Annotated in this window: 54 protein-coding genes and 1 pseudogene (1 of these 55 only partly in view); 19 read left to right on the top strand and 36 right to left on the bottom strand. The window is 46.7% G+C overall.

The window, feature by feature from the left end:
* The 3 genes from SPB21_RS21870 to SPB21_RS21860 form a co-directional block, all read right to left on the bottom strand.
* A protein-coding gene (locus SPB21_RS21870; protein WP_163699987.1) for a phycobilisome rod-core linker polypeptide crosses the window boundary here: on the bottom strand, positions 1-793 show its 5' portion. Its footprint begins 26 nt before the window's first position; 793 of the gene's 819 nt are visible here — the first part of the coding sequence; it begins with the start codon at positions 791-793; its stop codon lies beyond the left edge, outside the window.
* Positions 794-930: 137 nt separating this feature from the next.
* Positions 931-1,620, bottom strand: a complete 690-nt coding sequence (locus SPB21_RS21865) for a molybdenum cofactor guanylyltransferase (protein WP_499867721.1) — start codon at positions 1,618-1,620, stop codon at positions 931-933.
* Positions 1,617-2,315 carry a hypothetical protein gene (locus tag SPB21_RS21860; protein WP_499867720.1) on the bottom strand — a complete coding sequence of 233 codons (699 nt, stop codon included), beginning with the start codon at positions 2,313-2,315 and terminating at the stop codon, positions 1,617-1,619. Before SPB21_RS21860 ends, SPB21_RS21865 begins: the two co-directional genes overlap by 4 nt.
* A gap of 198 nt (positions 2,316-2,513) precedes the next feature.
* On the opposite strand from SPB21_RS21860, the gene SPB21_RS21855 reads away from it, so the two are divergent.
* Entirely contained in the window at positions 2,514-2,990 is a 477-nt protein-coding gene (locus tag SPB21_RS21855) for a hypothetical protein (RefSeq protein WP_163671020.1), read from the top strand.
* A gap of 93 nt (positions 2,991-3,083) precedes the next feature.
* Here the strand turns inward: SPB21_RS21855 and dxs are convergent, their stop codons facing one another.
* Positions 3,084-4,997, bottom strand: a complete 1,914-nt coding sequence (dxs, locus tag SPB21_RS21850) for a 1-deoxy-D-xylulose-5-phosphate synthase (RefSeq protein ID WP_163671021.1) — start codon at positions 4,995-4,997, stop codon at positions 3,084-3,086.
* A 328-nt stretch (positions 4,998-5,325) separates the two neighbouring features.
* Between dxs and SPB21_RS21845 the strand changes: the two genes are divergently transcribed.
* Entirely contained in the window at positions 5,326-5,838 is a 513-nt protein-coding gene (locus tag SPB21_RS21845) for a hypothetical protein (RefSeq protein ID WP_163671022.1), read from the top strand.
* A 27-nt stretch (positions 5,839-5,865) separates the two neighbouring features.
* On the opposite strand, the gene SPB21_RS21840 is transcribed toward SPB21_RS21845, so the two are convergent.
* From SPB21_RS21840 to SPB21_RS21825, 4 genes are all read right to left on the bottom strand, one after another.
* Complete coding sequence (locus tag SPB21_RS21840) at positions 5,866-7,590, bottom strand: NAD+ synthase (RefSeq protein WP_499867719.1); 1,725 nt, start codon at positions 7,588-7,590, stop codon at positions 5,866-5,868.
* Positions 7,591-7,738: 148 nt separating this feature from the next.
* Positions 7,739-8,461: an NUDIX hydrolase gene (locus SPB21_RS21835; protein ID WP_163671024.1), complete on the bottom strand. Its 723-nt coding sequence runs from the start codon at positions 8,459-8,461 to the stop codon at positions 7,739-7,741.
* A complete protein-coding gene (locus SPB21_RS21830; RefSeq protein ID WP_499867718.1) occupies positions 8,431-9,114 on the bottom strand; it encodes a nicotinate-nucleotide adenylyltransferase in 684 nt (227 codons plus the stop codon). Before SPB21_RS21830 ends, SPB21_RS21835 begins: the two co-directional genes overlap by 31 nt.
* 73 nt (positions 9,115-9,187) lie before the next feature.
* Positions 9,188-10,531 (bottom strand): nicotinate phosphoribosyltransferase, encoded by a 1,344-nt coding sequence (locus SPB21_RS21825; RefSeq protein WP_499867717.1) that lies wholly within the window; start codon positions 10,529-10,531, stop codon positions 9,188-9,190.
* A gap of 424 nt (positions 10,532-10,955) precedes the next feature.
* On the opposite strand from SPB21_RS21825, the gene SPB21_RS21820 reads away from it, so the two are divergent.
* Positions 10,956-11,840: a 4-hydroxybenzoate solanesyltransferase gene (locus SPB21_RS21820; RefSeq protein ID WP_163671026.1), complete on the top strand. Its 885-nt coding sequence runs from the start codon at positions 10,956-10,958 to the stop codon at positions 11,838-11,840.
* Between the two features lie 78 nt (positions 11,841-11,918).
* On the opposite strand, the gene SPB21_RS21815 is transcribed toward SPB21_RS21820, so the two are convergent.
* The 3 genes from SPB21_RS21815 to SPB21_RS21805 all read right to left on the bottom strand — a co-directional run bounded on the left by SPB21_RS21815 (position 11,919) and on the right by SPB21_RS21805 (position 17,065).
* Positions 11,919-12,254, bottom strand: coding sequence for a nucleotidyltransferase family protein (locus SPB21_RS21815; RefSeq protein WP_499867716.1), 336 nt, complete (start codon positions 12,252-12,254; stop codon positions 11,919-11,921).
* Between the two features lie 266 nt (positions 12,255-12,520).
* On the bottom strand, positions 12,521-14,782 hold the full coding sequence (locus SPB21_RS21810) for a CHASE2 domain-containing protein (RefSeq protein WP_499867715.1): 2,262 nt from the start codon (positions 14,780-14,782) through the stop codon (positions 12,521-12,523).
* A gap of 123 nt (positions 14,783-14,905) precedes the next feature.
* Positions 14,906-17,065, bottom strand: coding sequence for an AAA-like domain-containing protein (locus SPB21_RS21805; RefSeq protein WP_499867714.1), 2,160 nt, complete (start codon positions 17,063-17,065; stop codon positions 14,906-14,908).
* Between the two features lie 171 nt (positions 17,066-17,236).
* On the opposite strand from SPB21_RS21805, the gene SPB21_RS21800 reads away from it, so the two are divergent.
* On the top strand, positions 17,237-18,067 hold the full coding sequence (locus tag SPB21_RS21800) for a PHP domain-containing protein (protein WP_163699993.1): 831 nt from the start codon (positions 17,237-17,239) through the stop codon (positions 18,065-18,067).
* A gap of 70 nt (positions 18,068-18,137) precedes the next feature.
* Here SPB21_RS21800 and SPB21_RS21795 read toward each other — a convergent pair whose 3' ends face one another.
* The gene (locus tag SPB21_RS21795) at positions 18,138-19,163 is read right to left on the bottom strand and encodes a DUF6492 family protein (RefSeq protein ID WP_163699996.1); all 1,026 of its coding nucleotides are present in this window, start codon (positions 19,161-19,163) and stop codon (positions 18,138-18,140) included.
* Between the two features lie 92 nt (positions 19,164-19,255).
* A complete protein-coding gene (locus tag SPB21_RS21790) occupies positions 19,256-21,028 on the bottom strand; it encodes a sedoheptulose 7-phosphate cyclase (protein ID WP_499867713.1) in 1,773 nt (590 codons plus the stop codon).
* A gap of 508 nt (positions 21,029-21,536) precedes the next feature.
* Between SPB21_RS21790 and SPB21_RS21785 the strand changes: the two genes are divergently transcribed.
* Positions 21,537-22,562: a zinc-binding alcohol dehydrogenase family protein gene (locus SPB21_RS21785; protein WP_499867712.1), complete on the top strand. Its 1,026-nt coding sequence runs from the start codon at positions 21,537-21,539 to the stop codon at positions 22,560-22,562.
* 37 nt (positions 22,563-22,599) lie between these two features.
* Here the strand turns inward: SPB21_RS21785 and SPB21_RS21780 are convergent, their stop codons facing one another.
* From SPB21_RS21780 to SPB21_RS21770, 3 genes are all read right to left on the bottom strand, one after another.
* Positions 22,600-23,439, bottom strand: a complete 840-nt coding sequence (locus tag SPB21_RS21780) for a cyclic nucleotide-binding domain-containing protein (RefSeq protein WP_499867711.1) — start codon at positions 23,437-23,439, stop codon at positions 22,600-22,602.
* A 917-nt stretch (positions 23,440-24,356) separates the two neighbouring features.
* Positions 24,357-25,397: an IS5 family transposase gene (locus tag SPB21_RS21775; RefSeq protein WP_499867710.1), complete on the bottom strand. Its 1,041-nt coding sequence runs from the start codon at positions 25,395-25,397 to the stop codon at positions 24,357-24,359.
* A gap of 425 nt (positions 25,398-25,822) precedes the next feature.
* Positions 25,823-26,425, bottom strand: coding sequence for a 5-formyltetrahydrofolate cyclo-ligase (locus SPB21_RS21770; protein WP_163700002.1), 603 nt, complete (start codon positions 26,423-26,425; stop codon positions 25,823-25,825).
* 115 nt (positions 26,426-26,540) lie between these two features.
* On the opposite strand from SPB21_RS21770, the gene mutL reads away from it, so the two are divergent.
* Positions 26,541-28,193 carry a DNA mismatch repair endonuclease MutL gene (gene mutL / locus SPB21_RS21765; RefSeq protein ID WP_499868735.1) on the top strand — a complete coding sequence of 551 codons (1,653 nt, stop codon included), beginning with the start codon at positions 26,541-26,543 and terminating at the stop codon, positions 28,191-28,193.
* 307 nt (positions 28,194-28,500) lie between these two features.
* Here the strand turns inward: mutL and miaA are convergent, their stop codons facing one another.
* A complete protein-coding gene (gene miaA / locus SPB21_RS21760) occupies positions 28,501-29,481 on the bottom strand; it encodes a tRNA (adenosine(37)-N6)-dimethylallyltransferase MiaA (RefSeq protein WP_499867709.1) in 981 nt (326 codons plus the stop codon).
* A 171-nt stretch (positions 29,482-29,652) separates the two neighbouring features.
* On the opposite strand from miaA, the gene gyrB reads away from it, so the two are divergent.
* From gyrB to SPB21_RS21735, 5 genes are all read left to right on the top strand, one after another.
* Positions 29,653-31,590 (top strand): DNA topoisomerase (ATP-hydrolyzing) subunit B, encoded by a 1,938-nt coding sequence (gene gyrB, locus SPB21_RS21755; RefSeq protein WP_163671035.1) that lies wholly within the window; start codon positions 29,653-29,655, stop codon positions 31,588-31,590.
* 175 nt (positions 31,591-31,765) lie between these two features.
* Entirely contained in the window at positions 31,766-32,098 is a 333-nt protein-coding gene (locus SPB21_RS21750) for a pyrophosphohydrolase domain-containing protein (RefSeq protein WP_499867708.1), read from the top strand.
* Between the two features lie 15 nt (positions 32,099-32,113).
* Positions 32,114-32,383, top strand: coding sequence for a phospholipase D-like domain-containing protein (locus SPB21_RS21745; RefSeq protein WP_499867707.1), 270 nt, complete (start codon positions 32,114-32,116; stop codon positions 32,381-32,383).
* A 22-nt stretch (positions 32,384-32,405) separates the two neighbouring features.
* On the top strand, positions 32,406-32,999 hold the full coding sequence (locus tag SPB21_RS21740) for a hypothetical protein (protein WP_499867706.1): 594 nt from the start codon (positions 32,406-32,408) through the stop codon (positions 32,997-32,999).
* Between the two features lie 165 nt (positions 33,000-33,164).
* On the top strand, positions 33,165-33,779 hold the full coding sequence (locus tag SPB21_RS21735; protein ID WP_499867705.1) for an HNH endonuclease: 615 nt from the start codon (positions 33,165-33,167) through the stop codon (positions 33,777-33,779).
* Between the two features lie 15 nt (positions 33,780-33,794).
* On the opposite strand, the gene SPB21_RS21730 is transcribed toward SPB21_RS21735, so the two are convergent.
* On the bottom strand, positions 33,795-34,043 hold the full coding sequence (locus SPB21_RS21730; protein WP_348918744.1) for a helix-turn-helix domain-containing protein: 249 nt from the start codon (positions 34,041-34,043) through the stop codon (positions 33,795-33,797).
* A 234-nt stretch (positions 34,044-34,277) separates the two neighbouring features.
* Between SPB21_RS21730 and SPB21_RS21725 the strand changes: the two genes are divergently transcribed.
* The 4 genes and pseudogenes from SPB21_RS21725 to dndE all read left to right on the top strand — a co-directional run bounded on the left by SPB21_RS21725 (position 34,278) and on the right by dndE (position 36,865).
* Positions 34,278-35,831 carry an ATP-binding protein gene (locus tag SPB21_RS21725; protein WP_499867704.1) on the top strand — a complete coding sequence of 518 codons (1,554 nt, stop codon included), beginning with the start codon at positions 34,278-34,280 and terminating at the stop codon, positions 35,829-35,831.
* A gap of 188 nt (positions 35,832-36,019) precedes the next feature.
* On the top strand, positions 36,020-36,163 hold the full coding sequence (locus tag SPB21_RS21720) for a hypothetical protein (RefSeq protein ID WP_163671040.1): 144 nt from the start codon (positions 36,020-36,022) through the stop codon (positions 36,161-36,163).
* Positions 36,150-36,479: pseudogene (locus SPB21_RS21715) on the top strand (DNA sulfur modification protein DndD); the annotation flags it as partial. The gene SPB21_RS21720 and the pseudogene SPB21_RS21715, both read left to right, overlap by 14 nt.
* A gap of 2 nt (positions 36,480-36,481) precedes the next feature.
* The gene (gene dndE / locus SPB21_RS21710) at positions 36,482-36,865 is read left to right on the top strand and encodes a DNA sulfur modification protein DndE (protein ID WP_163702843.1); all 384 of its coding nucleotides are present in this window, start codon (positions 36,482-36,484) and stop codon (positions 36,863-36,865) included.
* A gap of 15 nt (positions 36,866-36,880) precedes the next feature.
* Here dndE and SPB21_RS21705 read toward each other — a convergent pair whose 3' ends face one another.
* From SPB21_RS21705 to SPB21_RS21655, 11 genes are all read right to left on the bottom strand, one after another.
* Complete coding sequence (locus SPB21_RS21705) at positions 36,881-37,240, bottom strand: nucleotidyltransferase domain-containing protein (RefSeq protein ID WP_163671042.1); 360 nt, start codon at positions 37,238-37,240, stop codon at positions 36,881-36,883.
* The gene (locus SPB21_RS21700; RefSeq protein ID WP_023071818.1) at positions 37,230-37,655 is read right to left on the bottom strand and encodes a nucleotidyltransferase substrate binding protein; all 426 of its coding nucleotides are present in this window, start codon (positions 37,653-37,655) and stop codon (positions 37,230-37,232) included. Before SPB21_RS21700 ends, SPB21_RS21705 begins: the two co-directional genes overlap by 11 nt.
* A 10-nt stretch (positions 37,656-37,665) precedes the next feature.
* On the bottom strand, positions 37,666-38,655 hold the full coding sequence (locus SPB21_RS21695) for a phosphoadenosine phosphosulfate reductase domain-containing protein (protein WP_499867703.1): 990 nt from the start codon (positions 38,653-38,655) through the stop codon (positions 37,666-37,668).
* A gap of 477 nt (positions 38,656-39,132) precedes the next feature.
* Positions 39,133-39,705, bottom strand: a complete 573-nt coding sequence (locus SPB21_RS21690; RefSeq protein ID WP_499867702.1) for a hypothetical protein — start codon at positions 39,703-39,705, stop codon at positions 39,133-39,135.
* Between the two features lie 168 nt (positions 39,706-39,873).
* The gene (locus SPB21_RS21685; protein ID WP_499867701.1) at positions 39,874-41,232 is read right to left on the bottom strand and encodes a cytochrome P450; all 1,359 of its coding nucleotides are present in this window, start codon (positions 41,230-41,232) and stop codon (positions 39,874-39,876) included.
* A gap of 96 nt (positions 41,233-41,328) precedes the next feature.
* Positions 41,329-43,221 (bottom strand): lipoxygenase family protein, encoded by a 1,893-nt coding sequence (locus tag SPB21_RS21680; RefSeq protein WP_499867700.1) that lies wholly within the window; start codon positions 43,219-43,221, stop codon positions 41,329-41,331.
* 426 nt (positions 43,222-43,647) lie between these two features.
* Positions 43,648-44,187, bottom strand: coding sequence for a mechanosensitive ion channel protein (locus SPB21_RS21675; RefSeq protein ID WP_499867699.1), 540 nt, complete (start codon positions 44,185-44,187; stop codon positions 43,648-43,650).
* A 129-nt stretch (positions 44,188-44,316) separates the two neighbouring features.
* Positions 44,317-45,075 carry a cysteine dioxygenase gene (locus SPB21_RS21670; protein ID WP_499867698.1) on the bottom strand — a complete coding sequence of 253 codons (759 nt, stop codon included), beginning with the start codon at positions 45,073-45,075 and terminating at the stop codon, positions 44,317-44,319.
* 178 nt (positions 45,076-45,253) lie between these two features.
* The gene (locus tag SPB21_RS21665; RefSeq protein WP_499867697.1) at positions 45,254-45,781 is read right to left on the bottom strand and encodes a GNAT family N-acetyltransferase; all 528 of its coding nucleotides are present in this window, start codon (positions 45,779-45,781) and stop codon (positions 45,254-45,256) included.
* The gene (locus SPB21_RS21660) at positions 45,781-46,818 is read right to left on the bottom strand and encodes an ATP-grasp domain-containing protein (protein WP_499867696.1); all 1,038 of its coding nucleotides are present in this window, start codon (positions 46,816-46,818) and stop codon (positions 45,781-45,783) included. Before SPB21_RS21660 ends, SPB21_RS21665 begins: the two co-directional genes overlap by 1 nt.
* Before the next feature lie 264 nt (positions 46,819-47,082).
* Entirely contained in the window at positions 47,083-47,985 is a 903-nt protein-coding gene (locus SPB21_RS21655; RefSeq protein WP_499867695.1) for a LysR family transcriptional regulator, read from the bottom strand.
* A gap of 118 nt (positions 47,986-48,103) precedes the next feature.
* On the opposite strand from SPB21_RS21655, the gene SPB21_RS21650 reads away from it, so the two are divergent.
* Positions 48,104-48,517 (top strand): YHS domain-containing (seleno)protein, encoded by a 414-nt coding sequence (locus SPB21_RS21650; protein ID WP_163671051.1) that lies wholly within the window; start codon positions 48,104-48,106, stop codon positions 48,515-48,517.
* A 9-nt stretch (positions 48,518-48,526) separates the two neighbouring features.
* Here the strand turns inward: SPB21_RS21650 and SPB21_RS21645 are convergent, their stop codons facing one another.
* A complete protein-coding gene (locus tag SPB21_RS21645; RefSeq protein WP_163671052.1) occupies positions 48,527-49,528 on the bottom strand; it encodes a DMT family transporter in 1,002 nt (333 codons plus the stop codon).
* A 245-nt stretch (positions 49,529-49,773) separates the two neighbouring features.
* On the opposite strand from SPB21_RS21645, the gene SPB21_RS21640 reads away from it, so the two are divergent.
* Together SPB21_RS21640 and msrB are read left to right on the top strand one after the other, a co-directional pair.
* Positions 49,774-50,670 carry a hypothetical protein gene (locus tag SPB21_RS21640; protein ID WP_499867694.1) on the top strand — a complete coding sequence of 299 codons (897 nt, stop codon included), beginning with the start codon at positions 49,774-49,776 and terminating at the stop codon, positions 50,668-50,670.
* Positions 50,671-51,003: 333 nt separating this feature from the next.
* The gene (gene msrB / locus SPB21_RS21635) at positions 51,004-51,576 is read left to right on the top strand and encodes a peptide-methionine (R)-S-oxide reductase MsrB (RefSeq protein WP_499867693.1); all 573 of its coding nucleotides are present in this window, start codon (positions 51,004-51,006) and stop codon (positions 51,574-51,576) included.
* 337 nt (positions 51,577-51,913) lie between these two features.
* Here msrB and SPB21_RS21630 read toward each other — a convergent pair whose 3' ends face one another.
* A complete protein-coding gene (locus SPB21_RS21630) occupies positions 51,914-52,624 on the bottom strand; it encodes a DUF4336 domain-containing protein (protein ID WP_499867692.1) in 711 nt (236 codons plus the stop codon).
* On the opposite strand from SPB21_RS21630, the gene SPB21_RS21625 reads away from it, so the two are divergent.
* Entirely contained in the window at positions 52,623-53,045 is a 423-nt protein-coding gene (locus SPB21_RS21625) for a CGNR zinc finger domain-containing protein (protein WP_499867691.1), read from the top strand. The two genes, SPB21_RS21630 and SPB21_RS21625, sit on opposite strands and share 2 nt — an antisense overlap.
* 245 nt (positions 53,046-53,290) lie before the next feature.
* Here the strand turns inward: SPB21_RS21625 and mazF are convergent, their stop codons facing one another.
* The 5 genes from mazF to SPB21_RS21600 all read right to left on the bottom strand — a co-directional run bounded on the left by mazF (position 53,291) and on the right by SPB21_RS21600 (position 57,256).
* Positions 53,291-53,638, bottom strand: coding sequence for an endoribonuclease MazF (gene mazF / locus SPB21_RS21620; RefSeq protein ID WP_499867690.1), 348 nt, complete (start codon positions 53,636-53,638; stop codon positions 53,291-53,293).
* Complete coding sequence (locus SPB21_RS21615; RefSeq protein ID WP_499867689.1) at positions 53,632-53,874, bottom strand: AbrB/MazE/SpoVT family DNA-binding domain-containing protein; 243 nt, start codon at positions 53,872-53,874, stop codon at positions 53,632-53,634. Before SPB21_RS21615 ends, mazF begins: the two co-directional genes overlap by 7 nt.
* 572 nt (positions 53,875-54,446) lie before the next feature.
* Positions 54,447-56,120, bottom strand: a complete 1,674-nt coding sequence (bicA, locus tag SPB21_RS21610; protein WP_499867688.1) for a bicarbonate transporter BicA — start codon at positions 56,118-56,120, stop codon at positions 54,447-54,449.
* Positions 56,121-56,155: 35 nt separating this feature from the next.
* Complete coding sequence (locus SPB21_RS21605; RefSeq protein WP_163702859.1) at positions 56,156-56,323, bottom strand: hypothetical protein; 168 nt, start codon at positions 56,321-56,323, stop codon at positions 56,156-56,158.
* A gap of 204 nt (positions 56,324-56,527) precedes the next feature.
* Positions 56,528-57,256: a class I SAM-dependent methyltransferase gene (locus SPB21_RS21600; protein WP_499867687.1), complete on the bottom strand. Its 729-nt coding sequence runs from the start codon at positions 57,254-57,256 to the stop codon at positions 56,528-56,530.
* Between the last annotated feature and the right edge of the window lie 46 nt (positions 57,257-57,302).

The following is a 57,302-nucleotide window of genomic DNA, read 5'->3' as shown; positions in this document are numbered from 1 at the left end:
CAGCGGCAGCTGCTACAGGATCATTAATGGGGAAATTAACTCGACGGTAGGGCACACCCGACGTAAAGTTAACGCTCACAGCCGATACTCGCTGGGAAGGCAGGGGCTGGCTGTTGCTTAACCCACGGGCCATATCCATAAACAACGCTGGGCTACCAGCCTTAGGCTGCTTCTCTTGCGGTGTAAAGCGACGGACAGAAGATTGGAAGACAGGCTTGGGGAAACCCAAGATAGACCGGTAGTACTCGTCGTAGCGAGGTGACTTGATGTTGAAAGGCAGCTCACCTTGATTACGAGTAGGTAGAACACGACGACGCTGATAGGGCAGAATGTCATCGCCAAAGTTGTCTAAATACTCATCACTATCGAGGAGAGCATCAACAAACCCTTCAATACCTTTGGTCGCTACTATAATCGACCAGGCTAAAGTTTCTTCCTTATTAAAGATGTCACGGCCTAGAACTCGCTGAACTGTCTGCTCTACAAAACGATAGTTGTTATTCATTTTGTAGAAGCTGTTGCGATAAGTGTTAGCCAACAGCAGACCACGTACAAATTCACGTACGGTGATTTGGTTACTACGCAACTGAGATTCTAGGAATTTTTCCCGGTCAGCTTTAAATGCATGGAAAAAGATCTGACGGTAGGCCGCTTCAATCAGATCGTCGATATCAGTCGAAGAAAGAATATTCTGAGTCGAATAGATCTTAGGCTGATCATCCCCAGGAATTTCATAGCCCTCAACCCGAGAATTTTGAGTAACCGGTGAATAGTTCAGCAGAGGAATCGCCACTTGAGAATCTCCAGAATATGAGGAAATTTAACAAACGTTAATCATAACTATAAGGGTTTATGGGATCGGCACCGGATATTGTCGGGCAAAATAATACACAGCTTAACATTGAAAAAAAGGACCGTTTGTCAAGCTACCTATGGGTTTCTGGCGTTTATAAAATCTAAAAACTGCTGCCATTGGCCCGGAGTATTGCAATTTCGTAACATATTAGAATCTGCAAGGGATAGCGGCACAATTGTTTCGGTTGCTAACCATCGTTGGAATGATCGGATATTATCTGCCAAAGCCTTGTTTAGACTAGGAATGCAGCGACGGTGATAAAACCCGCAGAGGGGTTCCCAGCGATCGCCTGCTTTGGGTAGGGTTGCGATCGCATTCTCATCTATCGTTTTCAGCTGCTCCTGCCATTGCTGGATTGTGGTTGTATCAAGAGCGGGCATATCGCAGGCCAGCAGGAGCAGCCAGTCAGGAATTTCCTGGTCCCGTCTCTGACTTTGGGCCAAAATCATGGACCAACCTTGAGCTAACGCAACCAGTGGGCCAGCCCCAGCAGCTTCTTCCTTTAGCAAAATGGCAGTTGACGTCAAGCGACTGGCGTATTTTGCTGGCCAAGGAGTTAATACATAGGTATGAGCTGCACACCTTTCGGCCACGGAGCAAGTCTGCTGCAGTAACGTTAATGCCTCCCCTGTTTGCCCTGCCATCGGTAATGTCAGTAGGGCCTTATCTTGCCCCATGCGGCTGCTTCGCCCCCCGGCTAATACTAAAGCAGCAGTCCTATGCCCATCATGAACTGATTGATTGACGTCACAGTCTCCGTTCATTGGCGACGCTGGCGATTAGCCCACAGCTGCCCTCTATAAAAATATGACAGCCCCATAAACCCAGACAGCACTGCATAAGCAACGCGGATGCCCCAGCCCGCATTATTAAAAAGCCAGTTATAAATATCGAAAGCCAACCTTAATAACCCCGTCTGCTGTCGCCCTAAATCAGTCAACTGAGTTTGCAGTGGGCTAGTATCATTGGGATTTTCCAGATTGTCTAATCGAGTCGGTGGGGTCGCTCGAGTGGCCGTATACCAGTAAAATCCCACATTGCCAGACTTTGCCGTCTCCCGTCGCAAAAAATCGTCAGTGAGCTGTTGAGCTTGAGTGATCGATAAACTTTCTTGGTTGGCGACCTGTCTGACCCAAGCGTTATAACGCACTCGGTGGCCAAGCATCAGAACCAACGGTAGAGTGATGCCAAGTAGCACCAAGCGCAGGTTGAGGTTGCTGCCTGTGGGTAAATAGTAAGTGAGTGCACCCAGGGTGACCCCTAACAGCGCTAACAGGATTGGGCTAGCAAGTTCAGCAATTTCAAGAGACGCGAGAACACCACCCACAATGGGCAAGGAATATACGTATGAGTCAACACTCCAAACAATGGCAAGTTTGGAAACGATAGCCAATACACAGGCAAGGATGCCGAGTAAAAAATAAATCCCAATGTGTCTTGGACGTGACTTCACTTGCATGAACAACCGAAACAGAGGATTAGTAACGCCTTGTGTCAGGCTAAAAATGCCTATGGAAAATCATTTTCTGCCTAGAAGGTGACAAACACGCCAACAACGATACCATTCGACTGGCTTTTCTCCCATGATGGAGTCATGAGCACAATAAAATAGTACAATTGAACTAATATCCATTAAATCAAGTGGAGTTTGGTTGTGATGTCTTCTGTCCAAACGGGTCAACTCATCTCACTGTTGGTCAATAACGTCTTGATGGTGATTATCGTGATGACGGTGACTCTAGCTGCTTGGCTGCGGTGGTGCTGGTTGCGCTCAGGCAGTACGGTGACCCGAGGAATAAGACGGCGGTGTCGGTGGGCTTACCTTAGTTTTGTGCTGACAGTCGCCACGCTGCTGGGCATGTTGACCAGTTTAGGTGTGCTGACCCTGCGTGCCATGATTGCTGTTAATGCTCTGGTAGTTGGGGCAATGGCTATTTTTTTGTTAAGTGTGATTACTCTGTTAATAGCCTTGGGGCTATGGTTTGTTGACCTATGTAGCGATCTGCCTGCTTTCCCGGTCGGTAGGCGGTCTAGGGAGGGTGATCTGCTTCATGCCCCGCCGATAGCTCTGCTACCTGCTTCGATGGCAACGGGTACTCGTCGTCGTCGCGTCCAGCGTAGACAGCGGCGGTGATCAGCAAACCAGAATCAGCAAGATTTTCAAAAAGAAACCCCTGCTAGGACAGTCTGGCAGGGGCGTAATGATATTAGATGTGAGTGTATATGGTTAACCCATGCTGGCCAGTTCACGCTGAGCTAAGGCGAACCGCTTGAGGATTTTGTCTGCCATCTGAGCAGGGGTCAATCCTAGGGCTGTTTTGGCTTGAGCTTGAGTAGCATGATCCACCAAGATGTCAGGGATGCCCAGACGCAAAATGGGTACGTTGACATCGTTATCTAGTAAGGCTTCTGCTACGGCTGAACCGAACCCACCCATGAGGCAGCCCTCTTCAAAGGTGACGACCCGTTGGATTTTCTGAGCCAACGGCGCAATCAATTCCTCATCTAGAGGTTTCACAAAGCGTGCGTTGATCACAGTCGCTTCAATGCCATGCTCACTTAAAATCTCTGCCGTTTGCATGGTTGAGTAAACCATGGAGCCGTAGCCGAGCAAGAGTAGGTCATCACCCTGGCGTAGAACTTCTCCTTTGCCAATGGGTAGAGCTTCCCAACCTTCTTCCATGAGCGGAGCGCCATAACCACTGCCTCGGGGGTAACGTACTGCAATGGGGCCATCAGTGTGCTCAATGCCCGTAACAATCATCTGCTGAAGCTCGGCCTCGTCTTTAGGGGCCATAACCACCATGTTGGGGATAGAGCGCAGATAGGAAATGTCGTACATGCCCTGGTGGGTAGGACCGTCAGCACCGACAATGCCCGCGCGATCTAGGCAGAAAAATACCGGCAGGTTTTGGATGCAAACATCATGGACAATCTGGTCGTAGGCGCGTTGCAGGAAGGTGGAGTAGATAGCGGCCACTGGGCGCATTCCTTCACAGGCTAGACCTGCTGCCAGGGTAACGGCATGCTGTTCGGCGATACCAACATCTATATATTGCTGAGGGAGTGTGGCTTGGAGCTTCTCGAGGCCAGTACCGGTGGCCATGGCTGCTGTAATGCCAACAACCTTCGGATTATCTTCTGCCAGTTTGACCAGAGTTTCTGCAAAAACCTTGGAATATTTTGGAGGCGTTGGCTTCGTAGATGGATACCCCTTGCCAGTCGTTAAGTTGAAGGGGGACTGAGCGTGATAGCCCACCTGATCTTTTTCAGCGATTTCATACCCTTTGCCTTTGATCGTAGACACATGTACTAATACAGGTCCCCCTTTGGCATGGGCTTCTTTAAACGTGTTGATCAGTTCACTTAAGTTGTGCCCATCAACCGGACCCATGTAGGTAAAGCCGAGTTCTTCAAAAACAGCCCCTACTTTAGACATTGCCAACCGTTTCATCCCTTCCTTGACTCGGTCTAATTCCGGTGAGAAAGAATCACCGACGAAGGGTATTTGTTTTAATTGCTCCTCAAGGTTATCGCTGAGAAACTGTATTGGTGGGCTCAGGCGAATTTTATTGAGGTAACGAGGAATTGCACCGACGTTGGGAGAGATGGACATTTCATTGTCGTTAAGCACCACCACCAGGTTGGTGTTGGGTAGGTGCCCGGCATGGTTGATGGCTTCTAGGGCCATACCTCCGGTGAGTGCCCCATCACCGATAATGGCAGCGACTTTATAGTCATCCCCTTGTAAATCGCGGGCAATCGCCATGCCTAATGCGGCAGAAATGCTGGTGGATGCATGGCCAGCCCCAAAATGATCAAACTTACTTTCGCAGCGCTTGAGGTAGCCAGCCACACCATCCTTCTGTCGTAGGGATGAAAAGTCGTTGTAACGGCCTGTAATTAATTTGTGAGGATAGGCCTGGTGCCCTACATCCCAGACGACTTTGTCACGATCTAAATCTAGGGTTTGATATAAACCCAACGTTAGCTCTACCACGCCCAGCCCCGGTCCCAGATGCCCTCCGCTGGCGGATACCGTTTTAAGATGCTTTTCTCGAATTTGCTGGGCAATGGCTTCTAACTGTTTCACAGACAAGCCATGCAACTGGTTTGGATGGGTGATTTCACTCAGATGCATGTTAAAGACCCTCTAGATCGTTTGCTGTAATTATGTGTGGCGTTTTTGTAGTGCCGCTCATTTATGAGTCTGAAAGAATAACCTGGATTATTTCCGAACTCAGAAACGGCTCATGTTTTGTCACTCATTCACTGTAGATTAGATCAGGGTTTCAAAGGACAATGATTACAAAATTACCGTTGTCTTATTTAACGATTAATATGCATAGGTAATCTGTTTGCCATTCACTGCATTGCTATGCATGGCATGGTGATTTTGGCAGCAATTTAGGCGCATCGAATGCTAATTAGCAATCTCTGTTCTATTAGACCTATTGATAATGATTAATATGACTGCTACTTCAGTTTTGCATCGTTGTTTAGTGCGTTCACTACTTATGCCAGTGACTCTTGGTTTGGCCACGGCTTCGCTGGTGGCTTTGCCTGGCTATGCAGAAGAAGATGATAGCTATGGTCAATGTGTGGCCGCTCTGAAAGACAGCGGGGTGAGTGCAGAGCAAGCAACGGCTAGCTGTGCTGGTGCTCGCTTCCCAGGTACTCTTGGCGAATGTGTTGTAGATGTTAGTCAGGACGCTGGCATTGGCGCGTTGGATGCTCTAGAGGGCTGTGAGCGTTCCCGTCGCCCTGATGACGTTGCTGATTGCACTGTTGATATTCACCGAGCGTTGCTGACACAGCCGTCAGTCAATGCCTTAGAACACTGTAGCCGCAGCTTACTGCCAGAACGATTTGGCCAATGTGTTGTCGATCTTAGTGATGAGGCTCAATTATCGGTAGATGCCGCCCTCGACCAATGTATTCGAGCTGGCTACCGTCCCTGGACAACGTCTCCCCGGCAGTAGCTGCTATCCAAAATAAAGCACACTTGATTAGGTGCTCCAGCGGCTGGCGATGGGCATGCGCCAGCCAAGGCCAAAGGCCCGATCGGTTACTTTTAGTACTGGTGGGGCCTGTCTTCGTTTAAACTCGGCACGGGTTAGTAGGCGCACAATTTTGCCGACAACAGTGGGATCGTGCCCTGCGGTGACAATATCGTCTGTGGACTGATGGAGTTGAATTAGGCGTTCGAGAATATCGTCAAGGATGTCGTAGGGGGGCAGGGAGTCTTGGTCAACTTGGTCAGGACGTAGTTCTGCACTCGGGGGTTTTGTCAGAATGTTGTTGGGAATGATTTCTGTTTTACGATCGCACTCGATTAGACCTAGGGCAGTGTCTGTTGTTTGAATACAGTGATTCAGCCAATGGCATAGGCTGTAAACTTGGGTTTTGGGCACATCGGCAATGACAGCTAAGCCGCCATTCATATCGCCGTACAGGGTACAGTAACCCACTGCCATTTCTGATTTGTTGCCGGTGGAGAGTAACAAATGACCAAATTTATTGGTGATGGCCATGAGCAAATTGCCCCGAATACGGGACTGAAGATTCTCTTCGGTAACGCCGGGTTCAGTGCCGGTAAAGAGATCAAGCAGCGTGTTGTCGTAGCCCGCCATGAGTTCGCCAATGGGCAGTTTTTGTGTGGTGATGCCTAGATTATGGGCGAGTTTTTCAGCATCGCTAATGGAGTGGTCAGAGCTATAGGGCGAGGGCATGAGTACGCCCAGAACGTTATCGGGACCCAGGGCAGCGGTTGCGATCGCAGCCACCAATGCGGAGTCAATGCCACCACTAAGACCCACGACAGCTTTACTAAATCCACACTTACGGCTGTAGTCCTTAACGCCTAGAACTAAGGCCGACCATATCTCTGCTTCTGGAGTATCTAGCAGCGGATGAATAGTTCCAGGGACCAGAGTTTGCTGTTCCAGGTCATAGTCCACTATCTGAACCGCTGGTTGGAAGCTGGTGCTACGGCTGACCACAGTTCCTTGACGATCCATGGCAACACTGCAGCCATCAAAAATCAAGTCGTCGTTGCTCCCCACCTGATTGACATAGATAATCGGGCAGCTATGCTGACGGGCCGCATGGGCAATCATTTTCTCTCGTAATGCTTGTTTACCCACCGTAAAGGGTGATGCCGAGAGATTAACCACCAGATCTACGCCTGCTGCCACCACCTCGGCTGTGGGGTTGACCTTATAGGTCCGCTGTCCCCAAAAGTCATCTTCATTCCAAAGATCTTCACAAATGGTGACGCCAATATGCAATGAGCTGCCACCGGCTTCAAGGGTAAAATGATTGGGGTCGGTACCCGATTCAAAGTAGCGATCTTCATCAAAAACGTCATAGGTTGGCAGCAGACGTTTATGAAACACAGTTTTAATGGTGCCGTTTTCTAACAACGCCATGCTGTTGTAAAGAGGTTTTTGCCCTTTGTTACCTGCGTCAGTATTGGGTTGGGCCAGGCCTATTAAAGTGGTTAAGCCTTGGGGTAAGTCTTTGGCCAGTTTTTCTAAAACAGTCTGCATCTGTTGGATAAAGCCAGGACGCAATAATAAGTCTCTTGGTGGATAGCCACACAAGGAGAGTTCTGGCGTGAGTAAAAGATGGGCCCCTTGTTCTGCCGCATTTTGCGCAGCGGCTAAAATCTGTTGGGCATTACCAGTAAGGTCGCCGACAGTGGGGTCGAGTTGAGCAATAGCGAATTTCATGGTGAGTTAAATGGTAATGGAAAGACGTTCCATGGAACGTCTGTACATGGGGGTGGTAATGGAGAGACGTTCCATGGAACATCTGTACAGGGGGAGTGATCCTGTAGGGTGGGCATGGCCCACCATGGCAGAATTAAAATGGAGCGTTTTAAACAAAGACCATTGGTTTATCCTTGAGTGGTTCAAATGCCTCTGCATCAAACCGATACAGGCTGGCAGGGCGTCCCGCTCCGCGAGAGGTTTTAATACCTGTATCTTCCAAGAAACCAAGCTTTAAGAGACGAGTACGAAAATTTGAATAATCAGAGAAATCTTCACCTAAGATCGTAATATACAGCTGATATAAATCGCTGAGGGTAAACATCTCGGGGAGTACATCAAAGGCAACGGGGCTGTATTTCACCTTGTTACGCAGGCGCATGGTGCCATAGGTGAGAATCTCTTGATGGTCAAAGGCAAGGTCCGGTAGATGGTCTAGGGGATACCAGGCAATCCCGCTGACACCATCGGCGATGAGCTCGGCTTCTGCATACCGTACAAGGGCAAAATAGCTGACTGAGAGATAGCGCACATTGTAGGCATCTTCGGCTTCACGTGGGTCTCGTTTAGGCCCCCCAAAGGAATAAAGCTGTTCTACATAGAGATTTTTGACCCGAATTTTTTCAGAGAGGACTCGGTAGGATGCTGTTTCTAACGATTCACCTTGCCTTACCAGGGTGCCCGGTAACGACCACTGTCCTAAGAAGGGGTCTTCGTGGCGCATCACCAACAGCACCAACAGCCGATTGAGCTCGGTATCGACCGAGAAAATAACGTTATCAATGCCCACTTTAAAGTCGGCTAAGGGATGGTTGGTGTGTTTTCCGGGCATGGATACAGGTTGTGTTGGTGGATGTAGGCTTGCACGACAGCAGGGATTTCATCGGGTTGTTCTAGGCAGCCCTGGCGGAGCGTGCTGGAGGATATGTGATGTTGACTTAGGGGCGTGGCGATCGCCACATTTGCCCCCAGCGATCGCAAATGGTCTAACTCAGTTTCATTGAGCCCATAGCCGGGGCGTGGAAAGACCAATATCTTGGCCCACCGCATCACATCCTCTGAGCGATACCAGCTGGGTAGCTGTTTAACTAAGTCGGCTCCAATCACAAAGGTAAATTCGACGTGGGGCCAGATGCGTCGAGCCCGCTCTAGGGTAACGGCGGTATAGGGGTGGCTTAGTTCCCGATGTAGCTTGATGGTGGCGGGGGTATTGAGATCTGCGATCGCAAGTTCCAGCATATCCATTCGCATTTCAATGGGAGATTGGTTTTCTTTCCATGGATTATCCGACGCCCACACTGCCACATGATCAAACTGATGCCCCAACGTTGCCACAATACTGCGATGGCCATTGTGGGGCGGGTCGGCACTGGTCCCAAAAAGTGCCACGCGGAGTTGGTTGGCAGGGGGAATAGTCACTGGCAGTCGCAGGGTAAAGAAGTCTCCTATGAGATTATTCGACATATCCTTAGGTAGATGCTGCATAGTGAATACGAATTTTGTAAGTTTTGCATTGGGTGCTAGATGCAAAATAGGCAAAACTCACCTCACAGGAGTTTCAATTAACAGTAGCGAGGTGACTACGGCGAGTGCAATTGGTTAGATCCCGCAGCGCAGTCGAAATTTCTGCCTGGGGTACGACAGGCTGATACACATCACGTACCGACAATGGCAGTTGTGCCACAGATTGGCTGGCTCGTTCTCGAATTGTCTCTAATGGATCGTCAGGGACTAGCCGGACTCCGTTTCGCATAATGGGGTTTAATAGCCCGCCGCTATCCGCAGACGTGGCTTCTGCTGCCAGCCCTAGCCGGTCGCCAGCCGCAGACCGAAATATCTGTTTGCGACCTGGATATGTGAGTTTGCCACTAGACTCCTTCATGACTGGAACACCATCAATGTCTACTATTTTGTATACCCCATTGACTGGAACCCCTGTGACTAGCTTAGTCCCTAGCCCATATCCATCAATGCAGGCCCCCGCTTGTTTTAAGCGGAGAATTTCTTGTTCGTCCAAATCGCCACTGGCGAAAATCGGCACATCGGGTAATTCGTGACGTACCTGCTGAGATAGCGTTACCAAGTCCCCAGAGTCAATCCGCACACCTGCTAGAGAGTGATCGGTCTGTTGCCCTAGTAATCTTGCTGCTGCCACAGTGTCGTAGGTGTCAATCAGCAGTGCTGCCCCAGGGAAATAGCGGTGAAATGCTTCAAATGCATCTGCCTCACTCCCCTCTAAGGCAGAAATCGCCATCACCAAGGCATGGGCCATGGTGCCCACGGGCTTACGACCCAGCTTGAGTGCTGCTAGCACATTGGATGTCGCATCCAATCCCCCGGCCAATGCAGCGCGTGCCGCCCATAGGGAAGCTTGGGGGCTAAACGCCCGTCTGGTGCCAAATTCTAAGAGTATGGCCTCCGAACCAGCGACATCTCGCAGTCGAGCTGCCCTGGTGGCAATTAGAGTTTGATAATTGATGGCATTTAATAAATAAGTCTCCACGATCTGGGCCTGCCATAGGGGGGCTTCGACTCGCAAAATGGGCTCATTGGCAAATATGGCTGTGCCTTCTGGCACGGCCCACACATCTCCTGAAAACTGGCTGCTTTCCAAAAGGTCCCAAAACTTGGGGGGTGCCCCTGGGAAAATATCGGTCTCTTTAAGAGCCGCTAGCTGGGCTGCCGTAAATCGAAAGTTTTCTAGATAATCGAGGGCTGCCGCTAGCCCTGCCGCAATCAGATAGCCAAAGCCCTTGGGTAAACGGCGCACAAACAGTTCAAAACTAGCCCGACGTTGATCTAGCCCTTCGCCTACGTAACAGGCAGCCATGGTTAGCTGATACAAATCGGTCAGGAGCCCGTATTCATCAGACTTCATTAACAGTGATGCATCATTGGTCATCGGAATTTTATCCTGTAGTTATGGTTATTTTAACCAAAATATACTTGCTGATTTCAGATGATTTATAAATTTATAGCTAAGCTTTCTGGCGATAAATATTGGTTATGAGCGGCCTGATGGGATATTCAAGTTTGTTCGTTAGCAGATTCCAGTTGATGTCAGAGTCTGTGGACAAAGAGAGCGAATAGGGATAATTAAATAGGTGACAGATGAGGGATGCTTTTTGGTGTCCTTAAATATAAGTAAGTGTCTGATTACTGGTGTTCAAGGTCTGCATTTTTTGTGATTTGCTGTGGAGATAAGTGCTAAGGGGCAGCTCCTCGATTCCCGCCTGTGTCACTGCTTTCTTCCTCTGACCCCTTCCTTGTTAACAATTAGAAAGATATTCTTAAAAAAGAATATTAAACTTACATCCCTGTCCCCCATGGCTCCGTCTTCGCCAATTGTTGAACCCACGTGGAAAACAGTCATCCGACTGATGCGTTGGGATAAACCCACAGGCCGTTTGATTTTAATGGTGCCAGCCTTGTGGGCTTTGTTTTTGGCGGCAGAGGGTCGGCCTGATGGGGTGCTGTTGGCAGTGATTATTTGTGGCAGCCTGGCTACGAGTGCAGGTGGCTGTGTCGTTAATGATTTGTGGGACCGGAATATTGATCCAAAGGTGGAGCGGACGCGTAATCGGCCTCTAGCTTCGCGGGCGTTGACGGTGAAAACGGGGATTGCGATCGCAGTTGTAACCTTTCTCTGTGCCATTGGCTTTGCGCTATATCTTACTCCGTTGAGTATTTTGCTGTGTTTTTTGGCATCGCCAGTTATTTTGCTTTATCCATTAGCCAAGCGTGTGTTTCCAGTGCCGCAGCTAGTATTGGCCATTGCTTGGGGGTTCGCAGTATTGATTCCCTGGAGTGCTGTCACTGGCAGTTTAGATACTGCTGCCTGGTTGTTATGGGGCGCAACCGTGCTTTGGACCCTTGGCTTTGACACAGTTTATGCAATTCCCGATCGTAAGTATGACGCTCAGCTCGGCGTGAATTCTAGTGCTCGCTTTTTCGGTTCGAATACCCCTGAAATTGTTGGGTTACTCTTTATGGGGACTGCAATATTGTTGTTGTGGTTAGGCAGTTATAAGGCATTAGGTGCACCCTATATGGTTACTTGGGCCATTGCCTGTGGTATTTGGTTTACCCATTATCGAAAATTACGGAATAAGCGCCAGCCTGCCCATGTATATGGGCAAATCTTTCGTCAAAACGTGATTCTAGGGTTTGTATTGTTAGGTGGAATGATTACAGGCTCTTTGATTGGATGATGTTTGCGTAGGTTGGGTTGAGGCACGAAACCCAACAATCGATACCCTCTGAGAATGTCGTTCAGGTAAAAAGATATATCACGCGACACGGATGGCTTCCTTTAAGACAGTTGCTTGTAGTGCAGGTTTCAGAGAACGTTTGGTCACAAGATCAATGGGACATTTAAATAAATTTTCAAGGAAAAACTTTAGATCCATATAGCGATCAAAGGTCGCAGGACTATTGAAATCAACTAGAAGATCCAGGTCACTTGATTCTGTGGCTTCGTTGCGTGCCACTGACCCAAACAGTTCTAGAGATTTGACATCAAAACTTTGAATGCTTTGCAAGTTTTCTTGAATGGATGCTGCAACTGCTTTATGGGTAAGTATGTTCTTTTCTGAGGTGTTTGATAATGATTGTGCAGTACCCATATGTTTGGAAGGGTGTTGTTTTGCTTATTTTAGCAATTGATTAGGTTGTCCAACGGAAATGCCATGGAGACGTAGGTTGGGTTAAGGGATGAAACCCAACAATCGATACCCTTCGTTATTAATCCGGTCGATGAATCTCCATGATTTCAAATTTTGGGATGTTGGTGATGTTGGGGTATTAGAGGTTTGGGCGCATGGCGAAAATGTTGTTGAGGGTTTAACCCAACCTACATGTGGGGTATTAGCTGTCCAGTAATTCGAAAAATTTAGGATTTATCTTTTTCGAATTGCCATTGATACGTGAGAGTTGCCCAAGCAAGAGCAGAGGGAACCACTGGGATCCAAAGATAGAAATAAATTAAAGCGACTGAATATATTGATACTATTAAACATGTACCACCTAATATTAAAAAAACCCCGTCACGTTGCTTTTGAATGAAATTTCGAAGAATAAAACTACCGAAGATTGAGCAAATAAAAACAAGCGAAATTTCTAAAGATTCAGGTGTTGTTCTAATTAAAGGTTTCTTGTCTAAAACGCTAGAAAGAATTTGTGTGACCGCATGAGCGTGCAGAATTACCCCGGGCGTTCTAGAAAAAGAACCAGATTGAGTATTGAGGGACGTCAACAAGGTGTCCTTAATGCTGGGGGCCACAGTCCCAATTAAGACCACCTTATTCTCAAACCAGGCAGAGTCAACATTGTTTTCGAGAACATCTGTTAGAGATACCTGTCGAATGGCCTCATTTTTAATTTGATATTGTAACATCACTTGATAGCCAGTCATGTCTTCATTATTTTGATAACCACCTGTATTTGGAGCCAATGTGGGAAAAAATGTATCTGCAATAGTCAACCCCTCTGAGCTTTTATGAAAAATATTTGAGCCATAGTGTTCTCTCAAAAAATGGAGACTTAGCTGTAAACCTAAAGCGTAAAATTCATCAGGTTTAATCGAGGCAAACATAAAGTTACGTCGGATTACCCCATCGGTATCGGCAACAAAGTCTGCAAACCCAGTACGAGACGGATTCATACCTTCTGGAGCTGAAATGGTACGAGTCGGAACCAAGCCTACATCGTAGATGCCATAGACATTGTTAATTGCTAGTTGACGGGCTAAACGCTCTTGCCCAGGAGGGTGTTCAATATCTCGGACTAAATCTAATCCAATGACTGTAGGCTTATAGCTTTGTAGGCGCTCTAGCAGCTCGGCAACAGTGTTATCGTTAAGAGGCCATTGATTATAATCACGAATATCAGCCTCAGTAATACCTACAACTATTATGTTTTCTAATGGTTGAGCTTTCTGGACAGAAAGTCGTGTTACGGTGTCATAAAAATATAATTCTAGAGGGACAAATACTCCTAGAAATTTCAAGATTATGATGATCAAGGCATTAGCAAGTGCACTATAGCTGACACCTTGAACTGGGGGCATTTCATTGGCAAGTGTTGTACGTACCCAGTGCTTGTTAAACACTTTTTTGTAGATGAGATTTCTGATACGTAGCTGTTGATTGTGTGAAACTACTATGCCTGATAATTTTAGATGTGATTTAAGAATGTTTTGTTCTTCATCTAGAATTGATGTCCTGTTTTCTTTAATGATTTTGAGGTAGGTATTTAAAGTTTCTATTACATTAGGAGAACGCTTTGTGAGCATGTCTCTCACAAACTCAATGTTAGTGTCTAAAGATGTTTTTTCTTGTAAAAAGATATCGGAAGCGATAGTATTAACTATATTTTTGTTAATTCCTTCTAAGAAGCTTCTGTGCGAGATGTGATGGCACAGTCTTTGAGTGAGATAGGGATGACCATTTGTCCAATGAAAAATCCACTTCAAAAGTTGGTTAGTCTCATGGAAAGGAATTTTAAAGCCCGTTACTAAGGGTTGTGCTTCTTCAAAACTGAAATCTCTCAGTTCAACGCGTTTCCCAATATTGAAGGGTGTACGCTTAGGATCTTTAATGAGTTCCCCTGGCGATGCCACCCCAATCAATACCACCGACAGACGTCCCAGCTGTTTCTTCTGCGCCCGCACCGTGTAAAAATATCGAATTGCAATAAAAAAGTCATCGGTAAACTTTAGGCTTAGTGTCGTGTCAATCTCATCCACAAACAACACGATGCGCCCTTCGACTTCGTTTAGAAGAATCTCCTCAAAGAATCGTGTCAGTCGTTGGGTGACACCAAGATGATTATGATCCTCCCACCAATCAAAAATATCCGTATCGAGCATCAGGCTCTCGTCAATTTCGGTTAGCACTCCCAGATACCACTGTTCCGGCGTAACGTTTGTCCCGATTTTTGTCAGGTCAATGATGACGGAGGTGATACCTTGGTTTTCGAGTCGGGCTGCCGTTTGTACCATCAGGCTCGATTTACCCATCTGTCGGGAAGTCAACACATAGGCAAACTGGCCTTCGCGACAGAGTTGCAACAGTTCATCATCAGCCTTGCGAGATAGATAGATGCCCCCACCTGCTTGTACGGTCCCGCCAGTTGTGTAAATCGAACGAGTCATGACTAGAGGGCTCCGTCTAATAGATGGGAGAGAGTTGAAAGGTGAAATCTTCCCTTTCCAAGGGGAGGTGTCGAAAGCGAAGATGCCCGACAAAAGATCGAATACTTTGCTGTGCGTTTCGCATTAGCTCAAATGCTCCTCAAAATAGTCTGCATATAGTTGACATCTTGGAAAAACACTCTGTCCGTCTCGACAAACTAAACCCGCTCCATGCAGCCGAAAATACATTACTTCGTCTTCACATACTTGATCCTTGAGAATTCTCAGAAACGCTTTTACCAATACTTTATTTCCATATATACGAAACAGGTGATACTTCAAATGATCGACAAATGGGCTATTCTCTTCCTGTGCTTTTGCAAACAGTTCCTGGGCTGTCATCCGGTTGCTAGCCACCAAATACAAGGCCTTACGCACCAGGTAGGGATGCCCATTCACCAATTTCATTAAGCGTTGTTCGTCAACAGTGGTCAGAGGTAGTCCGTGAAGTTCATTGAGCAGATGTACCTGCTGGTCGTCAAAGTCTTGGAGACGTAAGTTCTCCCCAACATTAAAGGGTGATTGGTTCAAATCTGCGATTAGCTGATAGGGCTCTGTCGAAGTGACAAAAGTCAGGTCCAACTGCTTCCAACTTTTCTTTGTGGCTCGCTGATTGTGCCAGCTGCGCAACATACTAAAGAAGTCATTGCGAAACGGAGTATCAAAAATCCGTTCTACCTCATCCATGGCCAGCACTAGAGGCTGCTCCAAATTTTTGAGAATGTGTTTGTCCACATAGCGGGTACAGCGCTGGGGATTCCCCAGATTCTTCTTCCAATAAGCTTCTACCTCATCTTCCATGTCCAGTTCATCCGTGAGCCAGAAGCAAAACTGCTGGTAAAATTCATCGGCATCCTGTAAAGCTGCTCGATCAAACAGCTGAAAGTCCAAAAAAGCAATCTGTTTGCCCGCCTCGACGGCTGCCTCCATCAGCCGATTGAGTAAAGAGCTTTTACCCATCTGCCGGGGACCTTTGATGGTCATGGTCACACCCTGTTGCTCAATCACGCTGAGAGCTATGCGGTCACAATTCCGCTCGATATAAAAGTCCGAGGCAGTATCCATGGTGCCCTCGGGGAGTTCTAGCTTGGCAACCGGTTGGGCCACGGGTAGTGGTTGAGGAATCTTGACCTTTGGTGCAGCTTTAACCACATCGGCCTTCCGTTGCTCATCAATGGATAGCACTCCCCCATCAATAGCCTGCTGCAGCTCTGAAATCAAATCTGGAGTATCTGCCTCGCTATCCCATAGCGCCCAGTTAATTGGATTCAAATATACACTTAGTGGATGCTGAAATGGATCTCGATAGGCTAGACGCACCGGCAAAATACGAGGTTTACCACCATTGGCCTCGGCCACTTTGTGCGCTAGCTCAATTTCCTGCAGCACCATTTCGCTGTTTACTGAATGAGTTGATAGTAAAACCACCACAGCATCTGCCTGACGGATGTTCGTCTCCAGTTGCTCTGCCCAGCGGGTACCTACCAACATGCGCTGGTCAATGAATACATCATTGCTTTGTCCTAGCCCCTCATAAAGCTGTAGAGCTACGGTTTCATCAGGGACTACATCGCGTTTGTAGCTGATAAATATTTGTTTTTGAGCAATTTTAGCTTGGGGATTAGTTTGGCCGAGTGGTATGCAGTGAGCAACTTCTGGGGCTTTCACATTTTCCTTGCTCCCTTCCCCCTTTATCCGTAAAACAGGCGTTTCTTCTTCGGGTATCCCTTCTGCCCCAATTCCAACCAGGCCAAACTCAAAGGCATCGGCATAATTCCGGCCATACCCTAGTCCGTCATAAAATCCTTCCGCAAACTTGATCGATGCCTGATCGCCAATGGCATCGGTCATGCCGATCACATGGTTCACATGCTCTAAAATCGCATTAGCTTGGGCCACAGAATGGCAGGCATTGAGCAGCACACATTCCACACCACCGCAGAGTCGAAATAGACGAGTCAGGGTAGCAGTACTAATCAGTTTAGAAATACCGTTCTTGTCCTCAAAGGCCAACCCTCGTGCGCCGACACCATGGCCTGAAAAGTGCACAATCTGAGGCTTATGCTGTAGCAAGTGTCGGTGTAGATCGCCTGTGCGCACAGCTGGCTCAATGACCACCTCAAAGTTTGCCCGACCCTCTGACAGCTTTAGTGCTTCCTTAATCTGACGAATTTCTTCATCCAGACGTAGGTCTGCCGTATCCTTGGGGTTCACTGCCAAAATCAAGACTTTTCGGACATCCATGGGCAAGCCGCTACGATTTCCTATGGACATACTACACAGGCTATTTAGTGAATATCGAGTTGTATCAACAAATCCTTATTTTTCTTGGCTGAGCCGGTAGCCACTAAATCTGCCCATAATAGGAAAGGTAGGCCGTCATTCAGTCTACTACCCACCGCCTTTCCATACCTTATGCTTGAACTCCACTGCCACACCACCTTTTCTGACGGGACCCTCACACCACAAAAACTGGTGGAACGGGCTGCGGCCAAAGGTGTTAAAGCGTTGGCGATTACCGATCACGATACAATTTCTGGGTGGACTGAAGCCCGTTCAGCGGCTCAATCCTACGACTTGGAAATAGTTCCTGGTATTGAACTCAGTACGACATATAACGAGCGTTCTATGCATATTCTGGGGTTTTACCCAGATCCACAAAAGCTAGCAACACCCTTAAGCGAGCGTATTCAGGGCCGTCATCGCCGGGCTCAGAAAATGGTAGATAAGCTGGCTGAGTTAGGCTTTCCCATTGCACTACCACCGATGCCGGGCACCATGGCCCCTGGTCGCCCCCATATCGCTAATGCACTGCTGGCAGCGGGCCATGTGACATCTCAACAAGAAGCCTTCCAGCGGTTTATCGGCGATCATGGTCCGGCCTATGTTCCCTACGAAAAATTTACTGCTCAAGAAGGGATAGAGTTGCTAAGAAGCTGTGGTGCTGTGCCTGTGTGGGCCCACCCCTATTTGTTTAGAGGTGGCATTGTAGAAGAGGTATTGCCAGAATTGGTTAAGGCAGGTCTGATGGGTGTGGAAGTGTATCACCCACAGCACAGCATTAGTGAAGAGCGGGTTCTCGAAGAACTTTGTGCACAGTACGACTTACTCATGACTGGCGGTAGTGATTACCATGGACCTCAACCCAAGCCCAAGGCTGGTGCCATTGATCTCAACGGATTGCATCTTTCCTTGGAGCTGTTAGATGGGGTGAAGCAAGCAGCAGCAAAGCTGGATAAAGAGTAAAGCGGTGGAAAGTAAAGGGATAAAGAGTGACTCTTGACTTTCTACTCTTTACCCTTCACTGCATCATTCATTAAACTGTAGCCGCTTCCTCTACTATACGAGGATTCCAACGAGAACGTTGTTCCTCAATGTGCATATTTTCACTATTTTTCTTTAAATGGCGAGGGCTGCTCTCAAAGGCTAGAGATGAGGGTAAGGCATCTGCACCATATTCTGTTTGAATAAATGTGTTGACCTCTTTATAGGAAGGGGAGAATCCATCATCTGGTCCAACGGAATTAATGGAGAGATACTTTCTAAGAGACGTTGAAAACATGCCAGTGCCATCATCAAAGAAGCGCTCAGTGGTCTCACCATACTGAGCATAGGGATAAAATGCGATGTCTGTTGGAGCTTGAGTAGCAACCCAAGAAACATAGGCCCAATACTCACTAAATGTGCCAAAACCATTGGCTGAACGCATCATTAGGGAGAGCCAGTGATCGGTCGATGTGTAATGATAATTGATGCGCTGGGCAAATGTTTTGAGGTGTTCTTGCTTAAACCACATGTGATGGGGGATAAACGTGCCAGTTTCGTCTGTCAGTGGTGTTACACCTAACACGTTGCGAATCCAGGTATCCCATTTGCCAACAATGGCAGGATTGCCATATTTGTTGTGTTGTAGCAGTGCAAAGGTATGTTCTAAGGTCGTATCCTCACCACGAAATGCAGGCCAGGTTGCGGCTGGGAGTAGATCACTGTCCCACACTAGATACCATTCGCTGAGATTAGAGATGCCTTCAAAGGCCCCTAGTTTCAGAAGCTGCTGATAAAACCAGCCAGGGTTATACAAAGACTTGCCTAAATTAAGCTCTTCACAGATGACAGTTTTGGTCAGCCCACTTGCCTGGAAAAAGATTTCTTCGTTGTGAATATGGATCGGGGCTGTTTTCCAGCCTTGAGACTTTTCCTGGAGACTAGCTACTTCTGTAGGTAGGGTGATGATATGTATTGAGCGAGGCTGATAATGATGGGTGAGCCCTTCCATGACCGCCCGTGTATTCCATCGAGTACGAAAGAGGGGGATGACAATATCAAAAGGTGGGTGTGCCATAGGTTCTCAAAGCATTGGGATTAACTGGACGCGATCGCGACCTCCTAAATAGAGGCCACGACCGTTGTTTTATACTAATCTCCTAGAATCATTTAAACAGGAGATAGCAGTTCAGTTGGTTCTGTAGAATGGGCTTTGACAGTTTCCATCAGGCTGTGGCCAACTGTAGATGGATCTTCGAGGCCAACATCGCTGCAAAGTGGATCGATGCCAACTCCCTGACGTGGATAGTCTTGGCAAATTTTACGATAGGCGCTGATCGCTTCGTATAGCTCCTCTTGAGTCATTGAGTTGAGATAACCACATTTACCAACCCCACCCTTGGGTAGGGGCGCGGCTAAGTTGCCGCCCCGTTTCTGAACAATCTTTTCTTGAGAAGCCCAGAGAGTGTCGTTATTAAGTAGTACGTCATTCCAAAGACTTAACCCAAAGGAACTGATCAGGCGAAGAATCCGGTGGAACTCATCAGCTGTGATCCAGCTGTCGCGGTAGCTTAGATACGCGCCAAAGCCCATGCCAATGGCTACAGCATGCCCGTGCAACAAGCCAGCCTCAATTTCGAAACCGGGTGACCAAGTGTGGCCGTAGGCGTGGGGACGACACTGGTGAGTCTCATAAAGGTTGTCGTACTCAGCTTCAACGTAGCTTCTGAGGGCGGCACCCAGAATTTTTTGAGAAAGAGTGCTAATATCAGCGCCAGGCTCACAGTTGAGAGTCCCAAAGCGAGTCTCAATCAATTCAGGGCCAGCCTGTTCTAGATACTCAAACAGCTCAATATTCTTGACGGTTGCCATTTTGATGATCTCGGCAATACCGTGGCGCAACCACCCTTCCCGCAATGTCTTAAAGAACGAGCGATCGGTTAGGGAGAGCACAGGTGCATGGTAGGCTCCAAAGAGATTCTTATAACCAAATCCATCGCAGCAAGTGCGAGGAGAAGGACCTGCATCAATGCCTGCCACAATGGACGTGGAAAGCATGACATAGGGAGTGTTGCGGTGGTAAAGGGCACAGGCCAACCCACCAGTGTCAGTCAAAACACCACCACCAATGATAAGTACAGGTTCGTTACGGCAGACGCCAATCATTTTGAAATCGCCAAGCATACGTTCCACGGTATGAATACCCTTATCCACTTCCATGGCCCGGTAAACTAGTTTCTCCAGGTGAATGCCGTGGTGCTTGAAATACTTCTCGATTTGCTCCCCGTAGTAATTTTCGACATTTTGGTCGACCATGCAAACGCATCGCCCATGGGCAATATACATGTCTCTTAAAACTGTTTCCTGGGGGTCTAAACAGTTTTCGACTACACGAATTGACGTGAATGTCCGTGATGTCATGACCGCTTCGATGATCTGATCGTCATCGGTGCTGACCACAGAGGCCTGACTCTCACGGTAGCTAGACGTTGGATAAACCGCGTGGGGATTTTCGTCAACCAAATGTGCGGCCAGGTCTTGATAGAAATTTCTGTCAGCGCTTCGCAGCAGACGCTCTAATAGCTTACTACCCCCTAAATTTGACTGGTGTACTCGGTCTGCGAATGTACTCCACTCCTCCCCAGCTGTTTGATCAAAGGCAGAAATTACTTCTGCCAACAGTCCAAAAAATCGACTAATGGAGAAGTTTAGGCAACTGCGTAAACTGCGACAGGCTGATAAACCTGCGATCGCACCTGCTGCTTCAAACTCTTTGCCCAGTTCTTCGGAGAAGGCGGGACTATTGACCAATGCGAGAATTAAACTTCTAAAAACCTCGCCACAGCAAACAGCTTCAATGGCATCGTCCAAATTTTGGTACGCCAAAGGCTCACTGTCGTATGCCGAGATAAACGCTTTAACAGCTGGGGGGGTATTTGCCATTGTTGTTCCGAGAAAATAGCAACCGCAATATAACAAACTTTACAGTATCAGACAAAACCACAAAAAACTTAGTGGAACTGCCCAAACCAATAATTTCCCCGACAAACTTTGGGTAAGTAGCTTAGGCTACATCAAACAAGATGATTTTTAGGTTATGAAACAGAAAAAACAATATTTTATCTGCTTGTAGAATAAATGAAAGACCCGTTGGCGAAGTGTATGTGGTGCTTTCAATTCTGAGTATAACCACATTGTTGTGTAGTTAGTCTGTCAGCTAGAAGACTTTTTTGTATGAATCAATGGATTGACATGTGTATTCGTATACTGTTTTGTTGCCCTTTTTGTTATTATGTAAGCAATCATATTTAGTTTTTCTATGGCAATAGCCGCCTCATTTGTCATGAATTGATGTTTTATAGTATTTTATGGCGTCTTTTAGTCTGAATCTGTAACTATCTAAGTTAGGGGAGGTATGTTGCGATCTCGGTAAGATTTTCCCATCGCTGTCATGATGATCAAAGCATTTGGTGTTAGTCAATTTTTGCCGACGGGGCATCCTGATTGTTTTGCTGAGTGTTTCCTCAATGAGTTAACTCCTGGTCAGCGAGATTTGCAGGTGCAGGTGCGTGCCGTATCTGTAAACCCCATTGATTGTAAGATGCGTGCCTCTGTGCAGGGGCGGTTGATCACCCCTAAGATTTTAGGTTGGGATGTGGCGGGTGTGGTGACTGCTGTAGGTGAGCGGGTGACGCTGTTCAAGCCTGGAGATGGCGTTTACTACGCCGGTAGTATTGCACGACAGGGATGTAACAGCGAATATCATTTGGTGGATGAGCGAATTGTGGGTCATAAGCCCAGGAGCTTGTCCTTTGAGGAATCTGCCGCGCTGCCGCTAACGACCATTACTGCCTGGGAATCTCTTTTTGAACGTTTAAATATTTCTCCTGAACCTCGCAGTAGTGATGCAACTCTTTTAATTATTGGTGGCGCAGGTGGGGTGGGCTCTATGGCCATCCAGCTGGCAAAGTACGCTGGTTTACGGGTGATTGCGACGGCTTCCAGAGATGTGTCAAGAAAGTGGTGTATGCAGTTGGGGGCATCCCACTGTGTTAATCATCATGAAAACTTGCGTGTCCAGCTTGAAAGACTTGAGATTACTGCCGTTGACTATATCCTCTGTCTTAATGACACAAACCACTATTGGCAGGTGATGGCTGATGTGATTAAACCTCAAGGTAGTATTTGTGCTGTTGTTTCGGTCAAAGAACCCCCTGATCTCAATCTATTAAAGAATAAGAGTGTTACGTTCGCCTGGGAATTTATGTTCACTAAGGCTCTACATGAAACTAATAATATGATTAGTCAGCATCAATTGCTTAATCAAGTCGCAAAGTTGATAGATCAGGGGATTGTTAAAAGCACAATGACAGAGCATCTGGGGCCTCTTAGTACTGCTACTCTAGCTCAGGCTCACGAGCGTTTAGAGTCTGGAAAAATGATTGGGAAATTGACGCTTTCAGGTTTTGAAATTTAGGAGAACATTGAATTGGGGAAAATAAATTGAATAACCTTTATGCATCTTTAGGGGTCACAAGTCCACTTAGTGCTGCTGCTACAATAAAGCGAGGACGCAAGTTCCTTGCTTTAGCTGAAGAAGAACGTGATGGGCGACTGTCTTTTGAAAAGCTCTCACTCTCACTTTCACTAGCTTGTGTAGAGGCTAAGTTGTTGTCATGTGAGTAAGGGCTAGATACGGAGGGACGATGAGTGTTTTTCCAATAACCGATAGTAGTGTTTTTGAGCCGGTCAGCAGTGATAGATGCAATAGCTTTAGAAAAACGATAGCCAAAATCACTTTCCTGTACTATCCGCTTCTCTATATCACTTCTAGATATCGCTAGTATTAGTGACTCGCTACTAGCTTCAACAGTTGCGGAAGGAACCATGTTAGTGAGGAAAGACATCTCCCCCACTACTGATCGGACTTCGATATTAGCAACTTCACTAGCTTCGAGATATTTTGAATAAACCCTAAAGTTTCCGCTGATTACTATAAATAGATGAGAAAGATGTTTCTGCTCATCAATGAGGATCTCTCCTGATTTTAGCTGTCTCTTTTCTCCTACTTTTGATAGCCATGCTAAGTCACCTTCATTTAAGGTGTTGCTTAAATTTTGAAGTGATTTGTATATAGTTCTTTGTGAACTATTACCTGAACCTAAACTGCGAAATTTATAAACTAGTTCTTTTTGCTTATATTGATGCGAATATTTTCTTACTAATAATGTAAAAACTACGAGTAAGGTGATGTATATGCCAAATTTAGAGGGACGCCCATCTGTTACTAACATCGCAAAGAGTAGAACAGCCATTGGTTGAGCAATATCCCTAATTACTTTGATGTTTTTCATCGGTTTATGCCTTAACCAGGCCCACTATAGTATGGATTCTGTGACTAGTTTCTCTCTATCTTATAAAAGAATTCCCTCTAAGCACCACGTCGATCAACGTAACTTACTCACAATCTCATCATTTTTATTGGTTTTTTTTCATATCTATGAAGATGCTTCGAATGTTTATTATTGAGCGAGTCAATATGCGAGCACCAATTGTGAGCCATAATAAGTAGTCAGATGTAACTATGACAATACATGCGTAACGATTAACGCTCCAAATATCCTTGGGGCACATAATAAGGCTAGAAAAATTTTCTTGAAGTATTAGTTGACCAATTAAATCTGGGAGTTGCAAAAGTAGACATAAAGCAATTGCTTCTCGAACTTCTTCGGTAACTTGGCTCCAAAGTCTTTGACCCATTAGGCAAGTGCCTAAAATATTAATGGGGTCCCACAGTATGAGAAGCAGACGTTTGAAGCTATAGCTTAGAATTGTTTGTCGGGAACTAACGCCTTGATCCTCGTCCGAAGAACGGCTGAGGCCTTCTCGATTCTGTGTGGTCATTGTGACGAATTTCTCTCATAGCTAATTCGGTGCAGAAAGAAGAAATAGATGCATCTGACGTGTGAAACGCCTTTAACCTAAAGAATCAGAAGGACTTCCTTCGACTCATTAAGAACTCTAGCCAGTATTTACTACTAACACTCGTGCTACTTTTTTGTCACTTCGACTTAAGTCTGGTTCGAAGTTCAATACAAGTTGTCTTGTTGTTTTTGATTTTTCAATATGCTCAGGGGCACCTCTATTTATTGATTTTTTGAGGAATCGAGTCTCAAATAAGACTGTTATCCAGCCTTGTTTCTGGAAATCAGAATATGAAATAAACACCCCCCATGCATTGTGTCCGTTTTAGAGCTGAATATCCCATCCTTTAGGCAAATACTTCAGCCATGTCTTGTTTTTGCCAGAAGACATACCGCTTGAGATTGTAGGTCAAGTTTTTGAGGCCGAGCATGGTTTTGGCCCTGGCTAACCCAATGGTGCGAACAACGTTGCCCCCCATCTCATTGACCATCGACCCAAATACATGTTCAACCTTGGCCCGGGTTTTTGAACGCTCACGATTGTCCGCTATCTGCACCTCTGTTAGGGGGCGATTGCGATAGGCTCGTTCGTTAAGATGGCTCTCAAAACCCATCATCTCTAACACGGTGACAATCGCTATCGAGAGATAGGCGCTATCGGCCCAAATCTCATCATCAGAATTGTCCGCATCTAGCAGTTGACCCAATACCTGAGAATCATGAACCGAGGCATCGGTGACCGTATACCGACGAATAAACCCATGCCCCGCATCCCGATTGATATGGTTTTTATACCCGTAATGAGACGTGCCATTCTTTTTGGTCCAACGAGCCTCCACATCCTTTTGGGATAGCTTATGAGGCTTGTCCTGCCAATCCTCAGGCACCTTGCCTGCTTTGACCTCGGCATTATCGTCTCGACTATTCCGTTGTTTAGGCACTGGCACTAAGGTGGCATCGACGATTTGACCACATTGGGCTTGGTAGCCCGTTGCCTTCAGATAGGCCCCAAACTGCTCAAATAGTCCTTCCTCTAACTCGGCCTGGCGTAAGCGCTCCCGAAATGACCACACCGTTTTCGCGTCTGGCACCGCATCTTCCAGGCCCAGATGTAGAAATCGCATAAATGACAACCGGTCATTCACTTGGTATTCCAGCTCATCGTCACCAATGTTGTAGAGCTGTTGCAGGATTAACAACTTAAACATGAGGATGACATCTATCGGGCGACGACCTGCTTTACGCTTACGGGATTTGACATACACGCTTTCTAACAGCGGTCGAAACTCATCCCACGGAATCAGCTCGTCCAGGCAGGTCAACAGGTCTTTTTTTGATTCCAGCTTTTGATGACGGATCTCAAAATCCCAAAATCCTTGTTGTCCCATCAGAAGTCTCCCTGTCAACCCTAATCCGTAACCATGATCTCATATTGAGACTCTATTTTTGAATTAATCGAGGTGCCCTCAGGTACTTGAACTTTTTGTTGTTAAAAAATGTCATCTTGAAGCTATCAGAGGTTAGTCTGAGTAATAAGAGCTTTTCTCACCACACTGTGGATTCTTAAGAGAAGCTGCTGGGATATGATTTTAAGGACATATGTCATTTGCTTTGTTAAGAAACTATCTATTTCTATTTATTAGTGCAATGCATCGGTGTGTGTATGTGATAACTATCACTGTAAATCGATACTTTACAGGTGACTATTCAAAAGAATCTTAGTCCGTCGGCAATGCGATATTGACCGGCAAGTTTCCTTGATTGTGGAGTTGACTCAAAGTTTTGAGATTTTAGCTGCTCCGTTTATTGGATTTTAGCTGGCAAGAAAGAGGCCGCTCTCGGTACAGATGCCATCTAAAGGACGGTCCCAGCGGTTTTTAGGAATCTCGGGCAGGCGAGCAAACTCAAATACAATGCCGATTGTCGTTTTGCCTTGCCAGCTGGTTTGGCTGAGCATGCGGTCATAAAATCCTCCGCCATAGCCTAAGCGGTATCCTCTGACATCGCAGGCGACGGCTGGGACCAAAATTACATCTACCCGGCGAGGATCTACCACAGGTGATGTTGGATCAGGTTCGGTGATGCCGTAGGTGCCGGAGCGTAATGGCCAGCCACAGGTGGGAAACCATCGATGCCAAATCAGTTCTTTGCCCTGACAGCGTGGGAGTCCCCAAGATCGCTGTTGAGCCAGCAAGCTTCCTAGGTCTGGCTCATTACGAAAGCTACAGTAAGCCAATATTGTGCGCGCGTTTTGCAAGGTTGGCCATTGGGCTAAATGGGTGCAAATGCGATCGCACTTTTGCTGCCACACCTGGGGTGGCATCGCCTGGCGTGCCTTTAGTAGAGACCGACGCATTTGGGCTTTCTGGTCTTGAATTTTGGCAATTGCTGTTGACTTATAGGTCTCTGACATCATTGCGTTGAACCGATTAGGTGCCGTTATGGTACATCAGAGGAGGGGGGTGGGGAGTGGGGGATAGGCGGTTTTCGCGATAGCGTTAGAAGAACATCAACATCAGGGAGCCTTTACTATTACCACCGTCTCACCTATCCAACGTTTATCTCAGGATGTGATCAGCCTGATTGCTGCTGGGGAAGTGATTGATTCCCTGGCGGCTGTTGTGCGAGAGCTGTCGGAAAATGCGCTGGATGCTGGGGCTACCAGGATTGTGATTCATTTGTGGCCAGAGGTGTGGCGGGTCCGGGTGACGGATAACGGCATGGGTATCTCCCGTGCTGACTTAGAACAAGCGGCCACGGCCCATAGCACGAGCAAGATTCGCACCTGTGATGATCTGAGTCAAATTCAGAGTCTGGGGTTTCGGGGTGAGGCGCTGCATAGTTTGGCGCAGCTATCGGACTTAGAAATTCGTAGTCGGGTGGCTGGGGCTGTGGGTTGGCGTGTGAATTATGGGGCAGAAGGAACGGTGACAGAGATTGAGGAAGTTGCGATCGCACCTGGCACCGTTGTCACCGCTGATGCTCTTTTTACACGATTACCTAATCGTCGTCAGGTGTTGCCGTCTGTGGCCCAACAGCTACGCCAGGTGCAACAAACTGTGCAGCAGTTAGCCCTGTGTCATCCCCAAGTCACCTGGCAGGTGGCCCACACTGACCGCGACTGGTTTACCCTGTGGCCGGGGTCTACGGCGAAAACTATTCTGCCTCAGATTCTGCGGGATGTGACGGTCCATGATTTAGCGAACGTAAGTTTGACGGCTGATGATTTGGGGTGTGCGCATGGGCAGTTGAACCTGTTGGTGGGATTGCCGGATCGCTGTCATCGAGGACGTCCGGACTGGGTACGGGTGGCGATTAATGGACGAACGGTGACGGCTCCTGTTTTAGTACAGTCGTTGATCTATAACTTTCGCCGTACGTTACCCCGCGATCGCTATCCCGTGTGTTTTTTGCATTTGCGGGTACCGGCTAAGCAAATTGACTGGAATCGTAATCCGGCCAAGTCGGAGATTTATTTGCAAGATACGGACGTGTGGTGCGATCGCATTGCCCTTGCGGTTGAGAAGACGTTGCGGCTGTCTAATTTGACGGACAGTGCTCAAACTCAGCGTACTAAACAGCTGTTTAAGGCGGCTGAGGTCGCTGGTAGTTATGCTCCTAGTAATCATAATCTGCCGAGTCAGCTTAAGGCTGTTGCCCAGGTTCAGGAGACCTATATAGTGGCTGAGCACAGTGGTGGCCTGTGTTTAGTGGAGCAGCACATTGCCCATGAGCGGGTTATTTACGAACAAATTAAATCGCGTTGGCAAACGGTTGAGATCGAGCCAGCGATTATTTTGAGTCAGCTTAGTGCCCGTCAGGTTGAGCAATTGAGGCGGTTGAGTTTAGAGGTAGACCTATTTGGTGAAAATCTTTGGGCTGTGCGTTCGGTACCGGTACCGTTGGCGGAGCGAGACGATTGCGCAGATGCTCTGCTGGAGTTGAGTTTAGGTGGAGATGTTGATGAGGCGATGGTGGCAACGGCTTGTCGTACGGCAATTCGCAATGGGACGCCGTTGACGTTAGAGACAATGCAAACGTTGTTGGATGATTGGCAGCGGACTAAGAATCCAAGGACCTGCCCCCATGGGAGGCCGATTTGTTTGACGTTGGAGGAGTCGAGTTTGTCGAGGTATTTTCGGCGGCATTGGGTGATTGGTAAGAGCCATGGGTTGAGGCAGTAGGGGCATGTTTTATGCATGCCCTGGAATAACGCCTGCTATTTGACAAAACTCTCTGGTACGAGGGTTGTAGGGCGGCGTCCCGCCCTGCCCAGGGGGTGTGGGCTTCGACGTGAGCTCAGCCGAACGTGAACACGGAGGGACCCCACGCAACCGGTTTTGGTTCCAGCCGAGAAGCTACATAAATGAAGCCTTACAGCTACCCCTTCAATCAATGCGTTCAGACTATGAGGCTGTACGAAATCCTGACTGATAGCGCCTGTTATCGCAGGGCATCCACAAGGGAATGCCCCTACAAGATTGTCCATTTTTAGGGGCTAAGGAAAGAAGGTCCCCCCATAACCGGTTTTGCATCCAACCCAACAAGCCGATCAGACACATAATCCCAAACCCTATCAATCAAATCAGGTGCATTAGCATCAAACCACTCAATCGCCTTTTCCTTCCTAAACCAAGTCCGTTGCCGCTTAGCAAACTGCTGCGTATGACGAATCACCAAAGCAGCCGCTTCAGCTAAACTTACATCCCCAGCTAAATGCTGTTTAATCTCCGCATACCCTAGCGTGTTTAATAATGGTAAATCCGCACCGTAACGATTGATCAAGGTGTGCACCTCGTCTACCAAACCAGCATTTATCATATGGTGGGTGCGTTGGGCAATGCGCTGACGTAGGTCCTCACCACAGTCCAAGCCCACATATATAAGGGGATAGTTCGGTGGATTTTCGCCTTGTTGGGCCGAAATAGTATGTCCAGTCGCATAATAAACCTCTAATGCACGCAGGGTGCGAACGGCATCATTGGGGTGAATTCGCTGAGTCGCTGCCGGGTCTACTTGGTGTAAAAAGGCATAACACTGGGGTTGACCTAACTCAGTCAGTTGCTGACGCAGGTTTGGTTGAGGTGCAACACGAGGAATAATTAAACCTTTTGCGATCGCATTCACATACAACCCTGTCCCACCTACCAACAAGGGCACCTGCTCTTGCCGTACGTGTATCTGCTGAATTAATTCCTGGGCCTTGGCTTGATAATCAGCAACTGTTAAAGTTTCAGTCGGCTCACATATATCAATTAGATAGTGAGGTACCTGCTGCTGTTCTGCTAAGGATGGCTTTGCCGTACCAATATCAAACTCACGGTATACCTGACGTGAATCTGCTCCCAAAATCACCCCATTTAACCGCTGAGCTATCTGCAACGCTAGGCCAGATTTCCCCGATGCCGTTGGGCCAACGACTATAATAAGGGATGGTACATAAGCACTAAATTTTAAACTGATTTTAGTCAATGAAAATTGTCCGTATATTTTACGTGTAAATTTTTTTGATCCATCCCTAATAAATACGCTTTCTAAAATCCATTCAGAATCGCTTTTAACACCGTTGTGCTAGAATTCGGGGGCACAATTTCATTTCTAATGCTATTGCGGCTTTACGACCGTCTTAGGAGATAGGAACGCATGACAACCGATTATGGTGCTGATCAGATTCAGGTGCTTGAAGGCCTGGAACCTGTGCGCAAGCGACCGGGTATGTACATTGGTAGTACGGGGCCGCGTGGTTTGCATCACCTAGTTTACGAGGTTGTTGACAACTCCGTAGACGAAGCGCTTGCGGGTTATTGCAAAACGATTACCATCGACCTTAATGCCGACGGTTCTGTCACCGTTACTGACGACGGACGCGGTATTCCCACGGATGTCCATGCCCGTACCGGTAAGTCTGCCCTGGAAACCGTCATGACGGTCCTCCACGCTGGCGGTAAGTTTGGCGGTGGTGGCTATAAAGTATCCGGTGGTCTCCATGGTGTGGGTGTTTCAGTGGTTAACGCTTTGTCAGAATGGGTGGAAGTTACTGTCTGGCGTAATCAAAAAGAGCATCTTCAACGCTACGAGCGTGGTGAAGCCCAAGGAGAATTATCAGTAAAAAGCGGTGCTGGTAGTCAGACGGGTACATCGGTCAGCTTTAAGCCCGACCAGCTGATTTTTACGGAGACCGTTGAGTTTGATTACAGCACCCTGGCCGGTCGTTTGCGAGAGTTAGCGTACCTCAATGCGGGTGTGGATATTACGTTCACGGATCATCGCTTAGAACTGCTCAAGGCAGATGAACCTAAAGTAAACCGCTACTTCTATGAAGGCGGTATCCGTGAATACGTTGAATATATCAATAAAGAGAAGCAGCCTATTCACCCAGACATTATTTACGTGACTGGCGAGAAAAACGGTGTCCAAGTAGAAGCCGCTCTGCAATGGTCTGTCGATGCCTACTCTGATAACTTGATGGGCTTTGCAAATAATATTCGCACTGTTGATGGTGGTACACATTTAGAGGGACTCAAAGCGGTGCTCACACGCACCATGAACAATTTTGCTCGCAAGCGTAATAAGCGTAAGGATAATGAGTCCAACCTCGCTGGTGAGAACATTCGCGAAGGCCTAACGGCGGTTATTTCCGTTAAGGTGCCAGAACCCGAATTTGAAGGCCAGACTAAAACTAAGCTGGGTAATACCGAGGTGCGCGGTATTGTTGATTCGCTGATTGGGGAAACCCTGAGCGAGTATCTAGACTTCAATCCCAATGTGGTGGATTCTATCTTAGAAAAAGCCATTCAATCCTTTAATGCAGCGGAAGCTGCCCGTCGTGCCCGAGATCTGGTCAGACGTAAGTCAGTTTTAGAGTCTTCCACACTGCCGGGTAAGTTGGCAGACTGTAGCTCCCGTGACCCCGCTGAATCAGAAATCTTTATCGTAGAGGGTGACTCTGCGGGAGGTAGTGCCAAGCAGGGGCGTGATCGTCGTTTTCAAGCCATTCTGCCGCTGCGAGGCAAGATTCTCAACATTGAGAAAACCGATGACTCGAAGATTTATAAAAACAACGAAGTCCAGTCATTGATTACGGCTTTGGGATTAGGTATCAAGGGCGAAGAATTTGATGCATCCCAGCTACGCTACCATCGCATTTGTCTAATGACAGATGCAGATGTGGATGGCGCTCACATTCGCACACTGCTGCTGACGTTCTTCTACCGCTATCAGCGAGCGTTGATCGATCAAGGCTTTGTATACATTGCTTGCCCACCCTTATATAAGTTAGAGCGGGGCCGCAGTCATACCTACTGTTATAGCGAGCAAGAACTCCAGCGAGGTATTAGCGCATTGCCTGCTAATGCAAAATACAATGTGCAGCGATTTAAGGGTCTGGGTGAAATGATGCCTACTCAGCTGTGGGATACCACCATGAACCCGGAGAGTCGCACGCTGAAGAAGGTGGAGATCGAAGATGCAGCGGAGGCCGAGCGGATCTTTACGGTGCTCATGGGTGATCGTGTAGCACCTCGCCGTGAGTTTATTGAGACCTATGGTCCAAAGCTGAACATGGCGGATCTAGATATCTAAAGTCTGACAACTGTCGGAGGGCTCAGTCGGTGATTGCGAAAATACAATACGGCTAAAGTCATTAGCCATTCCATCAATAGATAATAGAGCTGATTAGAAGCATAGTTGATTCCTTGCTTCTAATCAGCTTTTAGATTGTTAGCTGATGAGTATTTTGATGGTAGAGGTAGTCTGAGTGAGAAAAGACTATAACAAGCTTGTACGGGATAAGGTGCCGGACCTCATTGAGGCGGCAGGTAAAAAGTTTTTGACACTGCGACTTTCTGAAGATAAGTATAAAAGAGCTTTGAAACAGAAACTTGTGGAAGAAACTAGGGAAGTTCAGGGAGCTGAGTCTATAGCTGAGTTGACAGAAGAACTTGCTGATGTGGCGGAAGTGATGGATACATTGATTGTTGTTTTGGGTATTAGTTGGCAAGAGGTGCGAGAGGCCCAAAAACAGAAGAGGCTGGAACGTGGTGGATTTGAGGAACGGTTGAAATTGATGTGGGTTGAAGAAAAGGATTAGGAGTTGAGCACAGATGTGACGTTACAAGATGTAGCTATTCATGAGGATTATCGGAGCGATCGCAACGATCTAATCTGTGATTTTTATGTGCCTTGCCTGAGTCAGTCGGTGCGGTATGACCGAGCGGTGGGCTTTTTTTCGAGTACGTCGATGGCGGCGGTGGCACGGGGGCTGGCGACGTTTATTCGGACTGAGGGAAAAATGCGGTTGATTGCGTCGCCTCAACTATCTGCGGAGGATGTGGAGCATTCACAATGTGGATATGATGTTTTGAGGATAGCGTGACCTGAAGAACCTTGAAAGCGTTATGGGTAATACCCTCGAAACATTAGAATTACTAGACTTTTATGGCAAAAAGTTTCAGAAAATCCGGGTAGACCGTGCTCATGGTGTCGCGCCTCATAAGCCAATTCTATTATTGTCTGTTATTGAACATATTCAAAAACACCGGATTCAGGAAAACAAAATATTCCTACAACCTCAGCTGATTCACACTTTCCTCAAATACTGGTTGTATCTAGGTTCAAACACCCATAACCCTGATATTTCAAAGCCATTCTTCTTTATGAAAAGCGGTAAGTTCTGGCACCTATGGCCTAATCGTCAATTTGAGTCAGTGCTCTCTTCTAAGGTGAAACTTAAAACCTTTGCTGAAGTAAAGCGAGTGATTAAATATGCTTACTTAGATGAAGATTTATTTGAACTGCTTCAACAGCCTATTCCCAGGGAAAATTTATTACGGGTATTAGTCAGCAAATGGTTTCCTGGACAGATAGACAATATTTTTGATATTGCAGCGATTGACAAACTAGATGATACAGAATCTAAGGTGTTGGAAAAATATGCCCGTTTCTATACCCAGGACGATGTAGGGCCTATTCTGAAAACGGTTTTAAGCTGATGTCTTCAGATCTTCTTTACTACGCTAAGAAGTTTTCTAAACTTCGAGTCAATTATAACCGTCAGCGTGGTGTAGCGCCCCATAAGCCAATATTATTGCTTTCAGCAATTGAACACCGTAGCCTCTAAGACTAAAATCAGAGGGTTAAATGCTCTGAGGAATGTTGTGAAATATGCCTACGTTGATGACGCCTTGTTCTCTCTTTTAACAGCCAGTGAAACTAGGCGGGAGCTGACTGATGTACTTATCAACAGTTGGTTTAACCATCAAGCAGAGACAGTTGAGGAATTATTGTCCTACGATGAATTTGAACAAACCCAGCTCAAACTGTTTGACAGTGGTGGAGCGACGTATACCGTAGAAGATCTGAAAGATCAACAACGCATCTTTGTCCGCAATGCCGCGTTTAGGCGCATTGTTACATCCTTATATAATCAACAGTGTGCTTTCTGTTACCTCAGAATTGTTAGCGATAATAATCACAATATTGTCGATGGCTCCCATATTTTGCCCTTTTCAGAATTTCGGGATGATCGTTTTGATAATGGTATCTCCCTTTGTAAAAATCATCACTGGGCATTTGATCATGGCTGGTTTGGCATTGATGATAATTATCGAATTATTGTTGCCAGGGATCGTTTATATGAGGAACCCTCTGAGTACACAAGACAGATAAAGGATTTTCATGGTGAACAGATTCTTCTACCTGTTGAAACTGAGTATGAGCCCCGTTTATCAGCCATAGAGTGGCATCGTGAGTACTGGGGAATTGCCAGCTGAAACAACTCAAAGACCTTAGAGGTCTTTGAAATAAAGCGCTTTAAATTCATCAGCGGCTTCTGGCTGAATCTGTTTGAGAGCCTTAATTAGACTAACCACCGTTTCAGAGCTAGGGTCACGCACCTCATTGGCCCAGCGATAAATATTGGATGCACCAATACCCATCACGGCCGCCAATCGTCCCTGGCTAATGCCGTGGTTCTCCATCACCGTTTTTAGTACTTTACCTGCTCTGCCCATGCCTTTGATCCTTACAAAGGTCATAGCGTTTCGTATACAGTCCAATTGGACTGTGATATCTTGAGTAAGTCCAATTGGACTGTGCCTATTCGATGGATAGGTAATGAAAAGTGAAGAGATGGAGAGTGACAGTAGGGGCATTGCATGCAATGCCTGGAGCAGTGGTATGGAGTGGGGATGAAGGGTAGTGGATGAAGTATCGCTAGTGAAATACCTACCCCGTTAGTAAACTATTGAAAGCTTTTCGCTAACTCCCTTATGGCTCGCTGGTTTAACACAACAGGCCCTTGTGTCCAAACAAAGCACTACACATTGACCACAGCTCGCTGGTCAATGCCTGGATTAAAGCGCCTAATAGACCAGGAAAACTACTTTGTCCTCCACGCCCCGCGCCAAATCGGCAAAACCACAGCCATGCTTGCCCTGGCCAAACAACTGACCGACTCAGGGCAATATGCCGCACTGGTCGTCTCCGCCGAGCTAGGGGCTCCCTTCTCAGATGATCCAGGGGCCATGGAGCTAGCCCTACTAAACAGCTGGCGTGGCAATGCCAACATGTACTTACCTACAGATTGCCAGCCACCCCCCTGGCCAGAGTCAACGGCTGGTCAACGGATTGAAGCAGCCCTAAATGCCTGGAGTCAAGCTATTCCAAGGCCACTGGTGCTCTTTATTGATGAAATAGACACCCTACAAGATGCCGCACTGATATCAGTTTTACGGCAGTTGCGTAACGGGTTTCGTAGCCGTCCCCATTGGTTTCCCCAGTCTGTGGCACTGATTGGTTTACGGGATGTGCGGGACTACAAAGTAGCATCTGGCGGCAGCAACCGACTGACCACATCGAGCCCGTTCAACATCAAAGCCGAATCCATCACGATGCGAAATTTTACAGCGGCTGAAGTAGCAGAGCTGTATCAACAGCATACGGATGAAACAGGTCAGGTCTTTTCAACCGCTGCCACAAATTTAGTGTTTGAGCTAACCGATGGCCAACCCTGGTTAGTCAACGCCCTGGCCCGTCAGCTAGTAGAAGTGTTAGCACCAGACTCCGCCATTACCATTACGCCAGACCTGGTGCAGCAAGCCAAAGAGATTCTCATCAAGCGTCAGGACACCCACCTGGATAGCCTGGCCGAGCGCTTACAAGAAAAACGGATCAAGGCCATCATCGAACCCATGCTAGCGGGTTTACCACTACCGGTCACGTCCAATGATGATCGTCAATATTTGGTGGATCTGGGTTTGCTCAAGCGTTCTCAAGCCGGTGGATTAGTGGTCACAAACCCAATTTATCGGGAAGTACTGGTGCGCTTTTTAGTGCAAGGCTCCCAGGACAGCTTGCCCATGATCGCTCCCACATGGCTAACGGCTACGGGCGAGCTGGATACTAAAGCGCTGCTGGATGCATTTTTAGCCTTCTGGCGACGGCATGGTGAGCCATTGCTCAATAGTGCGGCTTATCACGAAATCGCCCCCCACTTAGTATTGATGGCATTTTTGCACCGGGTGGTCAACGGGGGTGGCACGTTGGAACGAGAGTATGCCATTGGTAGCGATCGCATGGATCTTTGCCTACGCTATGGCAATGTTACCTTGGGCATTGAGCTAAAAGTATGGCGAGACAAAAGGGCAGATCCGCTGGAGGCAGGTCTAGAACAGTTAGACAGCTATCTAGCCCGATTAGATCAGGACCATGGCTGGCTAGTTATTTTTGATCGCCGAACCCAGGCACTTCCTATGGCAGAACGCCTAGCCACGAAGACCATACAGTCAAACGGACAGAGATTAATTACCGTCATTCGAGCATAGTATTTGTTCGTTCTCAATCGACTAGCTGGCCGATACCATGAACATTACCGTTATTTATGTTGAGGCAGATGTCCCAAACCTGATTACCCCATAAAGGTTTATGACTAAACGCTGCTATGCCGATACAGTGCCCCTATGTCATTTAGTCCACACACCACAGTTTACAAATTTGAGGTACTGTCAGCTTCATGAATCAGAACAACATGGCAGAAAACGTTAGCCCTTTGCCCTCGCAAGTTGAGGACGTGATACAGCAATGCAAAAAAGTCCTTGAGCAGCATTATCAGCAGCGTCTTACCGATGTGTTTCTGTATGGTTCAGCAGCTCCCTAAACATCGGCTATCTGCTGGAGAGCAACAGCTCTTAGCCATTGCCCTGCTGTGGGGGCTGGCCAATGCTTCAGGGCGACAGCTTCCTGTTGCTATTGATACTCCCCTGGGACGGCTAGATTCGGAACATCGTCAACACCTGGTTGAACGCTACTTTCCCCAGGCCAGCCATCAGGTGTTGTTGCTGTCTACGGATACTGAGATTCGAGAAGAAGAGGTGGGGGTGTTGCGATCTCAGTCCTCTATTGCCCGTGAGTACCTGCTTGATTATCATCCCAAGAAACGACAGACCACAGTGAAACTAGGATATTTTTGGTAGACATGCAAGCCCCCAGTGACCGAATCAAACTCTCACAGCCCGCAAAAGATCAGTTGATTAAACTCAAGCGAGTTACCAAGATCCAAAACTGGAATGTTCTTTGTCGCTGGGCACTTTGTCGATCATTGGCTGAAAAGTCCCCACCATCACCTGTGCCTATTCCTGCGGACAGTAACGTAGAAATGACATGGCAAGTATTTGGTGGTCCTATTGCTGATTTGTTACTAATTGCCCTTAAGCAGCGTTGTCACGATGACGGTATAGATACCGATGATGAAACCCTTGCTCAGCCACTAAGGTTACACCTACATCGAGGAATCGGCTATCTTGCCGGTGATCCCAACATCAAAAAACTTGAAGATTTTATCGAGCTAACAACGTTGTAGAGATTGAATGAAACGCTATAGTCTTTCAGAAACCTTCTTCTGCTCATCAGTCGATGACTTTTTCTCATAGAAAATAAGCCCGACTCGATTAATGTGATCAATCACATCTGGATCTTCAATATGGCTAAAAATCGACAGGTCAAATAGATACGGCAACAATAAATCATCTAACTGATGTTCAATGGATAACAACTGCTCGTGAGAAATTTGCTTACCTACGAGAGTTAAATCAATATCTGAACCGGCTCGATAGGTACCTTTAGCTCGTGAACCGTACAAAATAACCCGTTCAATTTCAGTATATTGCTGAAAAATACTTGAAATATCCTCAATAGTCTTCGATTCAAGGCCAAATTTTAGGTTTTTACTCTCCATTCTGTAGTTCCTCAGTCTGTAGAGCCTGCATCTTGACTTGCAGTTTTACAAACAAATCAAAGAATCGACCTTTTATATTGGCTGCGATCGCTTGAGCCGTTGTCTGATTGTAAGTATGGCTAGTACGATTTCGCTCTTTAATCATATCCATCCAGCTACCACCATCTTCAATTAGACCCACATTAAAGGCAAGACGGGTGGCATCGCGAGAACCATAGATGTTTTGATTTCCTTGATACTGTAAATAATCTTTCAAGACATTCCAGGCTAGCTCATGGGTATATTCAAACGCCTGGATTAACCCTTGCTCTTCCAGTTCATTCAATTCACCCTTATCAATAAACTTCGTAAGCTGAGCCAAGGCTCGTTCATAGTTTGCAAATCGCTGCTTCCATCGAATATCTGGATCCGTCATAGAAATGAGCCTAACTTACCTCTTGTTTTAGCGCATATCGCTTATCAGGAAGTTTAGTAAACCATGCAGGTGATACCGTCCGCTTTTTCCCTTCACTATCACACCGCCGCTCAATTGCCGAGCGTACAATTTGCCTCGGGCTTTTAGCATTAAATGTATAGAGATTTTTCGCTTGGATAACTTGACGCCCTTGTTTTTTCGCTAGGGTGCCATCTTTACGCAGTTCACCATGTTTTCTTAGCCGATACTGGGGTTGCTTAATTCGCCAATACAAAGGTCTTAGTTGCTGTAACGGAGCCAAATATGCCCACTTAGGATTTGCTACCACACGGTCTAAAGCAGAGTCCTTCTGTACCAGCGGGCATCCAATACATCCCGTTCGAGCATTCATCGGCTCCGTCTCACCTAGCTCATCTTGAGGATCGTGGCCGTATACTTCCGCGATCGCAAACGTCGGATAACCCAGATCCACATCCGCCTGCACCAGCCAGTCCCAAATATGACACACACGCCAGTGCAGCAAAGGAGCCAGTGTATCTGCCACCGCATTGGCCGATGAATGCTGAAACCACCCCTGACCGCACTCATCGCCATCCTTCGTGCAGCTCATGGCAATCCGCTGGTCTCGCGCCGCGCTCTCCCCAATGCGCACACCCGTCAGCATCAAAAACTTTTCGCCCCTTTCCTGCCGCAGCGTCTCCAGTTCCCGCTCCATGCTCATCACCTTGAGCTTAGGCGTACACCAACGGAACGTATTACTCGGTGGCGGTACACCACGCCCGAGCATGTAAACAAAGTAGCGATGGTCCAGCTCAGGCAGCACTACACGAGTATCGAACCCTTGAGAACGCAGCTTATCCAGCAGGTTCATTGCCGCATTGTGCAAAGGGGGTAACTCTTGACGAGTATCAGCGTGCAAAATCGTGACGCTCTCGGGCTGTGGAATTCTACCTGTTTCTAATGACAGTCGTTCAGTTTCAAATAGACTGAGATTTCGCATCAGGCTCCTAGGACTAGCGCTAGTTTATCTATTAAACGCTATATCTAGCGTGCATGAAAAAGTTAGTTCACACAGGAATGTTTAGTTTATCTCAGTTTTAGAACATATGTATTGAGTTTTGTAGGACCATGGCATCTTTCCCAGCGATGACGTCTGAGCGGTTGGTTTCTGCGCCACGCCTGTCAACGGATCTTTTTGGGCCAAAAATCGCTTTAAATCTGACGAACAAAATCCATAGGTCAGCTCAAATTGTGTCTGTCCATACTGGTCTATGACAGGGTCAATAATGTAATTACATAGTGCCTGTACAGCTGGAATAGTTTCTTCCAGATTTTTAGGAAATGGTTCAATTGAATCTGACCATCGTCGATAGGTCTGTGTGCATGTCAAAATTCTTCTAGGTTCAGATAGCGCCCCAAACGAATCGATCTTTGAGCTTTCATTGCAATACACTGCTAGGCTAGCCATATCTTAGCTCTACACATCGTGAGCTTTCGAGTCTTGGACGAGCACTAAACATTCAGCATCAACTTTGCTAAGCATCTCTTGAAATGCAGGTGTATGCTGGCCGTTTTCATCCACGACCCGGCGTAGAACATATTCACCAGCTCTGGGTAAACCGCCAAACCAGAGATTTTTACGTTGCCACACATCGCCATGTTGAGCATTTTCATCCTGGCGCAGGGTTGCATTAATAATCACCTTTGGCACAGGAATACCAAAGGTGATAGGCGTAATTTGAGCCAATTTCAAGTCATTATCCTGAAATTGAATTTTGTACCGAAATCTAGAAATTTGAGCTGCCCGTAACAACAGCCATCCTAAAAATGTGTGATGAAAGGTCCATTGAGTTGGCCCGGTTACAGGTAACGTGAGGCAATTCATTTTCTCATCCCACTCCAGGTTATACATGGTAATGCAGTCATCCGGTAGGGGGTTGCCATCCATATAAAAGATGCCTTTCAACACAGTTGGGAGATTTGTGGGGTGTGTGGCTCTCATCCAAGTGGCAATATCCTCAAACTTTTGAGTAACTACGGTACTTTTCATGCTTGTTAGTCCTATGGCGAATGTTGCGATGGCTGTTCAGTGAATAGAAGTTGTTATTGTCTGCTGTTGAAGAACAGAGAATTTACCAATGCCTATGATCTCTCGGTCAAATGTCTCCGTAGGGGGATGCATTGCCATGCGATCTTCAACATCGAGGCACATGACTCTTTATGCCTTAGCCTTAAACCCCTGCAATTCCAAATCATTAGGAGTAACGGCAGTCACTTTTTCAAAATCCCATTGCACTTCTGTAAACTGTTCCCACTGATAGCGCTTCAAAAGGTAGATGCAGAAAACTTTGATCAGCTCAATGGATAGGGATTTACCTGGGCAAACACGTTCATGGTCATCACCGTTCCACGATAAAAGATCAGAAAAATCTCGTTGGGTTGAAAAGCTATCTGGTTTTTTATATCTATTGGCGTCCCGATTAGCGGTGAAGATGGAGCCAAGCAGTCGCGTACCCTTTTGGAAAGGACATTTCTGACTGCCGACTTTGACCTCCCCTGCCTCTGTTGCCAGTTGGCTGACAAAGCGTACGGGGGGATATAGCCGAGCTGTTTCTAAAATAACCTTATGGAGAAGGGTGGCCTGGTGCAGCATATCCCCTGGGATTGGTTCTGTTCCCTGCCATAGGGTATTTATTTCTTTAATGACATCCTCGCGCAGAGAATTATTGACACATAAAATACCAATTACAGATCCTAATAAAGCACTTGTACCGGCTGTACCGGCAATGTGAATCATATCAAACAGGCCATTGGCAATTTGCTCTGAATTTAGCTGGTACTGCTGCCCTATTTCTACATAGGTCGCCCATTTGGGAGATGTTTGATATCGCTGAATTAGATGTTTGCGATGTTTAATAATGGGACCCGTCTTAAAGGCCAGCAGATAGCGACTCATAAAGTTGGGTAGAGATGCTAGTGGTAAGCCTTTTATATAGCTACGGGAGGCTGTGACTTCTTCTTTAGAAAGAGATATTTGAAATACTAGATGGTGCAAGATTTTGACCATAAACCGGGGGAGATCATTGCCAATATGCAAGGTCCCCTGGCTGGATGCTTCTGATAGAAGGCTGTCGATATATTGGCCTATGTCATCCCCATGTTCAAAGGGATCAGGTAAAGCTTGTTGAAAGATGGCTCGAATCCCAGTATGTTCTTTGCCATTTGTCCCCAAGCTCAGCGGGTGATTCAGCATGTAGCTAGGAGCAAGAATTCTAATGATGCCCAGGTCATTGCTGCGTACCTGAGGCTCAATCTGCATTAGCTTCTTTACCTGGGCATGATCAGCATGCATGATGGCATGATCGACGGCAAAAAATGTGTCACCGATGTGATTTTTACGAATGTATAGAAAATCTCGCCATGCTTTTAAGATGGTGAACCCCTCTTTGTAATAGGCTATTAAACGTAGCAACTTGCCACGGGGGCTGTTATATCCGAATTTTTCTAGCTTTTTAGAGAGCTTGATTTGGTTGTCGTGGGTTTTAAGAACTTTTTGAGTTAGTGCATTGATGTCCATGATAATTGCATTAGGTAGGGGGTATCTAGCTGATGTTCGACGATCAGTGCGCTGAGAAATTGGGCATGTGCCAGAGAGAGAATACAACGGGTGTATCTAGATATTGATGCTTTGGGGAATATTCTTGGGTAATAGATATTCGTAGGCGGGACGATTGCGATTTCGCTGGTAGATCACATCTGTGATTTCTTCTAATCGATTCTGGAAACGTTGCAAGGGGGCTTGTACTTGAGTGTCTTGAAAATGTCCCTTTTCGTACTGGCCTAACTCTGTAAAATGCACGGAGCCAAGCAAGTGCAATAGCTTGAGCTGTTCTTGGGCTTGGTTTAAAGGCGGTAACAAACTCAGGTAATCTTCTTTTGTGGTCTGTTCTCCCAGATTTAGTAACTTATCATAGCCAGCGGTCGGCATTGCTGGGGTGAAGCTCATGATGTCCTTTTGGGGAAAATTCACAGCAGCGTGTTGAGCACTGGCGGTAAAAATAATTAGAGTAATGGCATCAATGAGATACGTCAGGGTTTGCAGCAGCGTTTGCAGTTGTCCCTCAGTTTCACCAAACTCTATGACGCGACCGCCATCATAAGCAATGAGTTCCTGTGCCCAGGCTTGCAAATTAGCGTCTTGCTGTACAGCAGCGTCATCGGCATAGTACAGCTTGAGATAGTCCTCTACCCAATGGTGGATGGCGTCCCAAATTAAGATGCCGTCATCACGGTAGGGGTAGATGGGTAGGCTGTTTGTGTCGTCTACACCGCGCTGTTGGAGCTGCTTGGGGAACATGGCGGCATTGAAGCCATAGGTTTGTACCCCCAGGACGGCAAATACTCGGGACGCGTCGATGGTTGCTGAGAGAATTTTGTTAACGCCACCACCGGCAGCAATCAGCTTGGCCTGGGCTTCGTTGTTGATGGCCAGCATGCCTTGGAAGTGGGGGCGCAGGAGGAGACTGAGGGGATGATTGTCGGGTAGCTGGCGGTGGGTTGCGATCGCAAATGGCCCAATGAACAAATGAGTCCGCGCCAGATGGGTAACCGCCTCATGGAAGTTCGCGTCGGCAACCTGCACAATGGTCTTAGCGCAGAGCCATGCATAGGGATTGGAGTTGGGTGTATGGATGGGAAAATCATTAGGGTTTTGCCCACATTGAATGGCCACCGGACGCAGACGACGATCGCCCACATCGGCTTTCGGTACAGCAAATAAAGCTAGGGGGGCGTAAAGATATTTCTGATCGGCGGGAAATGAGCCATTGATTGCCCCCTCTAGAATGGCGTAATCCGTCAGGTATACACGTCCCTCGGCATAGGCCTCTGTCAGAGAATCCGCTGCTCCCATGACGGCTTGATATTGAGTCTCTGTGATCGGCAGCCGTGCCTCAGGTTCTGTCAGTCGCTGTAGCATGACCGGGTTAGGCCCCGCTACCCGCATGGATGCAAATACCTCATCCTCCTCATAGGTATAAGCGATAGCAGGTAGATCAATGGTTTGGAATAGCTCCTGAAAATCTTTGATGTCATCCCCTTTACCTTTAGGAGAGTCCAGTATTAATTTTTGCTGTACGTTAGCTGCAAAATCTCGGAGGAAATCAGCGCTGACACTTTTGATAATGTCTGTAATCAGATCTTCAATCTCTTCTACATTGATAGATAATCTGCCGAATAAGAGTCTAGGGGTATATTTTGCCCCTTGCCAGAGAATCTTTAAGCGAGAAAAACCTTTATAATCTACCAATGTTTCCTTAACCGTTTCTATCAGAAACATTTTGACATCATCGGCTGCTCCAGATTTACCCTGATCTCCACGATTACCAATAATGGTGTTAACGAGTAGTTCAAAACCAACCTTGGCCACTAACAACCGCCATCTAGGAGCAAACTCCTCCTCTTCTGACAGTTTGTCTACCATGGCCACAGGTGGGATATGGGTATAGTTATACTGATATTGCTGCTTTTTTTCTTGCAGATTTTGATTTTTATAGCTTGCAGTCATTATAGTCCCCCTCAAAAAATGAGTTGTTTTCTGCAAACACCCATTGATTGATGAAAGTATGGAGATCTGAAAGGTCTCCTGAGAACAGGCTTCCAGATCTTTAAATACACTTTATTTAGCCCATATTCCGCACTTAAATTGATATATTCAAATCCTCTTGAGAAAATCTATGTATTAAAGGTTTTCAGGTGTCAGAAGATTATTAATGTATGTAAAACAGTGGGATGTGAGATCAGATAAGGAACTCATTAAGAGCTCAAAATACTGTTTTCACGAGTGTTTATGTCAAGGATGTGAGGGCAACACACACATGACAAGTTATTCAGTAGTCAATACCTATCTAGCCAAAGTATAAGCATTCAGCTGTGATTTGTATCAAAATGTTGCAAGGTCGCAATAAAGTCCGAGATACTAACTGACCCATGGTTACCGTTCATCCCAACGAAAGCGATAGAAGAAGTAACCATCCTGGAAAGCTTGTTCATCTAGAACATGATGGATCCAGTTTTCATTGATTAAACGTTGACCAACAGTGACGGCATCTGGTCGAGAAATCTTTAGATGAGCTACTAGCCAATCTACAGCTTCACTGCCGACAAAACATTGCGGATAGCTCTTGAGATGAAACTGACGTTCTTTAATATGGAGGCCGCCAACGTTTCTCATTGCCGCAACTAACTCTTGTAAATCCAGAGTAAGCAGGGGACTCACCTTTTCCACAGTCTTATCGTGATACCAGAGGGTGATGGTATCGTACTCTTCGACAAGAATCATCGGTTGGCCTTTAAGTTCTAAAACCTTTTGTCGAGCTTTTTGAATAGCGGTTGACCGATCTTGCTGTTCGTAGGTTTCACCTTTGATATAGAGCTTGCGCTGATATTCTAGGCCCGGTATCTGAACAATTTGGTTGCCAATGCGACTATTCAGGGTGCAAAAATCAACTTGTTCAGCTTGAAGTATAAACATAGATGGCTCCTGATAATCATGGGGGTTTAAAGAAAATGCCTCAGTTTGAGTGAAAGATAATGTCTCTACTGCTGTGAGAAGCCACAAGATGGTTGGAGCAGTGAGTTTGAATTAAATCCTAACGAACTACTATAAACTGAGTTGTTGGATCTGTTGTTGTAAGCGAGTCAGCCTTTGACTTAAGTCAGGATTGTGACGTGTTTGAAGAATGCGCTGGATGCGATCACACATCAAACGATGGTGCCGTAGGGTAGTTTCTCGATCAGCTTCTAAGCCATACCGTTTCTGATTAATTTGGTCTTCTGGCAAGCCATAGAAAACGCCACCATCGGTGTACTGAAGACTGCCCTCAAATAAATCAAAAATACGAGCGTTCCCCGTAATTGGCCCCTGAGCGTCTTGACAGCCATAAACATGCAAACTGAGAAACGGCTCACGACCAGGGTTGCCCATGTGGTGAATTAGACTATGGTCCACTAGGTGAACCATGCCAGGGCTATAGTGAGCCGGTTGTAAGGTGTATAAGACTCCTTGCGTAAAGGTGTAGATGAAATGTTCTGCGGCCCCAAAGCATTGCACCGCACCCCATTGGGTGGCTCCATGATCGTGGATAGCACTAAAATCATCAGGCATCCAGGACATCACCATGATTTCAAAATGCCCACCGTCAAAGACGAGCTGACGACCATAGCTATCGGTGACAGGATGATTAAAATCAGCCCACGGCATCAAGTCTTGGGCTGAAATGTCAGCCTTTACGACCATGGTTTGAATGTCTTCAGGGGTGAAATCAGGTGTTTCTTGAAGACTATAAATCAGTTTTTGCAGATTAATGGGGTAGGTGGCAATGGATATATCCGTTGACGCTGGAAAAGCAGCTTGAATCATTTCAAAAACCTCAATTAGGTCTAACAACAGAATGCAAACCTGACGAATGTTATTATTCGACCGTGGGCGAATGCCCTCAGTGCCTCAACTAAGGGCATGGTATCGAGTCGAAATTATTCAAGAATGAGAGAACTCTAAAAAGTAACTATAGAAATTCCTGATGGAACCTGAGTGACTCCTAAGAGCTGGATAAAATGTACTGCATGATAACAACGTCATGCCAGGTGTCATTCATAAAGCCAATCTCTTTTTGAATACCAACGATGTCAAATCCGTAGCGTTGATGAAAACGAATGCTGCCTTGATTAGCCGCTAAAATTTTAGCCACAATGTGGTGATAGCCATAGTCTTTAACCTTCGCCATGAGGGCCTTTTGTAACTCGCTACCATATCCTTTGCCGGTGGCTGAAAAACTTAGATAAGTAGAGGTTTCGCAACAGAATTGGTAGCCGATGCGATCGCTATAGCGTTTGATAATGCTCCAACCGATAACGCTGGACCCTGTATCAGCCACAATCAAGGCTTCACGGGGGTGCATTTTTTGGACGATTGCCTGAATATCCTGTACTGTCTGAGGTTGACCATCCATGGTGATACCGCCATGGGCAATGGCTTCATTGTAGATAGATGAGATCGCAGCATAATCTTGAGGTTGTGCTGAACGAATATTCAAAACCACTGTGTCAGCCTGAATGATTTTAGACATTACGCTACTCCAACCATTGTTGATGAGTCAATCTGCGCATCAGTGCGTTTGGCATAGTCCAGCATCCAGCTAATTAAACGATCCATCACCGGTTGCCCGGTTAATAGTTCCAAACGGGCAAAACCACCAATATTACCGGCATTGATTTCACTAATACGCCAGGTACCGTCGTCATCCAACAAAAAGTCATAGCCCAGGGTATGCAACCCTAGTGCCTGATACTTGCCGACAGTACGGTGGATGGCATCCACCTCATCAGTTGTAATATCCGCCAGGGTACACCCCCCATCGCTGCTGACATTATTGACCCAGTGACCACTTTGAGAACGGCGTAAATAGCTGCCATAAATTTCGCCGTCTACCACCACCACACGTTTATCTCCAGCGTTGGTGCGCGATAGATATCGACAGAATTGCAGCGGTTCAGTTTGATTAGTCTGTAGCTGCGCCATGACAGCCGCAAATGTCGACCATGATTGTTTCCCGGTCACAATATTGTCAACATGAAAAGTCCCATCCTCATACCAGATTTTGAAAACACCCCGCCCGCCACAGCTGTTGGCCTGTTTAGCAACGATGACTTGAAACTGCTCAAAAAATGCCAGCGCTGTGGTCCAGTTGGCTGTAACTATGGTTTCAGGGATATAGTCCCGAGCAATTCTCAGTAAAAACTCAGATTTCATCTGTTCTTTTTTGCCCGATGGTCGATTGACAAAACGCACCACCTTTTCCCAGGTGACTAAGGCATCTAAATATCCTATGGGAAAGGGCTTGAGGGTACGGCAAAAGACCACATCAATGTCGTGTAAGCTAAGCCAGTGTTGAGCGTGCTCGCCTAGCTTTAAAAATGCTTTATAGGGTAAGTCTCCGACTGATGGGGCTGTTTGCACTTGCGGAAACTGGCTGGTAAACACCTGGGGTGTGGGAATGTGGTAAAAATCTAGCTTGGGATCGAGAGAAAGCCTTTGGTAAAAGGTGGGGACATCCAGCGGAGGACTGCCATATTGTGTGGGGTCGCAAATACTCAGAAGTTTCATAGATACTTGAAAGGTCTTTAGCTAAAGAACCGTATCAAGATGAAGATAGCCTTTAAGGGCTATGATCAAACCCTGAAAAATTTTGAAAATTAGCAGTTTTGCTGGACAATGCCTTAAAAATTGTAATTTTTAGTTGAGAATCAGCTCACTCTAATTTAGGCTTGCTTAGATAGCGATCAGGTTCATATTGTTCTTGTTAACATGCATCCTGCTAACGTTCTTTTGATCCTGGCCTTCGCAGATGGTGCACCGATGGTGTTTTCCCTAAGTGGTTCGATCAATAGTTAGATGATCGAGGGAGACGTCTATGTCCAAATCATATTCCATCACAAAGTTACAGAACCATGCAACGGGTTCGACCATTTGTAGTTTGCGCCAGCGTAATCCGATGGTGCGACTCAAGCTTAAGTCAGTCATGGATACGTAGGTGATGGCTGTTAGATCTGCCCAAACAGGCATGATGCTCATGCCCATGCCTACCTGAATCAGGGAGATGACCCATTCTTCGTTGTTGGAAGAATAGACAATGTTTGGCTGGATACCCGCGTCTGCAAACAATGTGTCATAAGCTCGCCAAAATTCACAATTAATGCGCTCAATGTAGGGCTGTCCATCTAAATCTCTAAGGCAAGCACTTTTAGCTTTAGCTAAGGCATGATCACGAGGGACCGCTAAGGTGAGGGGTTGATGAAATAACAATTGAGAATTTTCATCGCTATCTTGTTCCTGTAGCCAGGTGATGGCTACGTCAATTTTTCCCTGCTCTAGCCAATCTTTTATATCTTGCAAATAGCCGTTTAAAACAACCACCGTTACATTGGGATATTGCTGCCGAAATGCGCCAATAAGTTTGGCAATATGATGGCTGCGTAATGTATGTAGCGTGCCAATGCGTAATGTAGGCTGCTCTTTTAGTTGTTGTAAATCCTGACGTGCAGCTTGATAGGCCGCCAGAATAGATTTAGCACTTTCCTGAAATCGCTGACCTGCAGGTGTTAATAAAGTGCGCCGCCCACCTCGTTCAAATAAGATGACATCTAATTCTTGTTCTAGTTTTTTGATGCCCGCAGAGAGAGAGGGTTGGGATACATATAACAGCTCTGAAGCTTTAGTAAAGCTCTGAACGTCTGCAATGGTTAAGAAATACCGAATCTGGTAGAGATCCATAACTATAGATACCGTCTATCGGTTCAATCAGAAAAAACGCCTTGTTGAGTTTTGGAAACCGCTTGATGATAGTTCCTGAAGTGAATGAAACGCAAGTTGTTATTAATTTGAGGCTACCATGGCACATCTGCAAAATCTTAACGAAGCAGGGGTTGCATTACAAGGATATGATCCAGTTGCATATTTTTCTAATCAGCCTGTTGAAGGCGATGCCAACATTGCTGTCACCTATGAAGGTGCAATCTATTACTTCAGCAGTGAGGGGAATAAATTAATCTTTGAAGGATCTCCTCAACAGTATGTTCCTCAATATGGTGGCTTTTGTGCAGTTGCTGTGTCCGAAGGTAAAACATTTCCCATTAATCCCCATGTCTATTCGGTAGAAGATGGTCGACTATACCTTTTCTATAATGGCAAGCTAGGTAACACAAAGCCCCAGTGGGAGGCTGATGCAGACATGCGTAAAGCCAATGCCGATGAGCACTGGAAAAATGGTGATTTGACCGTAGTATACCCCACAGTAGAGTACTAGAAATATGGATTATGGTGCAGATGCAGCGTTTTCAGGTTCCTCCATTACCATATCCATCGTTGTTTTTGGCTTTTTACTCTGTCCTCCGAGGCTGGCGATTAACACCCCAACAATCACAATTGCTAATGTTACAACCTGAATGGAGGAGGGACGTTCTCCATTTAATAAGAATGCATAGGTGACACCAAAAATAGGAGACAGTACCGTTAAACGTCCGATGGTGCGAGAATCTAAGTTGTTAACGGATGCATACCAAAGAAACTGGGCAAATACAATTACAATCAATGAATAGATTGCCATGAGAATCCACAGCTGACCACTAAAGGCATCTCCAAAGTGATCTGGACCAAAGAGGCGTATAGCGATAAAGAAAAAGAGAATTGACGATATAAAGTTGCGTGAAAATACAACAACGGGTAATGTGGCGGTTTTGGCAATCATCAAACGATTGACCAAGGAGGTGGCTGCAAATACCACTGTCGAAAGCAGAATATATAGATCACCTTGATTAACTTGGAAATTGCTAGTTTTCAGGGCAATGGTGATGACGCCAACTACAATGAGAGAAAACCCCAACCATTCGAGGTTGCGAATCTTTTTACCCAGTAACATAGCACCGACTAAGGCAAATAAAACAGGTCCCAATCGCCCTAGTAAGACAGCATTCGTGACCGTGGTGTATTGCAATCCGGTAAAAATCAATCCAGATAGTAGTGTGGCTAAACATCCATTCAGGATGAGTCCTGCCATGACCATCGGCTTGAGCGCTTTGAAGTCGTTGAGAATATTGCCAAAGCCAAACCAGAAGCCTACCACCAGTGAGGCACAAAAGTTGCCCACAAACAGCACATTACAGAAGGATATTGCATCAGCAATGCCGCCGCTCAAGACAGCTGCCTGGGCTACTAAAAAGGCAATCAGGGATGGACGCGATGCAGCCAGGGCACGGGAGGCCACCAGCATGATTTTGGGGTTGGCAAAGTTGGGTTGGTGAGCCGGAATTTCACTCATTACAGGAAGTTAGGATCGGTGACAGCTTAGGCAAGAGTGTACTAAATTCCATAGGGTTAGAGATGAGCTAATGCTGAACTGAGATGAAATAATGCCAGTAGTTAAGCTTATATTTTGTGAGCGATCGCAAAGGATATAGTGTGCTCAGTTTAGGGGTGTTTTAGACCATTCATACAGAGTCAATAAGCTGAGCAATGTTCAGTCTATGATCAACACTTAGTGAGTGTAGAGTGCTAGCTAGACCCATGAGCCGAAAACGGATTCGCTATCAATGGTTTCAGGATATCCCCCGCAACGTAACGCGGCGTGAGTATGAGCAATACCAGTTGCGTAATTTCGCGACCATTGCTTTGGGGGGCATGGCCGCATTGATGGCCATTGGTGGGATATCTGGACTGACGCTACAAACGTCGCGGAAACTGGCTGAGATTGAGGCAATGTCAGTTGAGGATGCCGTTGCCTATGGGGGCGATCGCATCGAGCTGATCCAACTAGAGGGCTATCTGGTGACGGATGACCCTTTGGTGATGCCAGATGATGAGGCCCAGAAAGTGATTCGCGGTCGGGTGAATCTGGTGGCCAGAGCTGACACGGACTCTGATACGACAGACCCCGAGGCACTTGTGCGGCGAGAAACGCTGTTTGAGTGGGAAGAGACAGCAGCGTCTGTCTTGTTGTCCGATGGCGATCGTCATATTCCCTTAGCCTTTGACTTGGCTGTGTTGCCGATGGAAGATGATTCTTTTGGATTCTCTCCTCGTACGGTTCGAGAGGGAGAGTCTTCTAGAGTTAGCCGTCCTGTTGCGATTGAATATGGTGATGAGGTTTATCCATTACCTTTAGAACAGTGGGGGGAGGTGGATAGTGTGTTTAAGGATTTTGAACGAGAGACATTGCCCTATGGACAGTCGGTAGTAGTCGTTGCAAGTTTGGAGACAACGGTTGACGGTAATCGACTGATTGATCCCCTAGGTAATCGGTTACAGGTGCTGATGGGGACTGGAGAGGAGATTCGTCGGGAAGGGCAGCAGGCGCGAGTGATGTTTTTGCTGTTACCGATACCGTTAGGGTTTGCCAGCTTTAGGCTGGGAAAATCAGCGCGGCAGTTGCGACAAGGGTTTATTGAGCGGTCTAACCAGTAAAGAGGACTGCTGCACTACCGCACGAACTAATGGGATAGTTGCCTAGTCAGTATTGATAGGCCATACTGGTTGACCTTGTAGAATAGATGTACTTTCGAATAATTCGGTCAGTACGTGATTGGGTGCAGACATTCATGTAAAAGTGCTATGTCACGCTAGTTCCAGTTGATTTTAGAAACGACAACTGCTGTCAGAAACTGCGTTGATTGTTATGCTAGATAAGAACTTGGTTGGACGACACCATATTCTCCGGTTGTGAGAATCGTATTACGATGTGTCGTCGGTTTTAAGAACCATTGACTTTTTGCTATTGACGCTGTGATTAAGGGGCTGATGAAACGACTTTACAGGATTATTCTGAGCTGTGTGCTGCTAGTGGTATTAACTCTCTTTGCTCCAATCCATGCTGAGGTAGCTGCTCTAACAATAGAGCCTGTTATAACCGAGGCCAAGGCTGGGTTTCAGAAGCCTGATATAGAAGCGTTGAAGGCCATGCTGACAGAGCAACAGTATGCCGTTACCCAGCAAGATGACACCGAACCGCCCTTTAGAAACGATTACTGGAACAACAAAAAGCCAGGTATCTACGTTGATGTGGTATCTGGAGAACCGCTTTTCTCGTCTCTAGATAAGTTTGCATCGGGGACAGGCTGGCCCTCATTTTTTCAACCGCTTGAATCTGTCAATGTTGTTGAGCGAAAAGATCGGTCATTTTTCATGGTCCGGACTGAGGTGCGCAGTCGCCAGGCTGATTCCCATCTGGGGCATGTTTTTGAGGATGGGCCAGCACCAACGGGGCGGCGTTACTGTATTAATTCGGCGGCGTTACGCTTTATTCCATTGGTTGATCTAGAAACGGAGGGATATGGTCAGTACGTTGCCAGCTTTGAGGCTGATGATATCTAGCTGTTCATGGAGTCTAAGTAACGAAACCCTCTTAAATTCATTTGCTTGTAACCAACGCCCGCTAAGGCAGCTGGGGTAGTCATCTAGAAGATAGGACCATCACTGATGCGGCTACTCCGCCTGCCAAGGACAACAACCAAAATAGTTTGATGATTTGAGGATTCGTTGGGTTACCCCGCAAGAAGCCTGGATGTTTGACTAGCATTGTAGTCGAGATACTTACTGCCGAACTTGCCTTCGAGGTAAGTCTCTTCGGTAAGAATGGCTGTGATCTGGACAAGTAGGCAAGAAAGCGTTGTTGGATTAAGCTTACCCTGCCCACAGACAATCCCCTGCGCTAGGCTTTCAACACATTCTGCCATGCCTTTGCTGCTACCGCCTTTGCATCCATTTCGATCAAGTTCCCGTGTGCAATAATGATACGTTCAAATTCCCACGAGAGAATTTTTTCTAGCCCTTTTCTCACGATCTCTTTGTTACCCCATCCCAGCTGATATTCAGGCGCGGGTTTAGGGGTGTTCCACATGTGGAATACGGCTTTCCACCAGAATTTCAATAGAAGACCTGCTTCATGCGTATAATTATCGCCAATGTTCTCCAATAGATCCACAAGAATGAGTGTTCGGGTTGGTTTGTGGAGAAAGGCGACTTCGTTCATAATACGTGTGCCTTGGATAACGACCTGCTCGAAATCTAACGCCCAACGCGGATCGGGTCGGTTTCCCAAGATCCAGTCAAAACTGAGATCAGCGCGTTTCTTTTCCAGACCTGGGCAGAGAAAGGTTTCAGCGTTGGGGTAATCGGCTTGGAGGTCGGAGACATGGAGGTGGTGAAAGTTGCCGGGGGCAATAATGTAAGCGACTTCGCCGAGTTGATCAATTTCTGATTTGAGGAGTGCATCCAATTTGCACGGGCTATGTAGCCACAGTTTGCCATCGTTTAGCCTCACTATGGTCATACGGCTGAAGAGATCCATTCCGCCGAAACGGATGCCATACTCCACAATGTAAATCGTGCCCGGAACATACTCATCTATTGAATAGGCCATGATGGCGATCCCTCAGTCGGTTTTTCATAGCGATGCCGAAACTCACTTGACACGTTCACGGCTTCATATTCGAATTCTTGCACTCCGAGACTTGGTACGGCGCTGCGTGTTAAAGCAAGTCTCTCCCGAACTCCTTACTGGTGGCGTATTTCAGATTTCTTTCGGAATGAAGTTTGAGGAAGATGGCCCAGTTCCTGTTCCCGAAACTGACTCAGCGAGCGAGCGTGTGATTGGTCAGCTAGTTGCAATCATCTACAACAGTATGATTGACGGCACTTGGGCGCGGTTCAAATGCTGTGCGTTGCCTACATGTGGTTGGGCTTATTACGATACGACCAAGAGTCGGACTAAGCGCTGGTGTTCGATGCGAACTTGTGGAGCTCGAAGCAAGGCTAGGCGATATTACGAACGGCCTCGATAGTTGATTAGGTGGCTGACATCAATTTATCCTGCGTGCTGATGTTTGGTTAGATCTTGCACCCTGCGCGATTGTTCTTCCGTGGCTTCCGAGACTTTATCACATAGCACCAAGCATTTGTACTATTACTACGGAGGAACGTTGGAGTTCAACGGCGGTAGTAACTTTAGCCTCTTATCAACTGCTTACGCTCCGCCGTTGCAACGCAGTGTTGGGCTGCTGATAAATACAGGTGGAGATTTAACTCTCTAGAAGATTAGAGGTTCAACCTTTGCTTGCACCTCCTCAATCAGTTCTTCTGGTACAGTTTCAACGAATTGAACTTTACGAGCTTTCCAATCCAGACACTTGATTTGATCAGCAAGTACCACCCCTTGAACCTGTAGCCCAGGTGGTAAAAGAACTTCGAAGGGATACCCTTTCTGCTGTCTAGTAACAGGCATAAACAGTGCTAAGGAGCTTTTAACGTTGTAACTACGAGGCGAAACCACCAAAGCAGGTCGATGTCCTCGCTGTTCATGCCCTTTAGTTGGATCAAAGTCTAGATAAACAATATCTCCTCGCCCTGGCGTATAGCGTTCTGTTGAATTTACCAAGCTTCATTCCCCACAGCCACACCACTTTCCACCTCAGAATGCAAATTTTCTGGTGTAATACCAGCGACTAATTCCTCCAAGGAATAACGCCTACGAGGTTTGGGTTTGACTACCAAGTTACCATCAAGCACCATAAGCTCGACTTCAGTACCTTCAGTTATCTGAATTTCTTTGACAATGTATTGGGGAATCCGAAGAGCTAAGCTATTACCCCACTTAGCAACCGTTGCAACCATAGGAGCTCCTTGCATCTAGGACGTTTAAACTATCACAATCTAATCTTTCAAATGTAGATACAGTGTATCTACATCATAGTCGCTGATCACAATCTTTGGCAATAGTTGAAACGCATCAAACATGAGGCTCGAACTGCCTACAAGCATCTAAAAGGTTTACTTACAGTATTGCTGAAGCTGTTCACTGTATGCCACCAAATTCATGTACCTCATGATGCTGACCATTGAAATGAGCACGGCAACAGTGTTGATAGCCCATAATGTCTTGGCTCTATGCCAAAACCTGATACACATACTAAATCCCAGTATCAAAGCTGTTGTTAACCAAATTATCCACATGCTGAGTGCGGTGAAAAGCTCGCCAACGGTATCACAGTCTGGAACAAATATGCTTGAACCTGTGTATTGGTTGGGCGCAAGCAAAAGCGCCCAAAATGCCCACCATAGCAACCACAGTAGCAGAGGAATCTGAAGCAGAAAAGGTGTTCCGGTGCAGCGGGGTTGTTATGTCGCGATAACTAGCTAAAAGCAGGAAGACAAAATTAGACTCAAGATGAACTTCAGTGGCAGAATTATGCAATTGCTTGCTGCTGCTGCTGTACGAACGATAAACCTGCAGTTAGAGCTTGTAGGCGATCATCCATCCAATGATCATTGGGAATAAGTTTGTTGATTCCCAGCGTTTCTAACCGACGTTTAACTTTACCCGTTGCCCCTACGACAAGTACCTCTCGACCCTCTTCGGTGGCTTCTTGAATGGCGTTTTCGATGGCTAAAGAAGAAGTGACGCCTAAAACCGGAACTTCTCCGAGGTCAACAATGAGTACATCATAGGAGTCAATAGCATCATGCTCTCGGGAAATAGCCTTGGCTACGCCAAAAATCATCGGTCCACTGAGATGGAACAGTAGCACCCGACCATTGGCTGAATCTAACACCTGCTGTTCTTCCGGTGTCATCACAATTTGGTCATCTGCATCCGTAATCGCTTTTACCGATTCAGATTGCATTTCATCTAGACGGGCAATGGTCAGAATATTGGCAATAAACACACCTACGCCGACTGCTACCATCAAATCAACAAAGACCGTCAGTGCCACGACGCTATAAACAATTCCAGCTGCCTTCCAGGAAATCCGATGAACTCGCTTAAGAAAACCCCAGTCGATGATATCGATGCCCACCTTTAAGACAATGCCGGCCAACACTGCTAATGGAATTCCTGATGTCAAGGGAGCCGCCCACAGTACGACCACAAATAGAATTAGGGCACGGCTAAGGCCAGATAATGCTGTACGGCCTCCGCCTTGAATATTCACGACCGTAGCCGTCGTAGCTCCTGAACCTGCAATGCCGCCACAAAGACCGGTAATGATGTTAGCAATTCCCTGACCAATCAATTCTTTATTGGACTTGTGCTGAGACCGGGTCAAACTATCCGAAACCAAACAGGTTAATAGACAGTCAATGGAGCCGACCATGCCTAGGATCATGGCATTCACAAATATGAGCCTTAAATTACCAGGGGTAAACGTCGGCAGTTGCAAGGTTGGTAAACCTGGCGTGATTTCTCCAATTGTGGAAATGGTGCGAATATCGATATCCCGCAAAAGCGTCAATGATACTAGCGTTCCGATGACCAAAGCCACCAGTTGAGGGGGTACTACTTTCTTGAGATTGTTGGGATAGAAAAACAAGATCACTAAGGTCAGAATGCCTAAGGCTGTTTCCCAGGGATTTAAATTGGCGATTAGACTAGGCAAATTGTTAATCACGCCAATGACCCCACCTTTGGGGGCTTCTTGACCGAGAAAGGGCGCAGTTTGCATAAAGATTAAAATCACGCCAATGCCAGTCATAAATCCTGAAATGACGTTGTAAGGCAGCATCGTAATGTATCGCCCTAGCTTCAGCAGCCCAAAGCCAATCTGAAACACTCCCGCCAGCATGACCACGGTAAACGCCATGGCTAAGCCATTTTCAGGATCGCTGGCTGTGGTTTCAGCAATGACCGCAGTAATAATCACCGTCATTGGCCCCGTTGGCTCAGAAATCAGGCTGGGGGTACCACCAAATAAGGCAGCAAAAAAGCCGACCAAAATGGCCCCCCATAACCCTGCAGATGCCCCAGCACCAGAGGCAATACCCAGTGCTAATGCCAAGGGTAGAGCAACGACTGCAGCTGTCAGACCGCCTAAAACATCGCCTCTAACATTATTGAACTTGATACGATTCGTGATTGGCATAGGTTGCTTTTGGATGAAAATAGGGCGAGTTTGACCTAAACCGAGTGGGACTGAAACTCGCAAAACAGCTGTGTGTCTGCAACATTCAGATGAAGTTTAGCTACTTCATCATCTCCCGTTTTGGCTAAGGTCACAATGCGCAAGTTGCTGCCGCTAGCTTTTTCTAGATGCTGGAAATGAATGATTAACGAGTCAACGGGCATGTCAATTAATTGTCTCGCTGGGTAGAACCATCAGCCTGGACGAGAGAATTAGGCATGCAATTTCTGTACTGAAGCGCTTGTGTGTTGAAACTATCGAAGACACGTTGGTTCTGCAACATTTGTTCCGCAAGAGAGACGCTTCATGACTGACTCTTCTCGGCTTTCATAAGTAGAGTTGTTTGAGTAGAGTCGACAACAACTTTCCTATGACGCTTTCTCAAAAAATAACAAATGTTGCTGAGGCAGCCGTTCATCTGTTTTTATCCAGGTGAGTCCCACAGCAGCCATTTCTTTTTTGGCTTGTTTTTCACTCATCTTGTGTAGGCGCTTGATCATAATTAACGGATTCTCTGCCCGATATTCTGCTAGCACTACACGACCGCCAGGCCTCAACCCGGCTACCACCGCTGTCATCACCTCCCGAGGAGATGCAAACTCATGGTATGCATCCACCATGAGTACCAAATCCACCTGCTCAGATGGCAAATGAGGATTATCTTCTTCTGCCTGAATTGTTTGCACATTAGTAAGGCCCTGTTCATCGCCAGCTGCTTCTAACCGCTGAATCATCTCTGGCTGTAGGTCTACTGCCAAGACCTGTCCATCAGGCACTTTTCGAGCCATGCGAAAGCTTATATAGCCGGTGCCTGCACCGATATCGGCCACTGTATCCGTTGGACTCAGACCCAGGGCATCCACGGCCATATCAGGTCGTTCCTCTGTTTCGCGGCTAGGACGCTCTAACCAATAGGCTCCCTGGTGACCCATTACCTGGGAGATTTCGCGGCCCATGTAGACTTTGCCGATGCCGTCACTGCTGGGCTGTTTGTAGCTGTAAATGCTGTTGACGGTGCTGATATCAGCCTGGGTGCAGCCCAGACAGAAGATTGCAATTAATAAAGGAATCAGACGACGTAGCGATACGAGCACCATAGCAATTGGTAAAAAATAATGTAGGGGCGTTCCATGGAACGCCCCT

This window comes from Leptothoe sp. ISB3NOV94-8A (genome assembly GCF_043421595.1).
Lineage (GTDB): Bacteria > Cyanobacteriota > Cyanobacteriia > Phormidesmidales > Phormidesmidaceae > Leptothoe > Leptothoe turfae.
This window is presented reverse-complemented; position numbering and strand designations above follow the sequence as displayed.

Bases quoted from the DNA above. Each gene is read 5' to 3' on its own strand.
- SPB21_RS21865 (WP_499867721.1), bottom strand. From the start codon at position 1,620: ATGAACGGAGACTGTGACGTCAATCAATCAGTTCATGATGGGCATAGG.
- SPB21_RS21860 (WP_499867720.1), bottom strand. From the start codon at position 2,315: ATGCAAGTGAAGTCACGTCCAAGACACATTGGGATTTATTTTTTACTC.
- SPB21_RS21855 (WP_163671020.1), top strand. From the start codon at position 2,514: ATGTCTTCTGTCCAAACGGGTCAACTCATCTCACTGTTGGTCAATAAC.
- dxs (WP_163671021.1), bottom strand. From the start codon at position 4,997: ATGCATCTGAGTGAAATCACCCATCCAAACCAGTTGCATGGCTTGTCT.
- SPB21_RS21845 (WP_163671022.1), top strand. From the start codon at position 5,326: ATGACTGCTACTTCAGTTTTGCATCGTTGTTTAGTGCGTTCACTACTT.
- SPB21_RS21840 (WP_499867719.1), bottom strand. From the start codon at position 7,590: ATGAAATTCGCTATTGCTCAACTCGACCCCACTGTCGGCGACCTTACT.
- SPB21_RS21835 (WP_163671024.1), bottom strand. From the start codon at position 8,461: ATGCCCGGAAAACACACCAACCATCCCTTAGCCGACTTTAAAGTGGGC.
- SPB21_RS21830 (WP_499867718.1), bottom strand. From the start codon at position 9,114: ATGCAGCATCTACCTAAGGATATGTCGAATAATCTCATAGGAGACTTC.
- SPB21_RS21825 (WP_499867717.1), bottom strand. From the start codon at position 10,531: ATGACCAATGATGCATCACTGTTAATGAAGTCTGATGAATACGGGCTC.
- SPB21_RS21820 (WP_163671026.1), top strand. From the start codon at position 10,956: ATGGCTCCGTCTTCGCCAATTGTTGAACCCACGTGGAAAACAGTCATC.
- SPB21_RS21815 (WP_499867716.1), bottom strand. From the start codon at position 12,254: ATGGGTACTGCACAATCATTATCAAACACCTCAGAAAAGAACATACTT.
- SPB21_RS21810 (WP_499867715.1), bottom strand. From the start codon at position 14,782: ATGACTCGTTCGATTTACACAACTGGCGGGACCGTACAAGCAGGTGGG.
- SPB21_RS21805 (WP_499867714.1), bottom strand. From the start codon at position 17,065: ATGGATGTCCGAAAAGTCTTGATTTTGGCAGTGAACCCCAAGGATACG.
- SPB21_RS21800 (WP_163699993.1), top strand. From the start codon at position 17,237: ATGCTTGAACTCCACTGCCACACCACCTTTTCTGACGGGACCCTCACA.
- SPB21_RS21795 (WP_163699996.1), bottom strand. From the start codon at position 19,163: ATGGCACACCCACCTTTTGATATTGTCATCCCCCTCTTTCGTACTCGA.
- SPB21_RS21790 (WP_499867713.1), bottom strand. From the start codon at position 21,028: ATGGCAAATACCCCCCCAGCTGTTAAAGCGTTTATCTCGGCATACGAC.
- SPB21_RS21785 (WP_499867712.1), top strand. From the start codon at position 21,537: ATGATGATCAAAGCATTTGGTGTTAGTCAATTTTTGCCGACGGGGCAT.
- SPB21_RS21780 (WP_499867711.1), bottom strand. From the start codon at position 23,439: ATGAAAAACATCAAAGTAATTAGGGATATTGCTCAACCAATGGCTGTT.
- SPB21_RS21775 (WP_499867710.1), bottom strand. From the start codon at position 25,397: ATGGGACAACAAGGATTTTGGGATTTTGAGATCCGTCATCAAAAGCTG.
- SPB21_RS21770 (WP_163700002.1), bottom strand. From the start codon at position 26,425: ATGATGTCAGAGACCTATAAGTCAACAGCAATTGCCAAAATTCAAGAC.
- gyrB (WP_163671035.1), top strand. From the start codon at position 29,653: ATGACAACCGATTATGGTGCTGATCAGATTCAGGTGCTTGAAGGCCTG.
- SPB21_RS21740 (WP_499867706.1), top strand. From the start codon at position 32,406: ATGGGTAATACCCTCGAAACATTAGAATTACTAGACTTTTATGGCAAA.
- SPB21_RS21730 (WP_348918744.1), bottom strand. From the start codon at position 34,043: ATGACCTTTGTAAGGATCAAAGGCATGGGCAGAGCAGGTAAAGTACTA.
- SPB21_RS21725 (WP_499867704.1), top strand. From the start codon at position 34,278: ATGGCTCGCTGGTTTAACACAACAGGCCCTTGTGTCCAAACAAAGCAC.
- SPB21_RS21720 (WP_163671040.1), top strand. From the start codon at position 36,020: ATGAATCAGAACAACATGGCAGAAAACGTTAGCCCTTTGCCCTCGCAA.
- dndE (WP_163702843.1), top strand. From the start codon at position 36,482: ATGCAAGCCCCCAGTGACCGAATCAAACTCTCACAGCCCGCAAAAGAT.
- SPB21_RS21705 (WP_163671042.1), bottom strand. From the start codon at position 37,240: ATGGAGAGTAAAAACCTAAAATTTGGCCTTGAATCGAAGACTATTGAG.
- SPB21_RS21700 (WP_023071818.1), bottom strand. From the start codon at position 37,655: ATGACGGATCCAGATATTCGATGGAAGCAGCGATTTGCAAACTATGAA.
- SPB21_RS21695 (WP_499867703.1), bottom strand. From the start codon at position 38,655: ATGCGAAATCTCAGTCTATTTGAAACTGAACGACTGTCATTAGAAACA.
- SPB21_RS21690 (WP_499867702.1), bottom strand. From the start codon at position 39,705: ATGAAAAGTACCGTAGTTACTCAAAAGTTTGAGGATATTGCCACTTGG.
- SPB21_RS21685 (WP_499867701.1), bottom strand. From the start codon at position 41,232: ATGGACATCAATGCACTAACTCAAAAAGTTCTTAAAACCCACGACAAC.
- SPB21_RS21680 (WP_499867700.1), bottom strand. From the start codon at position 43,221: ATGACTGCAAGCTATAAAAATCAAAATCTGCAAGAAAAAAAGCAGCAA.
- SPB21_RS21675 (WP_499867699.1), bottom strand. From the start codon at position 44,187: ATGTTTATACTTCAAGCTGAACAAGTTGATTTTTGCACCCTGAATAGT.
- SPB21_RS21670 (WP_499867698.1), bottom strand. From the start codon at position 45,075: ATGATTCAAGCTGCTTTTCCAGCGTCAACGGATATATCCATTGCCACC.
- SPB21_RS21665 (WP_499867697.1), bottom strand. From the start codon at position 45,781: ATGTCTAAAATCATTCAGGCTGACACAGTGGTTTTGAATATTCGTTCA.
- SPB21_RS21660 (WP_499867696.1), bottom strand. From the start codon at position 46,818: ATGAAACTTCTGAGTATTTGCGACCCCACACAATATGGCAGTCCTCCG.
- SPB21_RS21655 (WP_499867695.1), bottom strand. From the start codon at position 47,985: ATGGATCTCTACCAGATTCGGTATTTCTTAACCATTGCAGACGTTCAG.
- SPB21_RS21650 (WP_163671051.1), top strand. From the start codon at position 48,104: ATGGCACATCTGCAAAATCTTAACGAAGCAGGGGTTGCATTACAAGGA.
- SPB21_RS21645 (WP_163671052.1), bottom strand. From the start codon at position 49,528: ATGAGTGAAATTCCGGCTCACCAACCCAACTTTGCCAACCCCAAAATC.
- SPB21_RS21640 (WP_499867694.1), top strand. From the start codon at position 49,774: ATGAGCCGAAAACGGATTCGCTATCAATGGTTTCAGGATATCCCCCGC.
- msrB (WP_499867693.1), top strand. From the start codon at position 51,004: ATGAAACGACTTTACAGGATTATTCTGAGCTGTGTGCTGCTAGTGGTA.
- SPB21_RS21625 (WP_499867691.1), top strand. From the start codon at position 52,623: ATGATGGCGATCCCTCAGTCGGTTTTTCATAGCGATGCCGAAACTCAC.
- SPB21_RS21630 (WP_499867692.1), bottom strand. From the start codon at position 52,624: ATGGCCTATTCAATAGATGAGTATGTTCCGGGCACGATTTACATTGTG.
- SPB21_RS21615 (WP_499867689.1), bottom strand. From the start codon at position 53,874: ATGGTTGCAACGGTTGCTAAGTGGGGTAATAGCTTAGCTCTTCGGATT.
- bicA (WP_499867688.1), bottom strand. From the start codon at position 56,120: ATGCCAATCACGAATCGTATCAAGTTCAATAATGTTAGAGGCGATGTT.
- SPB21_RS21605 (WP_163702859.1), bottom strand. From the start codon at position 56,323: ATGCCCGTTGACTCGTTAATCATTCATTTCCAGCATCTAGAAAAAGCT.
- SPB21_RS21600 (WP_499867687.1), bottom strand. From the start codon at position 57,256: ATGGTGCTCGTATCGCTACGTCGTCTGATTCCTTTATTAATTGCAATC.